Annotated in this window: 57 protein-coding genes and 1 tRNA gene (2 of these 58 cut by a window edge); 42 read left to right on the top strand and 16 right to left on the bottom strand. The window is 68.2% G+C overall.

The window, feature by feature from the left end; translation table 11 throughout:
• The 5 genes from V7D63_RS00890 to V7D63_RS00870 form a co-directional block, all read left to right on the top strand.
• On the top strand, positions 1-792 hold the 3' portion of the coding sequence (locus V7D63_RS00890; RefSeq protein ID WP_333590370.1) for an RluA family pseudouridine synthase. Its footprint begins 240 nt before the window's first position; only the last 792 of its 1032 coding nucleotides appear in the window; the start codon falls outside the window, past its left edge; the stop codon is at positions 790-792.
• On the top strand, positions 789-1463 hold the full coding sequence (locus V7D63_RS00885; RefSeq protein ID WP_333590369.1) for an HAD-IA family hydrolase: 675 nt from the start codon (positions 789-791) through the stop codon (positions 1461-1463). Before V7D63_RS00890 ends, V7D63_RS00885 begins: the two co-directional genes overlap by 4 nt.
• The gene (locus tag V7D63_RS00880) at positions 1463-2230 is read left to right on the top strand and encodes an ATP12 family chaperone protein (protein WP_333590368.1); all 768 of its coding nucleotides are present in this window, start codon (positions 1463-1465) and stop codon (positions 2228-2230) included. The genes V7D63_RS00885 and V7D63_RS00880 overlap by 1 nt, the downstream gene beginning before the upstream one ends.
• Before the next feature lie 182 nt (positions 2231-2412).
• Positions 2413-3945 carry an acyl-CoA carboxylase subunit beta gene (locus V7D63_RS00875; protein ID WP_333590367.1) on the top strand — a complete coding sequence of 511 codons (1533 nt, stop codon included), beginning with the start codon at positions 2413-2415 and terminating at the stop codon, positions 3943-3945.
• A gap of 11 nt (positions 3946-3956) precedes the next feature.
• On the top strand, positions 3957-4862 hold the full coding sequence (locus V7D63_RS00870) for a restriction endonuclease (RefSeq protein ID WP_333590366.1): 906 nt from the start codon (positions 3957-3959) through the stop codon (positions 4860-4862).
• A gap of 160 nt (positions 4863-5022) precedes the next feature.
• On the opposite strand, the gene V7D63_RS00865 is transcribed toward V7D63_RS00870, so the two are convergent.
• The 4 genes from V7D63_RS00865 to V7D63_RS00850 form a co-directional block, all read right to left on the bottom strand.
• The gene (locus V7D63_RS00865; RefSeq protein WP_333590365.1) at positions 5023-6108 is read right to left on the bottom strand and encodes a S41 family peptidase; all 1086 of its coding nucleotides are present in this window, start codon (positions 6106-6108) and stop codon (positions 5023-5025) included.
• A 224-nt stretch (positions 6109-6332) separates the two neighbouring features.
• A complete protein-coding gene (locus V7D63_RS00860) occupies positions 6333-6806 on the bottom strand; it encodes an Hpt domain-containing protein (protein WP_333590364.1) in 474 nt (157 codons plus the stop codon).
• Positions 6807-6870: 64 nt separating this feature from the next.
• A complete protein-coding gene (locus V7D63_RS00855; RefSeq protein WP_333590363.1) occupies positions 6871-7650 on the bottom strand; it encodes an NAD kinase in 780 nt (259 codons plus the stop codon).
• 31 nt (positions 7651-7681) lie between these two features.
• Positions 7682-8809, bottom strand: coding sequence for a DUF2336 domain-containing protein (locus V7D63_RS00850; protein WP_333590362.1), 1128 nt, complete (start codon positions 8807-8809; stop codon positions 7682-7684).
• 149 nt (positions 8810-8958) lie between these two features.
• Between V7D63_RS00850 and V7D63_RS00845 the strand changes: the two genes are divergently transcribed.
• The 4 genes from V7D63_RS00845 (at position 8959) to V7D63_RS00830 (ending at position 14942) form a co-directional block, all read left to right on the top strand.
• The gene (locus V7D63_RS00845; RefSeq protein WP_333590361.1) at positions 8959-9723 is read left to right on the top strand and encodes a class II aldolase/adducin family protein; all 765 of its coding nucleotides are present in this window, start codon (positions 8959-8961) and stop codon (positions 9721-9723) included.
• Complete coding sequence (locus V7D63_RS00840; RefSeq protein WP_333590360.1) at positions 9720-10490, top strand: hypothetical protein; 771 nt, start codon at positions 9720-9722, stop codon at positions 10488-10490. The genes V7D63_RS00845 and V7D63_RS00840 overlap by 4 nt, the downstream gene beginning before the upstream one ends.
• Positions 10491-10614: 124 nt before the next feature.
• Positions 10615-11757 (top strand): efflux RND transporter periplasmic adaptor subunit, encoded by a 1143-nt coding sequence (locus tag V7D63_RS00835; RefSeq protein ID WP_333590359.1) that lies wholly within the window; start codon positions 10615-10617, stop codon positions 11755-11757.
• On the top strand, positions 11757-14942 hold the full coding sequence (locus tag V7D63_RS00830; RefSeq protein ID WP_333590417.1) for an efflux RND transporter permease subunit: 3186 nt from the start codon (positions 11757-11759) through the stop codon (positions 14940-14942). Before V7D63_RS00835 ends, V7D63_RS00830 begins: the two co-directional genes overlap by 1 nt.
• Positions 14943-15101: 159 nt before the next feature.
• Here the strand turns inward: V7D63_RS00830 and V7D63_RS00825 are convergent, their stop codons facing one another.
• Positions 15102-15614, bottom strand: a complete 513-nt coding sequence (locus tag V7D63_RS00825) for a c-type cytochrome (RefSeq protein WP_333590358.1) — start codon at positions 15612-15614, stop codon at positions 15102-15104.
• 161 nt (positions 15615-15775) lie between these two features.
• Here V7D63_RS00825 and V7D63_RS00820 point away from each other — a divergent pair, with 161 nt between their 5' ends.
• The 3 genes from V7D63_RS00820 to V7D63_RS00810 are packed head-to-tail and all read left to right on the top strand — an operon-like array spanning position 15776 to position 18697.
• Positions 15776-16042 (top strand): FeoA family protein, encoded by a 267-nt coding sequence (locus V7D63_RS00820; protein ID WP_333590357.1) that lies wholly within the window; start codon positions 15776-15778, stop codon positions 16040-16042.
• Complete coding sequence (feoB, locus tag V7D63_RS00815; protein ID WP_333590356.1) at positions 16042-17916, top strand: ferrous iron transporter B; 1875 nt, start codon at positions 16042-16044, stop codon at positions 17914-17916. The genes V7D63_RS00820 and feoB overlap by 1 nt, the downstream gene beginning before the upstream one ends.
• A gap of 25 nt (positions 17917-17941) precedes the next feature.
• Positions 17942-18697, top strand: a complete 756-nt coding sequence (locus tag V7D63_RS00810; protein ID WP_333590355.1) for a prepilin peptidase — start codon at positions 17942-17944, stop codon at positions 18695-18697.
• On the opposite strand, the gene V7D63_RS00805 is transcribed toward V7D63_RS00810, so the two are convergent.
• Positions 18684-19313, bottom strand: a complete 630-nt coding sequence (locus V7D63_RS00805; RefSeq protein WP_333590354.1) for a TetR/AcrR family transcriptional regulator — start codon at positions 19311-19313, stop codon at positions 18684-18686. The two genes, V7D63_RS00810 and V7D63_RS00805, sit on opposite strands and share 14 nt — an antisense overlap.
• 19 nt (positions 19314-19332) lie before the next feature.
• Positions 19333-19408 (bottom strand) — tRNA-Thr (locus tag V7D63_RS00800).
• Positions 19409-19466: 58 nt separating this feature from the next.
• Between V7D63_RS00800 and V7D63_RS00795 the strand changes: the two genes are divergently transcribed.
• Positions 19467-19832, top strand: coding sequence for a DMT family protein (locus tag V7D63_RS00795; RefSeq protein WP_333590416.1), 366 nt, complete (start codon positions 19467-19469; stop codon positions 19830-19832).
• Here the strand turns inward: V7D63_RS00795 and V7D63_RS00790 are convergent.
• The 4 genes from V7D63_RS00790 to ligA form a co-directional block, all read right to left on the bottom strand.
• Positions 19829-20236: a DUF1761 domain-containing protein gene (locus V7D63_RS00790; protein WP_333590353.1), complete on the bottom strand. Its 408-nt coding sequence runs from the start codon at positions 20234-20236 to the stop codon at positions 19829-19831. The two genes, V7D63_RS00795 and V7D63_RS00790, sit on opposite strands and share 4 nt — an antisense overlap.
• 69 nt (positions 20237-20305) lie before the next feature.
• On the bottom strand, positions 20306-20743 hold the full coding sequence (locus V7D63_RS00785; protein WP_333590352.1) for an HIT family protein: 438 nt from the start codon (positions 20741-20743) through the stop codon (positions 20306-20308).
• A gap of 501 nt (positions 20744-21244) precedes the next feature.
• Positions 21245-21862, bottom strand: a complete 618-nt coding sequence (locus tag V7D63_RS00780) for a 3'-5' exonuclease (protein ID WP_333590351.1) — start codon at positions 21860-21862, stop codon at positions 21245-21247.
• A gap of 9 nt (positions 21863-21871) precedes the next feature.
• On the bottom strand, positions 21872-24292 hold the full coding sequence (ligA, locus tag V7D63_RS00775; protein WP_333590350.1) for an NAD-dependent DNA ligase LigA: 2421 nt from the start codon (positions 24290-24292) through the stop codon (positions 21872-21874).
• Positions 24293-24408: 116 nt separating this feature from the next.
• Between ligA and V7D63_RS00770 the strand changes: the two genes are divergently transcribed.
• From V7D63_RS00770 to V7D63_RS00760, 3 genes are all read left to right on the top strand, one after another.
• Positions 24409-25377, top strand: coding sequence for a M28 family peptidase (locus V7D63_RS00770; protein WP_333590349.1), 969 nt, complete (start codon positions 24409-24411; stop codon positions 25375-25377).
• A gap of 77 nt (positions 25378-25454) precedes the next feature.
• A complete protein-coding gene (locus V7D63_RS00765; RefSeq protein ID WP_333590348.1) occupies positions 25455-26087 on the top strand; it encodes a methyltransferase family protein in 633 nt (210 codons plus the stop codon).
• Between the two features lie 7 nt (positions 26088-26094).
• A complete protein-coding gene (locus V7D63_RS00760) occupies positions 26095-26655 on the top strand; it encodes a hypothetical protein (RefSeq protein WP_333590347.1) in 561 nt (186 codons plus the stop codon).
• Here V7D63_RS00760 and V7D63_RS00755 read toward each other — a convergent pair whose 3' ends face one another.
• Together V7D63_RS00755 and V7D63_RS00750 are read right to left on the bottom strand one after the other, a co-directional pair.
• Complete coding sequence (locus V7D63_RS00755; RefSeq protein WP_333590346.1) at positions 26656-27231, bottom strand: HD domain-containing protein; 576 nt, start codon at positions 27229-27231, stop codon at positions 26656-26658.
• Positions 27232-27236: 5 nt separating this feature from the next.
• Positions 27237-27695: a peptidylprolyl isomerase gene (locus tag V7D63_RS00750; RefSeq protein WP_333590345.1), complete on the bottom strand. Its 459-nt coding sequence runs from the start codon at positions 27693-27695 to the stop codon at positions 27237-27239.
• Between the two features lie 187 nt (positions 27696-27882).
• Here V7D63_RS00750 and V7D63_RS00745 point away from each other — a divergent pair, with 187 nt between their 5' ends.
• From V7D63_RS00745 to V7D63_RS00710, 8 genes are all read left to right on the top strand, one after another.
• The gene (locus V7D63_RS00745) at positions 27883-28593 is read left to right on the top strand and encodes an RlmE family RNA methyltransferase (protein WP_333590344.1); all 711 of its coding nucleotides are present in this window, start codon (positions 27883-27885) and stop codon (positions 28591-28593) included.
• A complete protein-coding gene (locus V7D63_RS00740) occupies positions 28590-29591 on the top strand; it encodes a hypothetical protein (RefSeq protein WP_333590343.1) in 1002 nt (333 codons plus the stop codon). Before V7D63_RS00745 ends, V7D63_RS00740 begins: the two co-directional genes overlap by 4 nt.
• A gap of 78 nt (positions 29592-29669) precedes the next feature.
• Positions 29670-31127: an IMP dehydrogenase gene (gene guaB / locus V7D63_RS00735; protein WP_333590342.1), complete on the top strand. Its 1458-nt coding sequence runs from the start codon at positions 29670-29672 to the stop codon at positions 31125-31127.
• A gap of 18 nt (positions 31128-31145) precedes the next feature.
• The gene (locus V7D63_RS00730) at positions 31146-31544 is read left to right on the top strand and encodes an MAPEG family protein (protein WP_333590341.1); all 399 of its coding nucleotides are present in this window, start codon (positions 31146-31148) and stop codon (positions 31542-31544) included.
• Between the two features lie 10 nt (positions 31545-31554).
• On the top strand, positions 31555-32817 hold the full coding sequence (locus tag V7D63_RS00725) for an RsmB/NOP family class I SAM-dependent RNA methyltransferase (RefSeq protein ID WP_333590340.1): 1263 nt from the start codon (positions 31555-31557) through the stop codon (positions 32815-32817).
• Positions 32814-33509 carry a 5'-methylthioadenosine/S-adenosylhomocysteine nucleosidase gene (locus V7D63_RS00720; protein ID WP_333590339.1) on the top strand — a complete coding sequence of 232 codons (696 nt, stop codon included), beginning with the start codon at positions 32814-32816 and terminating at the stop codon, positions 33507-33509. Before V7D63_RS00725 ends, V7D63_RS00720 begins: the two co-directional genes overlap by 4 nt.
• On the top strand, positions 33506-35068 hold the full coding sequence (gene guaA, locus V7D63_RS00715; RefSeq protein ID WP_333590338.1) for a glutamine-hydrolyzing GMP synthase: 1563 nt from the start codon (positions 33506-33508) through the stop codon (positions 35066-35068). The genes V7D63_RS00720 and guaA overlap by 4 nt, the downstream gene beginning before the upstream one ends.
• 290 nt (positions 35069-35358) lie before the next feature.
• On the top strand, positions 35359-36612 hold the full coding sequence (locus tag V7D63_RS00710) for a tyrosine-type recombinase/integrase (RefSeq protein WP_333590337.1): 1254 nt from the start codon (positions 35359-35361) through the stop codon (positions 36610-36612).
• On the opposite strand, the gene V7D63_RS00705 is transcribed toward V7D63_RS00710, so the two are convergent.
• Entirely contained in the window at positions 36566-36859 is a 294-nt protein-coding gene (locus V7D63_RS00705) for a helix-turn-helix transcriptional regulator (RefSeq protein WP_333590336.1), read from the bottom strand. The genes V7D63_RS00710 and V7D63_RS00705 overlap by 47 nt on opposite strands.
• Before the next feature lie 138 nt (positions 36860-36997).
• On the opposite strand from V7D63_RS00705, the gene V7D63_RS00700 reads away from it, so the two are divergent.
• From V7D63_RS00700 to arsH, 5 genes are read left to right on the top strand one after another with little or no spacing between them, the layout of a single operon-like run.
• Positions 36998-37333 (top strand): ArsR/SmtB family transcription factor, encoded by a 336-nt coding sequence (locus V7D63_RS00700; RefSeq protein ID WP_333590335.1) that lies wholly within the window; start codon positions 36998-37000, stop codon positions 37331-37333.
• 7 nt (positions 37334-37340) lie between these two features.
• Positions 37341-37766 (top strand): arsenate reductase (glutaredoxin), encoded by a 426-nt coding sequence (arsC, locus tag V7D63_RS00695; RefSeq protein ID WP_333590334.1) that lies wholly within the window; start codon positions 37341-37343, stop codon positions 37764-37766.
• Entirely contained in the window at positions 37763-38842 is a 1080-nt protein-coding gene (arsB, locus tag V7D63_RS00690; RefSeq protein ID WP_333590333.1) for an ACR3 family arsenite efflux transporter, read from the top strand. The genes arsC and arsB overlap by 4 nt, the downstream gene beginning before the upstream one ends.
• Positions 38842-39258: a GNAT family N-acetyltransferase gene (locus V7D63_RS00685; RefSeq protein WP_333590332.1), complete on the top strand. Its 417-nt coding sequence runs from the start codon at positions 38842-38844 to the stop codon at positions 39256-39258. Before arsB ends, V7D63_RS00685 begins: the two co-directional genes overlap by 1 nt.
• Positions 39258-40025: an arsenical resistance protein ArsH gene (gene arsH / locus V7D63_RS00680; protein WP_333590331.1), complete on the top strand. Its 768-nt coding sequence runs from the start codon at positions 39258-39260 to the stop codon at positions 40023-40025. The genes V7D63_RS00685 and arsH overlap by 1 nt, the downstream gene beginning before the upstream one ends.
• Positions 40026-40037: 12 nt before the next feature.
• Here arsH and V7D63_RS00675 read toward each other — a convergent pair whose 3' ends face one another.
• Positions 40038-40463: a MerR family transcriptional regulator gene (locus tag V7D63_RS00675; RefSeq protein ID WP_333590330.1), complete on the bottom strand. Its 426-nt coding sequence runs from the start codon at positions 40461-40463 to the stop codon at positions 40038-40040.
• Between the two features lie 54 nt (positions 40464-40517).
• Here V7D63_RS00675 and V7D63_RS00670 point away from each other — a divergent pair, with 54 nt between their 5' ends.
• The 12 genes from V7D63_RS00670 (at position 40518) to V7D63_RS00615 (ending at position 52969) form a co-directional block, all read left to right on the top strand.
• The gene (locus V7D63_RS00670; RefSeq protein WP_333590329.1) at positions 40518-41195 is read left to right on the top strand and encodes a cation transporter; all 678 of its coding nucleotides are present in this window, start codon (positions 40518-40520) and stop codon (positions 41193-41195) included.
• Positions 41196-41349: 154 nt separating this feature from the next.
• The gene (locus V7D63_RS00665) at positions 41350-41679 is read left to right on the top strand and encodes a hypothetical protein (RefSeq protein WP_333590328.1); all 330 of its coding nucleotides are present in this window, start codon (positions 41350-41352) and stop codon (positions 41677-41679) included.
• Between the two features lie 58 nt (positions 41680-41737).
• Entirely contained in the window at positions 41738-42991 is a 1254-nt protein-coding gene (locus V7D63_RS00660) for a TolC family protein (protein ID WP_333590327.1), read from the top strand.
• On the top strand, positions 42991-44190 hold the full coding sequence (locus V7D63_RS00655) for an efflux RND transporter periplasmic adaptor subunit (protein ID WP_017505582.1): 1200 nt from the start codon (positions 42991-42993) through the stop codon (positions 44188-44190). Before V7D63_RS00660 ends, V7D63_RS00655 begins: the two co-directional genes overlap by 1 nt.
• Before the next feature lie 12 nt (positions 44191-44202).
• Positions 44203-47424, top strand: coding sequence for an efflux RND transporter permease subunit (locus V7D63_RS00650; protein WP_333590326.1), 3222 nt, complete (start codon positions 44203-44205; stop codon positions 47422-47424).
• Positions 47424-48026 carry a cation transporter gene (locus V7D63_RS00645; RefSeq protein ID WP_017505580.1) on the top strand — a complete coding sequence of 201 codons (603 nt, stop codon included), beginning with the start codon at positions 47424-47426 and terminating at the stop codon, positions 48024-48026. Before V7D63_RS00650 ends, V7D63_RS00645 begins: the two co-directional genes overlap by 1 nt.
• Positions 48023-48934: a cation diffusion facilitator family transporter gene (locus V7D63_RS00640; RefSeq protein WP_333590325.1), complete on the top strand. Its 912-nt coding sequence runs from the start codon at positions 48023-48025 to the stop codon at positions 48932-48934. Before V7D63_RS00645 ends, V7D63_RS00640 begins: the two co-directional genes overlap by 4 nt.
• Positions 48935-49016: 82 nt before the next feature.
• On the top strand, positions 49017-49460 hold the full coding sequence (gene copM, locus V7D63_RS00635) for a CopM family metallochaperone (RefSeq protein WP_333590324.1): 444 nt from the start codon (positions 49017-49019) through the stop codon (positions 49458-49460).
• 4 nt (positions 49461-49464) lie between these two features.
• Positions 49465-49875: a hypothetical protein gene (locus tag V7D63_RS00630; RefSeq protein WP_333590323.1), complete on the top strand. Its 411-nt coding sequence runs from the start codon at positions 49465-49467 to the stop codon at positions 49873-49875.
• Positions 49872-51002, top strand: a complete 1131-nt coding sequence (locus V7D63_RS00625) for an acyltransferase family protein (RefSeq protein WP_333590322.1) — start codon at positions 49872-49874, stop codon at positions 51000-51002. The genes V7D63_RS00630 and V7D63_RS00625 overlap by 4 nt, the downstream gene beginning before the upstream one ends.
• A gap of 205 nt (positions 51003-51207) precedes the next feature.
• Complete coding sequence (locus V7D63_RS00620; RefSeq protein WP_333590321.1) at positions 51208-52200, top strand: HNH endonuclease; 993 nt, start codon at positions 51208-51210, stop codon at positions 52198-52200.
• 4 nt (positions 52201-52204) lie between these two features.
• Entirely contained in the window at positions 52205-52969 is a 765-nt protein-coding gene (locus V7D63_RS00615; RefSeq protein ID WP_333590320.1) for a hypothetical protein, read from the top strand.
• A gap of 21 nt (positions 52970-52990) precedes the next feature.
• Here the strand turns inward: V7D63_RS00615 and V7D63_RS00610 are convergent, their stop codons facing one another.
• Positions 52991-54289: a hypothetical protein gene (locus tag V7D63_RS00610; protein WP_333590319.1), complete on the bottom strand. Its 1299-nt coding sequence runs from the start codon at positions 54287-54289 to the stop codon at positions 52991-52993.
• A 252-nt stretch (positions 54290-54541) separates the two neighbouring features.
• Between V7D63_RS00610 and V7D63_RS00605 the strand changes: the two genes are divergently transcribed.
• Positions 54542-55962 carry the 5' portion of a ParB/RepB/Spo0J family partition protein gene (locus V7D63_RS00605; protein ID WP_333590318.1) on the top strand. It continues 589 nt past the right edge of the window, so 1421 of the gene's 2010 nt are visible here — the first part of the coding sequence; the start codon lies at positions 54542-54544; its stop codon lies off the right edge, out of view.

Below are 55962 nucleotides of genomic sequence, written 5' to 3'. Positions count from 1 at the left end.
GACGACACCTCGCGCCAGGCGGGTGACGCGCACACGCTGTCGGAACAGGACATCCGCTTCGCCAAATCGCTGGTCCTCTATGAGGACGACATGGTCATCGCCATCAACAAGCCGCACGGTCTGGCCGTGCAAGGGGGCACGAAGACCAGCCGTCACGTCGACCGCCTGCTGTCGGCCTGGGGCGAGGGGATGGACCGGCCGCGTCTGGTGCACCGGTTGGATCGCGACACCTCGGGCGTCCTTTTGCTGGGTAAGGGACCCGAGGCGGCCAAGCGGCTGGCGGGCGCCTTCGCGCGCCGTCAGGCCAAGAAGACCTATTGGGCCATCGTCATCGGCAATCCCAAGCCGGTCGCCGGTCAGATCGACCTGCCGCTGAAGAAGACCGGCATCGCCGACTTCGAGATGATGCGCCCGGCCGACCGCAAGGACCCGCGCGCCGAACCGGCCGAGACCGCCTACGCCACCATCGGCCGCGCCGCCCATCGCGCGGCGTGGATGGCCCTGCGCCCCTTCACCGGCCGCACGCACCAACTGCGCGCCCATATGTCGGCCATCGGCCATCCGATCCTGGGCGATCCCAAATACGGCGACGACGCCTCACGCGAACTGTCCGGGCCGCTGAAGCTGCAACTGCATGCGCGTCGCATCGAGCTGGATCACCCGGCGGGCGGCAAGCTGATCGTCGAGGCGCCGCTCAGCCCCGAGATGAAGGCCGGCTTCGCCCACTTCGGCTTCGACCCCCGCGACGGCGACGAGAGCGATCCGTTCGAGGGCGTCAAGAGGCAGCGATGAGACCGCTGGCCGTCTTCGACATCGACGGAACTCTGGTCGACAGCCGCGCCTCCATCCATCAGGCGGCGGTCGACGCCGCGCGCGCGCTGGGCCTGCCCGAGCCGTCCTATGACCGCGTGCGCCGGATCGTCGGCCTGTCGCTGCATCAGGCGCTGCACGTGCTGGAGCCGCAACTGACGGACGCGGAGCTGGCCGACTTCGTCGCCGCCTTCCAGGACAGTTTCCGCCGCCGCTATGACGCCGGTCATCAGGAGCCGCTGTATTCGGGCGTCGAGGACAGTCTGCGTCGTCTGAAGCGCGACGGCTGGCGCCTGGCCCTGGCGACGGGCCAGAACCGCCGCGGCGTGGCCCGCAATCTGGCCCGCACGGGCTGGGCCGAGCTGTTCCAGTCCGCCCATTGCGCCGAGGACGGGCCGGGCAAGCCGGACCCGGCCATGCTGCTGGCCGCCATGACCGCTTGCGACGCCTGTCCGGCCACCACCGTCATGATCGGCGACACCAGCCACGACGCCGAAATGGCCGTGGCGGCGGGCGCCGCGCCCCTGGGCGTCGCCTGGGGCTTCCATACGGCGCAGGAGCAGATCGCCGCCGGGGCCTTGCACGTCGCCGCCGACATGCCTGATCTGGACGCCGCCCTCGACCGTTTCGCCGCCGGAGCCAAGGCCGCCTGATGCACATCCCCCCGCTCGATCCCAATGTCGCCGCGCGCAAGGGCTTTCGCGAGTCCGAGGAACGGCTGAAACGTTTCTGGACCGCCGCCGAAGCGCGGGAAGGCGAGGGCGCCCAGAAAGGGAAATGGGCCGTGCTGCTGGACGGCCGTTCGCCCAAGACGCCCGCGGGCGCGCCGGTGGTCCTGCCGACCCAGGCCGCCGCGCAAATGGTCGCCGACGAATGGGCGGCCCAGGGCGAGTTCCTGGACCCCGCGACCATGCCGACCCAGCGCCTGGCCGCCACCGCCATCGACCGTGTGTCTCAGGCGCGCGAGGCCGTGGCCGACGAGATCGCCGCCTACGCCGGGTCCGACGCCCTGTGCTATCCGGCCGAGGCGCCCGGCAGCCTGGTCGAACAGCAGGCGCGCGAATGGACGCCATGGCTGGACTGGGCCGCGCGTGAGCTGGGGGTGCGGCTGGAGCCGTCGTCGGGGATCGTTCATCGCGCCCAGGACCCGGCCGCCGTCGCCCGCGTGCGCGAACTGGCGCTGGAGCTGGACGATTTCGCCCTGACCGGCCTGGCCGCCCTGACGCCCGCCCTGGGTTCGGCGGTGCTGGCCCTGGCGGTGCAGCGCGGCGCCCTGAGCGGAGAGGCGGCCTTCGACCTGTCGCGCCTGGACGAGGCCTTTCAGGAGGGCCAGTGGGGCGTCGACGCCGAAAACGCCGAACGCACCGCCAGCCGAAGAGCCGAGGCGGTGCTGATCGACCGGTGGATGAAGGCGCTTTAATTTCCTTCTCCCCTCGCGGGAGAAGGTGTCATGCGCAGCATGACGGATGAGGGGGTTCTCTTCGTAAACTGACTTTCAGCCCACGAGACCGTTGCCGACAGCCCCCTCATCCGACCCGCTGCGCGGGCCACCTTCTCCCGCAAGGGGAGAAGGGCTAAAGCCGGTTCAAGGAGACCCGCCTCATGCAAGACATCCTGGAACAGCTCGAAGCCCGTCGCGCCGCCGCGAAACTGGGCGGGGGCGAAGCCCGCATCGCCAGCCAGCACGCCAAGGGCAAGCTGACGGCGCGCGAGCGGATCGAGGTGTTGCTGGACGAAGGCTCGTTCGAGGAGACCGACATGTTCGTGGAGCACCGCTCCCACGAATTCGGCATGGAGAAACAGCGCATCCCCGGCGACGGCGTGGTCACCGGCCGGGGCACGATCGGCGGACGGCTGGTCTATGTCTTTTCCAAGGACTTCACGGTCTTCGGTGGCTCTCTTAGCGGTGCGCACGCGGCCAAGATCGTCAAGCTGCAGGGCATGGCCCTGACCAATGGTGCGCCGATCATCGGCCTGTTCGACGCCGGCGGCGCACGGATTCAGGAGGGGGTCGAGAGCCTGGCGGGTTACGCCGACATCTTCCTGCAAAACACCCTGGCCTCGGGCGTCATCCCCCAGATCAGCGTGATCATGGGACCGTGTGCGGGCGGCGACGTCTATTCGCCCGCCATCACCGACTTCATCTTCATGGTGAAGGACACGTCCTACATGTACGTGACCGGCCCGGACGTGGTGAAGACGGTCACCAACGAGGTCGTCAGCCATGAGGATCTGGGCGGCGCCCGGGTTCACGCGGGCAAGTCGGGCGTCGCCGACGGGGCGTTCGAGAACGATCTGGAGGCCCTGGCCGAGGTGCGCCGCCTGATCGGTTTCCTGCCGCTGTCGAACCGTGAAAAGCCGCCGGTGCGCGACAGCTATGACGATCCCGACCGCGACGAGGCCAGCCTGGACACCCTGGTCCCGGCCAATCCGAACCAGCCCTATGACATCAAGGAGCTGATCCTGAAGACGGTCGACGAGGCCGACTTCTTCGAGATCGGCGCCGACTACGCCAAGAACATCGTCTGCGGCTTCGGCCGCCTGGACGGCCAGCCGGTGGGCGTGGTCGCCAACCAGCCCCAGGTTCTGGCCGGGGTGCTGGACATCGATTCCAGCCGCAAGGCCGCCCGCTTCGTGCGCTTCTGCGACGCCTTCCACATCCCCATCGTGACCTTCGTCGACGTGCCCGGTTTCATGCCCGGCACGCGTCAGGAGTACGGCGGCCTGATCAAGCACGGGGCCAAGCTGCTGTTCGCCTACGCCGAGGCGACGGTGCCGAAACTGACCGTCATCACGCGCAAGGCCTATGGCGGCGCCTATGACGTGATGAGTTCCAAACACCTGCGCGGCGACGTCAACTACGCCTGGCCCTCGGCCGAGATCGCCGTCATGGGCGCCAAGGGCGCGGTCGAGATCATCTTCAGGAAAGAGGCGGGCGATCCCGACGCCCTGGCGGCCCGCGAGGCCGAATACAAGGAGCGCTTCGCCAACCCGTTTGTCGCGGCCAAGCTGGGTTATATCGACGACGTGATCATGCCGCACGGCACGCGGCGGAGGCTGATCAAGGCGCTACGGACGCTGAAGGGGAAGACCCAGAGCAATCCGTGGAAGAAGCACGATAATATTCCACTGTAGGATAACAAATATTGGCCATTCCTGACTTCCAGACGCTGATGTTACCCGTCCTGCGGTTTGCGGCCGACGGAGAGGTTACAATTCAGGACGCCGTCGAACTGATGGCCCAGAAATTTGGTCTATCTGATGAAGAGCGGAGCGAGCTGCTGCCGTCTGGTAAGCAGACGACATTTGCCAATAGAACCCACTGGGCGAAATTTTATCTCGGCAAAGCGGGTCTGATTCAGTTGACCCGCCGAAGCCATTTTGTGGCCAGTGAGCGTGGGCGATCAGTGTTGTCTAATCCACCCGAGCGAATAGACATCGCATTCCTTCGCCAGTTTCCAGATTTCGACCTAACCAAATCCCAGGTCGGGGGACAGAAAGCTATAGAAACAAGCGCCACTGCTGATGACCTGACGCCAGATGAAACGATGCGTCAGGCCCGTGATCTTCTGGAGACAGAATTGGGACGTGAACTCCTCTCACGTATCCAAGCTGCACCGCCTGCATTTTTCGAACGCGTTGTCGTGCAACTTCTCATCTCGATGGGTTACGGCGGCTCGCTTGCGCGAGCTGGCCGGGCATTGGGACGTAGCGGAGATGGCGGTGTCGATGGCGTAATTGATGAGGACACGCTCGGCCTCGATCGCATCTACGTTCAAGCGAAGCGCTATGCAGCCGGGAATGCTGTCGGTCCCGGCGAAATTCGTGACTTTTTCGGCGCTCTAGATCAGTTCAAAGCCGGCAAAGGACTGTTTGTTACGACCTCAAGTTTCACACCTTCTGCGATTAAAACGGTCGAAGGATTGAGCAAGCGGATCGTCTTGATTGATGGAACTCTGCTTACCCGGTTAATGATTGACCATGGTGTTGGCTGTAGGGTGGAGGATACCCTGTACGTCAAGAAGCTTGACGACGAATTCTTCGAATTCTGACCAACCTTCTCTTCCTCTGCGCCCGTAACTGTCCGTAGTCGCCGACCGGCCTGGCGTGAAGGCGGCGTCGGCGCCAGGCCCGGAGTGACGGGCGTCGGATGCCGTGGCGGGCCAACTGGGCGCGTCGGGGCGTTCGCCCGCCACGATCCCATGCGCCCGCTCAGTCGGCGGCGGCGGGCGGCGTCAGGGACGCCAGGCCTTCCTCGGCGATGGCGCGGCGGACGCCTTGGGCGTCTTTCAGGATGGCTTCCAGCGCCAGGCGGTGGGCGACGGTCAGGGCCTGATCGGCCGGAACCTCCACATCGGGGCGCACCCCGACGCCTTCCCAATTGGCGCCGGTCACGGTGTTGGTGACGATCTGCATCGGGATGAAGGCGGCGAAGCCCTCGGCCAGGGGACGATAACCGCCGGGCGTGGCGCCGCCCCAGGTGGACTGGCCCACCAGGACGGCGCGCTTCATGGCCTGGAGGTCATAGGCGAATTCCTCCGCGCCCGACCCGGTCTCGCCGTCGGTCAGCACATAGACGGGACGGCCGATGTAGGCGGGCGTGCGGGGCTGGGCGTAGATGGTGCGGCCTTCGGGCGGGCCGGCGGGATCATAGGTGTGGACCGTGGGCGTGGGCTGATCGACCAGATGGCCGATGACATTGGCCACCCCGGCCGGTTCGCCGCCCGGCGCGCCGCGCACGTCGATGATCAGGGCGCCGGTATCGGCCAGAATGCCCATGGCGGCGGCCAGTTTCTCGGTCACGGGCGGGGCGTCCAGGAACATATTGATCCGCAGATATCCGACATTGCCCGCCAGCCAGCGGATATCGGGAATCTCGGACCCGCGCAGGCGGATCTCCTCGTGGAAGGCGGCGATCTCTTCCGGCGGCGGCGGACCTTCGCTGAACCCGGCCAGGATCTCGGGACCCATGTAGCGGACGCGGAAATGGCGGTCGTCGACCAGGGGTGCGACCTGGCTGCGGATCAGGGCCAGCAGCTCGGCGGCGGTGCGGGCGTCGCGGAACGCTCCACGCTGTTCCATGGCTTCGATCTCGCGCGCGGCGGCGGCGCCCCGTTCCCGGAAGGCGAACCGTTCGCGCAGCACCTGGGCCAGCGACAGGACGACGGCGCGGTTCTGGTCGGCGCTAAGGCTGACGGACGCCGGGTCGGGCGCCGGTCCCGGCTGGGCCAGGGCCGCGACCGGGGTGAAGGCCAGGGCGATGACGGCCGCGCAAAGAGCCGGAAGCTGTCGGATCATGGATGCCTTTTCCTCTCTCTTGTTCCGAGACGAGAGGCGGCAAGGCGGGCCAATGGATGCAAGGGCGGGCGTTTTGCGGCGCCGACCTGTTCCGCACGGCGTCAACCCCAGTGTCCGTGATGACGGGACCCGAGTGCTGCGATCCCTCTCCCATTGGAAGAGGGCTTGAGCACCCGAGAGTCGTCAGGCGATCGGCTTCGCGCGAAAGGGTGAGGGCCGGACCCTCAGCCCAGATGTTCGGCGACGCGGGCTTCCAGGGCCTGGGCCAGGACGCGGCCGGTGGGGTGGTCGTCGGTCTGGATGCCGTCGCGCACCACGGCGCGGATGGCGTCGACGTGGGCGTCCAGGATCATCACTGGGGCGGCCATGCGCTTGGCCGGATCGTCCAGCATCTTGCACAGAGAGGCCGCCATGCGCGTGACCAGCGGATATTGATACGTGGCGCCCAGGCCCTTCAGGTCATGGGCGCGGAAATACAGGGCTTCGGCCGTCTCGGCCGAATAGCCGTTGGCGCGGATGTCGGCCTGGGCCTTGTCCAGCTTGTCGATCTCGTCCTGCAACCATTGGCCGAACTGGGTCGACATGGCCTTCAGGGCCTCCTCGGCGCGGGCGATGGCGCTGGCGTCGATGCCGAAGCTGCCGCCGACCTTGGCCTTGAGCGCGTTCGGGGGACGGATGACCTGGGCGGGGTTGCTCACGGGGGGGACTCCACAGTTGCGAAATCCACACTAGGGATCGGCCGTTAAGAAGCCGTCACTGCGATCAGGAGGCGAATTGTTCGGCCAATACACGTTCCTCGAACGAACGTCCGGCGTCGAACAGCATGGTCAGGGCCAGGTCGCGACGTTCAAACACCTCGACGCGGGCGATATGGCGCACCTCATAGCTGTCGGCGGTGGCGCTGACCGGCCGCTTGTCGCCCTCCAGCACGTCGAACCGCACCCGCGCCCTGTGCGACAACAGGGCGCCGCGCCAGCGCCGGGGCCGAAAGGCGCTGATCGGCGTCAGAGCCAGGCTCTGGGAATCCAGCGGGATGATCGGCCCGTGAGCCGACAGATTGTAGGCGGTCGATCCGGCGGGCGTGGCGATCAGGCAGCCGTCGCAGGACAGCTCCTCCATCCGCACCCGCTCGTCGACGGTGATGCGCAGCTTGGCGCTCTGGCGCGTCTGGCGCAGCAGCGAGACCTCGTTGATGGCCAGGGCGGAATGGTGTTCGCCGGCCTGGGTCTGGGCGTCCATCTGCAACGGATGGATGCGGGTGGGATCGGCCGCCGCGATGCGGGCGGGCAGGTCGTCTTCGGCATAGTCGTTCATCAGAAAGCCGACCGAGCCGCGGTTCATGCCGAACACGGGCGCGCCCCGGCCCAGGACGCTGTGCAGGGTCTCCAGCATGAAGCCGTCGCCGCCCAGGGCCACGATGACTTCGGCCTCTTCGGCCGCGACCTCGCCATAACGCCGCGCCAGCCGTTGCCGCGCGGCCTGAGCCTCGGGGCGTTCGCTGGCGACGAAGGCCAGGCGGGAAGGGAGGGGAGCGGCGTTCACACGTCGAAGGGAGCCGAGCGAAGCCTCGGCGTCAACCGGCCAGACGCAGGTCGAGCTGGCGGAACAGGCGTGCGGCCTCGTCCGCCGTCAGGGCCAGCGGCGTCCAGGGACCGTCGACGACCTCGGCCGGCCAGCCGCCGCTGAGCTTGCGCAGATCGTCCAGCAAGGCGACGAAGACGGTGCGGTCGATGCCCACGGCGACGCAGGCCAGATACAGCGGCTGGGGGCTGTCGGCCATGACGGCGGCCCGCACCTTGTCCAACGGAAACTCGCCCAGGGCGGCCAGGGCGTGCTCGAACAGGGTGCGGCGGTTCTCACGCAGGGCGCGGACGGCGAAACCGACGCGCAACTGACCGGCGGACTTCAGCTTGTCGATCAGTCGCCGTTCCATCTCCAGCGCCTCGGGATCGACCGGCTTCTGGGCCGTGCGGATGTTCCAGGCGGCGGTGCTGGACCCCACGGCGACATCGACGGCATGGGCCAGGGCGGCCTCATCGACGCGGAACCGTTCGCCGATCGACTGACGCAGGGCCTGGCCGACCCATTGATAGAGCTGTGACGCCATCTGGTCGTTCAGGCGCGGGTGGCGCGTCAACGGCGCCCGCAGACCGGCGACGCGGCGCGAGCTTTCGACCAGTCGGCGCAGGCCTTCCTCGCTGAGCTGGGCGGTGTGGTTGCCGGCCAGGGCGGTCATGACGGCGGGTTCGGCGTGATCGATCACCGCATCGGCGACGCGGCCGGACAGGTTCGGACGCCGGGCGACCTCGATGTGATGCTCCAGCGTCGCCTCGACCAGGATGCGCAGCAGATCCTCGTCCTTCAACAGGGGGCTGGCGGCGATGACGGGCCGGGCGATCTCGATCTCGTCCAGGGCCAACATGTGGATCAGGGCCGGCGGCGCCCATTCCGCCGTGGCCAGGCGGTCGGCCAGAACGGCGCGGATCTCGCGCTCGGCCTGCTGGGCCAGGGCCAGGAATATCTCGCTGAGGATCGGCGACAGTTCGACGCCCGGCGGATTGGCGTCGCACAGGGCCGCGACCGCCAGGAGCAAGCGCTGACGATCGTCCGCCGAGCGGCTTTTCGCCAGACTGATCAGACGTGCGAATTCGCTCTGGGGCGCGTCGGACGGATCGGCGGCCAAGGCCGCGGCGGCGTTCACCAGGCGATCTCCTTAGGGCGTCGCGCGGGAGGGTCGGTAACCGAGTAGATTACGTTTCTGAAAACGCGGTTAACGATGGCTGAACGCGGCCGCCTTGACGGGACCTCGCGCGCGGCGGACGTTCGGCGCCGATCACACAGGAGGCCGATATGGCGGACGGCGCAGTCGCATCGTTGAAATCCAGGGTGTCCGAGGGCGAATGGCAGGCGCGCGTCGATCTGGCGGCGCTGTACCGGCTGGTCGCCCTGCACGGCTGGGACGACATGATCTTCACCCACATCTCGGCCCGGGTGCCGGGACCGGAGCACCATTTCCTGATCAACCCCTACGGTTGGTATTTCGAGGAGATGACGGCCTCGTGCCTAGTGAAGGTCGATCTGGACGGGAACATCGTTCAAGAGACGACCAGCTTCATCAATCCGGCGGGTTTCACCATCCATTCGGCCGTCCACGCCGCGCGCGAGGACGCGAAATACGTCATCCATCTGCATACGGTGAACGGCGTCGGCGTGGCGGCTCAGAAGCACGGCCTGCTGCCCATCAGCCAGAACGCCTGTCTGTTGCAGCATCAGGTCGCCTATCACGGCTATGAGGGGCTGGCGCTGAACCATGACGAGCGCGCGCGGCTGGTGGCGGACATGGGCGACAAGACGCTGATGCTGTTGCGAAACCACGGGACGCTGGCGGTCGGAGAGACGGCGGCCATGGCCTGGGTCGGGATCTTCTTCCTGGAGCGGGCCTGCGCCCAGCAGGTGGCGGCCCTGTCGGGCGGCCGGGACAATGTGCTGATCGCGCCCGACGCGGCCCAGGCCGAAACCAAGGAGCAGGGACGCGGCATCGGCTTCGTCTCGTCCCTGGCCTGGCCCGGCGCCTTGCGGATGCTGGACCGGAAGAATCCGGGTTACGACGTTTGAGACACGTCGCCGTCGCGCTGTTGCTGGCGGCGGCGCCGTCGGCGGCCTGGGCCAGCGCCTGGACCCAGCCGAAGGGCCAGGGCCAGGTCATCGTCAAATGGGAGGACATGCGAGCCGAACGGGGCTTCGACCCGTCGGGTTCTCTGGCCGATCTGCCGGGCGATCGAATCGACCGGACGCTGGGAGTGTTCGCCGAATACGGCCTGACCGAACGGCTGACGGTTCAGGTCAAGGGCGACTGGCAGGACGGACAGGACTTTTTCGTCGATTATGAGGGGCGCGGGCCGCTGGAGCTGGGGCTGACCTGGCAGGCCTATCGCGACGATAAGACGGCCGTCAGCCTGTATGCGGGATACGCCGACGCGGGCGAGGGGCGAAACGCCGGCTACGCCGCGCCGGGCGAGGGGCGAGGCGACTGGGAGGTGCGGGCCTCGGTCGGGCGCAACCTTCAGGGCGTCGGCGGGCCGTGGGCGCCCGATCGCAGCTTCATCGAGCTTCAGACCGCCCGGCGGATGCGCGCGGGCCTGCCGGATGAGACGCGCCTGGACCTGACCCTGGGCGGCCATTTCGGGCGGGACTGGATGGTGTTGAGCCAGGCCTTCGGCGGCATGACCGACGACGACGGCGCGCGCTGGCTGTCGGTCGAGACCTCGGTGGTGCGGCGGTTCGGCGACTGGAGCGTCCAGGCGGGCTGGCGCGAGGCGGTGGCCGGACGCGAGACGCCGGAAAGCCGGGGATGGGTGCTGGCCGTGTGGCGCCGGTTCTGAAATTCGCTCGCCGCGTCGCGACGGAATCTGAAACGGCGCGCGTTACAGAGACTTTGGTTGCGTCGCGGTCCCCAGACGTTAAGTCGGACGCGTCGTCGTCTGACAAAACCGGAGCCTTTCCCGCGTGATCAAACGTCATTTCTTCATCGTCGGCGCCGCTGTCCTATTGGGCCTGATGGTGTTGGCCGCCGTGCTGCGGATCGCCCTGGCGGACGATGACAAGGGCGGCTCCGGCGGGCCGGGCGGCGGCCGGGGCGGTCCCGGCGGCGGACGCGGGCAACAGGTGGCCGTCGCCACGGTGGCGCCGCGCGAGTTCTCGGACACGATTCAGGTGCTGGGCGTGGCGCGCGGCCTGCGTTCGGTGACCATCACCTCCTCGACCACCGAGCTGATCACGCGCGTGCTGTTCCGCGACGGACAGACGGTCGCCGCCGGCCAGCCTCTGGTCCAGCTTCAGGCGCGCGAGGAAGACGCCGACATCATCGAGGCCCGCGCCCGCGTGGCCCAGGCCGAGCGCGAACACGAACGCTACAAGGAACTGGCCGAACGCGGTGTGGCCCCGCGCGTCACGGCCGAGAACGCCGAGACGGCGCTGGAGACGGCGCGCGCCGCCCTGGCCGCCGCCCAGGCGCGGTTGGGCGACCGGGTCATCCGCGCGCCCTTTGCCGGGACCCTGGGCCTGACCACGGTGACGGCCGGGACCCTGATCAACCCCGGCGCGGCGATCACCACCCTGGACGACACCCGGACGATCCGCGTCGACTTCCCGGTGCCGGAACGTTTCCTGGGGCGGTTGCGGCCCGGCACGCCGATCGTGGCGACGTCCGACGCCTTTCCGGGCCAGAGTTTCTCGGGGCGGATCGCCCTGATCGACAGCCGGGTCAATGAACAGACGCGCGCCGCCACGGCGCGGGCCGAATTCCCCAATCCCGGCGGCGCCATGCGGCCGGGCATGCTGATGCGCGTGGCCGTGCGCCAGGGCGCGCGAACGGCGGCGGCGGCGCCCGAGGCGGCGGTGCAGTACGAGGGCCAGCGCGCCTTCGTCTTCCGCATCGCGCGCGGCGAGCGCGGCTCGACCGCCCAGCGGGCCGAGATCGAACCCGGCGCGGTCGAGAACGGCTTCGTCGAGATCCTGTCCGGCGTCGAGACCGGCGAACGCATCGTCGGCTCGGGCCTGAACCGCATCCAGCCGGGCGCGCCGGTCAGCCCGGCGGGCGAAGGCCGCGCGTCGGCTCAAGGCGGCGCCCAGCGGAAGTCGGCGCAATGATGCTGTCGGACCTTTCCGTCCGGCGTCCCGTCTTCGCGGCGGTGGCGGCCATCGTGCTGTGCGTCATCGGCGCGGCGGCCTTCTTCTTCCTGCCGGTGCGCGAACTGCCGGACGTCGATCCGCCGATCGTCTCGGTCAACACCAGCTACGCCGGGGCGTCGGCCGAGGTGATCGAAAGCCGGATCACCGAACCGATCGAACAACAGATCGCCGGACTGCAAGGCGTCGAGCGGATCAATTCGACCAGCCGCGACGGCCGCTCGAACATCAATATCGAGTTCAGCCTGGACCGGAACATCGACGACGCCGCCAATGACGTGCGCGATCGGATCAGCCGGGTCGCGGGCCGTCTGCCCGACCAGGCCGACCCGCCTCAGGTGGCCAAGGCCGATTCCGACAGCCAGCCGATCATCATCCTGTTCCTGCGCTCCAGCAGCATGAACCGGCTGCAACTGACCGACTACGCCGACCGCTATCTGATCGACCGGCTGTCGACGGTGAACGGCGTGGCCCAGGTGCAGATCTACGGCGAGCAGCGCTACGCCATGCGCATCTGGCTGGACCCGACGGCCATGGCGGCGCGGGGCCTGACGGTGCAGGACGTGGAGAGCGCCCTGACCAGCCAGAACGTCGAACTGCCCGCCGGGGCGCTGGAATCGACGGACAAGGACTACACCGTCCGCGTGGCCCGCAACTACGCCACGCCCGCCCAGTTCGCGGCCCTGCCGATCGGCACGCGCGGCTCGGCGGCGGCGACGACCGGCACGGGGGCCGCCGCCCTGATCGCCGGAGCGCCGACCTATGTGACGCGGCTGGGCGACATCGCTCGCGTCGAGGAGGCGCCGGCCGAGGCGCGGCGCCTGTTCCGCGGCAACGGCCTGGATCAGATCGGCCTGGCCGTCACGCGTCAGGCCCAGTCGAACGACCTGGCCATCTCCAAGGGCGTCACCGACCTGCTGGAAGAGATTCGCCCGACCCTGCCCGAGGGCGTCGAACTGGTCGTCGGCTCGGACAATTCGGTCTTCACCAAACACGCCATCGAAGAGGTGTGGATCACCATCGGCATCTCCATGCTGCTGGTGGCCCTGGTCAATTTCATCTTCCTGGGCAGTTTCCGGGCGGCGTTGATCCCGTCGATCGTGGCGCCGATCTGTCTGTTGGCGACCTTCATGGTTCTGGCGCCGCTGGGCTTTTCGCTGAACCTGCTGACCCTGCTGGCCCTGGTTCTGGCCATCGGCCTGGTGGTCGACGACGCCATCGTGGTGACCGAGAACATTCAGCGGCGGCTGGATCACGGCGAGCCGCCGCTGGTCGCGGCCGAGCGCGGCGCGCGTCAGGTGTTCTTCGCCGTGGTGGCGACGACCGTGGTGCTGCTGGCGGTGTTCGCGCCCCTGCTGTTCCTGCCCGGATACGTCGGGCGGCTGTTCGTGGAGCTGGCGGCGGCCATCGCGGCGGCCGTGGCCTTTTCGGCCTTCCTGGCGCTCAGCCTGTCGCCGATGCTGGCGTCCAAGATCCTGAAGCCGGCCGAGGGTTCGGGCTGGCTGGCGCGGCGGGTCGACCGGGCCATGGACGGGCTGAAGAACTCGTACCGCAGCTCGCTGGAAGCCCTGATGGGGCGCAAGGCGGCCGTGGTCGGCGTGGTCGGTCTGGTGCTGCTGGTCGGCGCGGGCGCGGCGGGCATCTTCCTGACCCTGCCCGACGAACTGGTGCCGCCCGAGGATCGCGGCCGGGTCACGGTGCGGGTCCAGGGTCCCGAGGGCGCCGGTTTTGAATACACCAAGAAGATCATGCTGGGGCTGGAGCCGATCCTGGCCGAATACCGCCAGGGCGGCGAAGTCGATTCCTATCTGGTCTCGGCGCCGGGCTTCGGCGGCGGCAGCTTCAACTCGGGCAACGCCGTCCTGACCCTGAAGGATTGGTCCGAACGCACCCGCTCGGCCGACGAGATTTCGCAGGAGCTGAACGGCAAGCTGCGCGGCCAGACCGACGCCCAGGTCAACGCCAGCGTGCCCGGCGCCTTCCAACGCGGCGGCGGCAATTCCAACTCGGTCGAGATGATCGCCACCGGCTCGGATTATGAGCAGTTGTTCCAGTGGCTTCAGCCCGTGCTGGCGGCGGCCAAGGAATACCCCGGCTTCTCGCGGCCGCGTCTGAACTATGAACCGAACGCGCCGCGCCTGTTGGTCGATGTCGACCCGCAGAAGGCAGCGGGCCTGGGCGTGTCGTCGCAGCAGGTGGGCCGTACGCTGGAGACCATGTTCGGTTCGCGCCGGGCCACCACCTATATTCGCGGCGGCCAGGAATACGACGTCATCTTGCAGACCGACCGCGACGAGCGGCGCAACGTCAGTGATCTGGAGGCCCTGTACGTCGCCACGGGCGGCGGACAGTTGGTGCCGCTGTCGGCCGTGGTGACGACCCAGACCACGGGCGACACGCCCGACCGGCGCCGTCTGGACCGCCAGCGCGCGATCACCCTGAGCGCCGACCTGAATCCCGGCACGACCCTGGCCGACGCGGTCGCCTTCCTGAACGCGGAGGTGGCCAAACAGCCAGGCGGCGTCGGGGCCATCCGCTGGGGCGGCGCGGCGCGTGACCAGCAAGAGGCGGGCGGCGCGGTGACGGCGGCCTTCGGCCTGGCGCTGCTGCTGGTCTTCCTGGTTCTGGCGGCCCAGTTCGAGAGCTGGATCACGCCCGCGGTCATCATGCTGACCGTGCCCCTGGCGGCGGCGGGGGGCTTGTTCGGCCTGCTGATGGCCGGGTCCAGCCTGAACATCTATTCGCAGATCGGCCTGATCATCCTGATCGGGGTGGCGGCCAAGAACGGCATCCTGATCGTCGAGTTCGCCAACCAGTTGCGCGACCAGGGGCGCTCGATCCGCGAGGCGATCATCGAATCCTCTTCGCTGCGTCTGCGGCCGATCATCATGACCTCGATCGCCACCGCCTTCGGCGCCCTGCCGCTGGTGCTGTGGCATGGCGCGGGGGCGGGCAGCCGCCAGACCATCGGCGTGGTCATCTTCGCCGGGGCGATCTTCGCCACCATGCTGACGCTGTTCGTGGTGCCGGTGATCTATGGCGTGCTGGCGCGCTTCACCCGCTCGCCGGAATACACCGCCCGCAAGATCGAGGAGTGGGAGGCCCAGGAGGCCACGGCCAACGACGCCAGGGCGGCGGCGGAGTGAGCCGATGCCCTTCTCCCCTCGCGGGAGAAGGTGGGCGCCGGAGGCGCTCGGATGAGGGGGCTGTGCCCGCGAGCTGACTGTCTGATGATGAGGGTGTTTCAAACAGCCCCCTCATCCGTCTCGCTGTGCGAGCCACCTTCTCCCGCAAGGGGAGAAGGATCAGGAAGGCGCCGTCGTGTTCAGTTGCAGCCAGGCGATCAGGTCGCGGCGGTCGTCGGCGTCGGGCAGGCCGGCGAAGCTCATCTTGTTGCCGGGCAGGAAGGTGCGCGGATTCTCCAGCCAGTGGTCGATGCGCTCGCCGTCCCAGGTGATGTCCGCCTCTTGCACGGCCTTGGAGTAGTTGAAGCCCGGATGGGTCCCGGCCTTGCGGCCGAACACGCCCCACAGGTTCGGTCCCGTCATGTTCGGGCCGCCGGGCGTGATGGTGTGGCACGACCGACAGCGGGCGAAGGCGCGGCGGCCGTTCTCCAGATCGGCGGCGTTATAGGGCGCGGGCAGGGCGGCCAGCGCCGCCTGCATCTGGGCCTCGCTGGGGGCGGGTGCGGCAGGTGCGGCAGGTGCGGTAGGCGCGGCGGGCACGGGCGTCGCGGGCGCGTCGGAGGCGGAGGACGAACCCTGGCCGCACGCGGCGAGGGCCAGGAACGAGGCGGTCAGGACCAGGCGGCGGATCATGTTTCCCTCTGAAAGCGCGCCTTCTGATAGCGCAATCCGTCGGCGCGGCAATGCGTCCTTAGCGCGCGCTGGACGCGGGTGATCCGCTCCTGATAATCACTGTCAACTTAGCGGTGCGGACGCGCGCCGAGATTCAGACAGTTTGGCGTTCTGAGAGTTCCATGTCCGACGAAATTCCCCTCAGCCAGGCCCGGCGCGGCGATCGCGGCGTCATCGTCCAGGTCGGCGGCCGTTGTCACCATCAGGAGCATGAGACCGAGCTGGAGCGGCGCCTGCTGGAGTTGGGCTTCGTCGAGGGGGCCTCGGTCGAGCTGCTGCATGAGGGCCTGTTCGGCCGCGACCCGATCGCCATGAAGGTCGACGACATGCGGGTGGCCCTGCGTCGGCATGAGGCGGCCAATCTGACCATCCGGCGCGAGGCGCGCTGATGGACGTCGCCGTGAAGCCCGCCCGCATCGCCCTGGTCGGCAATCCCAACAGCGGCAAGACCGCCCTGTTCAACGCCCTGACCGGCGCCCACCAGAAGGTCGCCAACTACGCCGGGGTCACCGTCGAGCGGAAGGAGGGGGTGATCCGTTCGCCCTCGGGCCGCACCCTGTCGGTGCTGGACCTGCCGGGCACCTATTCGCTGCGGGCGCGCAGCCCCGATGAAGAGGTGACCCGCGACGCCGTCCTGGGCCGCCTGGCGGGCGAGACCGCGCCGGACGCGGTGATCCTGGTGGCCGATGCGACCAATCTGCGTCTTGTGCTGCGGCTGGCGCTGGAGATGAAGGCCGTGGGGCGGCCGATGGTTCTGGCCCTGAACATGTACGACATCGCCCAGCGCCAGGGCCTGCGCATCGATCTGGAGCGGCTGTCGGCCGAACTGGGCGTGCGCATCGTGCCGACCGTCGCCACCCGCAAGCGCGGCGTCGAGGAGTTGATCGCCGCCGCCGAGGACCTGATCGTATCCGGCGCCCCGGCGGGCGAGGGGACCTGGCACGCGCCCGACGCGGCCGAAATCCGCGCCGCCCACCACCAGGCCGAGCGGATCATGAAGGCCTGCGTCAAGCCGCCGGAACGGCCCGACACCCTGACCGGCCGGATCGATTCCGTCCTGCTGCACCCGGTCGGCGGGCTGGTGATCCTGCTGGCCCTGCTGTTCGTCATGTTCCAGGCGGTTTTCACCTGGGCCACGCCCCTGATGGACGGCATCGAGGCGGCCCTGGGCGCCCTAGGCGTCTGGGTGGCCGCGGCCCTGCCCGACGGGTTGTTGCAGAGTCTGATCGTCGACGGCCTGATCGCGGGGGTCGGCAGCGTGCTGGTCTTCCTGCCGCAGATCCTGATCCTGTTCGCCTTCATCATCCTGCTGGAGGATTTCGGCTACATGGCCCGGGCCGCCTTCCTGATGGACCGGATCATGGGCGGTGCGGGCCTGCATGGGCGGGCCTTCATCCCGCTTCTGTCCAGTTTCGCCTGCGCCATTCCTGGCGTGATGGCGGCGCGGGTGATCGATTCCAAGCGCGACCGGCTGACCACCATCATGGTGGCGCCGCTGATGACCTGTTCGGCGCGCATCCCGGTCTACACCCTGATCATCGCCGCCTTCATTCCGAACCAGACGGTCTGGGGCTTCGCCAGTCTGCAAGGGCTGGTGATGTTCGGCCTGTATGCGGCGGGCATCGTCAGCGCCCTGGCCGTGTCCTTCGTCATCCGGCGCATCTTTTGGCGCGGCGCGGTCGAGCCGTTCATGATGGAGCTGCCGGCCTATAAGGCGCCGCATCTGAAGAGCGTGCTGTTCAACCTGTGGCTGCGGGCGCGGATCTTCCTGGAGCGGGCGGGGCGGATCATCCTGCCCTTGATGGTCATCGTCTGGGCGATGTCGACCTTCCCCTATCCGCCCGAGGGCGCGACGGGACCGGCCATCGACTATTCCTTCGCCGGCATGCTGGGCCAGGCGCTGGAGCCGATCTTCGCCCCCATCGGCTTCAACTGGCAGATGGTCATCGCCCTGATCCCCGGCATGGCCGCGCGCGAGGTGGCCGTGGCGGCCCTGGGTTCGGTCTATGCCATCGCCGACGCCGAAGGCTCGGGCGTGGGCGCCCTGGCCACGACGCTGGCGGGACAGTGGTCGCTGGCCACGGCCCTGGCCTTCCTGGCCTGGTACGTCTTCGCGCCCCAGTGCGTGGCGACCCTGGGCGTGGTGCGGCGCGAGACCAATTCGCTGAAGTGGACGTGGATCATGATCGTCTACATGTTCGGCTTGGCCTATCTGGCGGCCTTCATCACCTATCGGGTGGCGGTGGCCCTGGGCGGGGGCTAAGCAAGGGCGTCCCGCCGGAGCCTGCATGATCCTGAACGCCGTCATCCTCGGACTGCTGGGCCTGATCGTCGGCAGTTTCCTGGCCGCGGTCAGCGTGCGCCTGCCGGCCGAGGAGGACGTGGTCTTCAAGCGGTCGCATTGCCGAAGCTGCGGCGCGACCCTGAAGCCTTGGCATCTGGTCCCGGTGATCAGTTGGCTGGCGCTGCGCGGACGATGCGGCCTGTGCCGGGCGGCGATCTCGCCGCGCTATCCGCTGATCGAGCTGGCGGCCGGGCTGATCGGCGTCTGGGCGGCGCTGCATGGCGGCGGCTGGATCATGATGAGCGCGACGGCCCTGCTGGGGTGGCAGCTCCTGCTGATCGCCCTGATCGACGCCGAGCATTTCTGGCTGCCGGACGAACTGACCTTTCCGCTGATCGTCACCGGGATCGGGGCGGCGGCCCTGATCCAGCGGGGCTGGCCCATCGACGCCGGGATCGGCGCCGTCGCCGGTTTCGCCATCCTGTGGGGGATCGCCTGGGTCTATCGGGCGTGGAGGAAACGCGACGGCCTGGGCGGGGGCGATCCCTTCCTGTTCGCGGGGGCGGGCGCCTGGGTCGGTTGGGCGGGCCTGCCCAGCGTGCTGCTGTGGGCCTGTGTCGTGGGGTTCAGTCTGGTGGCGGCGCGGTTGATCATGCGGCGTCGGGTCAGGGGCGACGACCGGCTGCCGTTCGGGAGCCTGCTGGCGGTGGGCGTTTGGCTGGTCTGGCTGTTCGGGCCGTTGGGCGTCAGCGCCCTGTAGTCAGGCGGACCACCATATGGGCCGTGGTGTCCAGGATCGCCTCGGCCGTATCGGCGCGCAGCAGCAGGTCGAAGCCGTCGGCCATCGATTCCACCATGTTCGCCACCTGATAGGAGGCCAGGCGCGGGTCCAGGCCCTCGGGCTGGCGGCCGCCGGCTCGGGCCTCGGCGATGCGGCGCTCCAGCGCCAGGTGCAGGCGGCGCAGGCGGCGGATGCGGCTGTCGGCGAAGGCGGCGTGGCCCTGGTCCGCCAGCATGTGCTCGATGCGCAGAGCGTGGCCGTGCGTGCGCCACATGGCCAGGGCGTCATCGACATAGGCGCGGGCGGCGGCGACGGCGCGCTCGCCCGCCAGGTCGCCCTGGAAATGGCGGGCCAGGGCGTTGCAATCCTCGGTCGCCGCTTCGCACAGCGCTAGAACGACATCCTCCACGGCACTGAAATAGGTATAGAAACTGGCCGGAGACACACCCGCCGCCAGCGCCACGTCGGCGGTGCGGACGGCGCCGAAATGGCGTTCCCTCAACAGGGTCGAACCGGCGTTCATCAGGGCCTGGCGGGTGCGCCCGCCGCGCGCGCCCATCCGATGGCCCAGTTTGTTGATCGTGGTCGTCGGCATGGAACCCGCCGAAGAAAGATGGTGCCGGTTGCAGGAATCGAACCCGCGACATCCAGTTTACAAAACTGGCGCTCTACCAACTGAGCTAAACCGGCCCGGTTCGGGCCGCTCTTATGCTGGCGGAATCCGCATGGCGCAAGCATGGTGCGGCCCATGCCGCCCATGCCCTATCTGACGCCGATCGCCCTGTTGGTCCTGTCGAACGTCTTCATGACCTTCGCCTGGTACGGTCATCTGAAGTTCGGATCGAAGCCCTTGTGGATCGTGGTCCTGGTCAGTTGGGGGATCGCCTTTTTTGAATACTGCCTGGCGGTTCCGGCCAATCGGATCGGGCATCAGGTCTATTCGGCGGCCGAGCTGAAGACGATGCAGGAGGTCATCACCCTGTTGGTCTTCGCGGTGTTTTCGGTGACGATCCTGGGTGAGCGGCTGACGATGAACCACGCCGTGGGCTTCGCCCTGATCGCGGGCGGGGCGTGGTTCATCTTCAGGGGGCCGCTGACGGCGCCGCTGTTCTAGGCCTTGGGCTTCAGCTTCAAACCGCCGATGACGGCCCCGCCGACGATATAGACGGCCAGCAGGTGCGAGGCGTCGATCCACAACAGCCCCATCGGCTCGGTCTGGTAGATATAGCCGTAGGCCATGGTCATCAGGGCGAAGAAGACGCAGGCCATCAGGCCGATGCGCGCGCCGTTCAGCCAGCCCTCGCCTAGCTTTCCGATCAACCAGCCCAGGCCGACCATGACGACGAAGGTTTGGACCAGGCCCAGGACCATGGCCGCGGTCGATCCCCCGGCCTCTGGAGAGACGCCGGACAGTTCGATCCATTGCGCCTCGAAGATGACGCCGTACCAGAGGAAGCCGATGAAATAGGCGATCACGGTCGCCACGATGATGCCGAGCCAGTTCAGTTTCATGGTCATGAGACGCCCCCTCCTGCTGGGCGGACTCGCCAGGCTAGGCCGCTGGGCGACGCCGTCAATGAACGGCGTTCACTGCAATTGTGCGGCTATTTTCCCAGCCAGGGCCTGAAGCGCCGCCGTCTCGGCCATGGGGGCGTGGCCGTGGCCCTTCATCGGCCGGTCGGTCCAGCGCGGCACGATGTGGAAATGCAGGTGGAAGACGGTCTGGCCCCCGGCCTCGCCGTTGAACTGCATCAGGCTGATGCCGTCGGGTTTGAGGGCCTTATCGACGGCGTGGGCGGTGCGCCGGACGGCGGCGGTCAGGCGGGCCAGGTCCTGATCCTCGATCTCCAGGATGTTGCGCGCGGTCGAGGTCTTGGAGATGACCAGCACATGGCCTTCCGACTGCGGAAACACGTCCATGAAGGCCAGGACGTGGTCATCCTCCCACACCGTCACGCTGGGGATCTCGCCGCGCAGGATCTTGGCGAAGACATTGTCGGGATCATAGGCGCCGTGCAGGCTCATGTGAGGCTCCGAGGGGTTGGGCGCGGCAGGGTGCGGCCAATAATTTTTCGATTCTGTACCAGTACAGATCGACGCTCAAGCGGCCTGACCTGTCAGGGATCGAACCCATGTTTGGGGGCGGCGATCCGTTTGGCGTGCGAACCATCCGATTGATTTCAAAGGGCGATGCGTGGGGTGGGGTGCGTGCATGGTCCAATTCTAGACCCGGCGCGAACCCAGGCGCGTCGATCATGGCAGGGGTGGCGGGGGTAGCGTGCGATAGCGTCCTAGGGTGCGGCTTCCTGAAACTCGTCACCCTCGGGCTTGTCCCGAGGGGCCATGGGGGCCGCAGGCCGAGCCATGGGCCGTTGTGACCGCTGGTCAGACCATCCGCGTTCGAGGAGGCCTCCGAGATAGGCCCTCGGGACAGGCCCGAGGGTGACGGAGCCTTGAAGGTCTAGGCCCGATTTGGGTTCACGCCCTGACCGACCAGAGCCAGCCATTCGTCCTCGGCCAGCCCCTTCACGCCATGCGTCTGGGCTTGAACGCCTTGGGCGCGGCCGCCGAGCAGGGCCGGTAGCTGTCGGCGTTCAGGCGGCCCATGGATACGTCTGTCAGAGCGCACAGGCTGTCGAAACCCTCTGCGCCGTGAACCTTCATGGCCGCAAGGGCCAGGGCCGCGCAGGCATAGGCGTCTTCAGCGGCGTCATGGTGTTTGAACGTGACGCCCAGATGGCCGCAGACCGCGTTCAGCTTGTGCGAGGTCAGTTCCGGCCAACTGCGGCGCGCCACATTCACCGTGCACAGGTAGTCGAACTCGGGATAGGGCAGGCGATAGTGGTCGCAGGTGTTGCGGATCACGCTGACATCGAACGCGGCGTTGTGCGCCAGAACCGTCCGCCCACGTAGCCGGGGCGCGAGCCGAGCCAGCACGGCGGGGAATTCGTCGGCGTCGCGCACCTGGTCCGGGCCGATGCCGTGAAAGGCGATGTTGAACGGGGCGAACCGCATGCCGGGCGGGCGGATGTAGTGATGCTCGACCGCCTCGATCACGCCGTCGGTGATCCAGGCCAGGCCGATCGAACACGGGCTGGCCCGTTGTTCGTTCGCCGTCTCGAAGTCGATCGCGACCGCCCGCATCCGCACCCTCTAAGGTTGCGCTATCAGCGCCAGCCACTGATCCTCGGTCAACACCTCCACGCCGTGTTTCTGGGCGTCGGCCAGTTTCGACCCGGCGCCGGGACCGGCGACCAGATAGTCGGTCTTTTTCGACACCGAACCGGAGACCTTGGCCCCCAGGCTTTCGGCGCGGGCCTTGGCCTCGTCACGGGTGAACCGCTCCAGGGCGCCGGTGAAGACCACGGTCTTGCCGGCCACGGCGCCTTCGGTGCGGGGACGTTCGACCTCCAGGATCTCAAGCTCGGACGCCAGGTCGGAGACGGTGGCCCGGTTGCGCGGCTCATGGAAGAAGTCGATCAGGGCCAGGGCCGCGACCTCGCCCACGCCCTTGACGCCGGACAGCTCCAGAAAGGCCTCGCCGGGCGCTTGAACCGCCGCCGACGCGGCGGTTTCGGCGAAGGCGGACCATGAGCCGAAATGGTCCGCCAGGACCGTTCTGACCTTGGTCGGCAACTTGGCGGCCGCGCGGCCGATCTTTTCGGACAGGGGGGCCTCGGGCCAGGGGTCTTGCGATTGTCCGGCGCCGCCGAAGGCGACGATCAGGGCCTGGTTCACCGGGCCGACGCCCTCGATCCGCGCCAGGGCGTCCCAGTCGGCGCCGGGGCGGTGCGCGCCCGCCGCGTCCACCGCCGCCTCCAGCTCGGTCCAGGTGCGATAGGCGCGGGCCAGGACGATGGAGGTCTGTTCGCCGATGTCGCGCACGCCCAGGCCGAACAGGAACCGGTCCAGGGTGATCCGGCGCCGGGCTTCGATGCTGGCCAGCAGCGTGTCCACCTCCTTGAAGGTGCGTTTGTCGTCGGCGATGGATTTGGCGACCTTGGTCCCGGTCGTCAGCTCGCGCTGGCGCGCCTGCTCCTTGCGCTGCTCCAGCACCACCGCCCGCAGGGCCGCTTCGTCGCGATGCAGACGGAAGATGTCGCCGGGCCGTGCGACCAGGCTGCCGTCCAGCAGCATTTCGATCAGCCGTTCGCCCAGGCCCTCGATGTCGAACGCCCGACGCGACACGAAATGCTTGAGCCGCTCCAATCTCTGGGCGCCGCAGATCAGGCCGCCGGTGCAGCGACGCCGCACCTCGCCGCCCTCGCGCACGGCTTCGGAGCCGCAGACCGGACAGTGGGTCGGGAAGGCATAGGGTCGGGCGTCGACGGGACGTTTGTCCATCACCACGCCCAGGATCTGAGGGATCACGTCGCCCGCGCGTTGCAGGATGACGGTGTCGCCGATGCGCACGTCCTTGCGGGCGATCTCGTCTTCGTTGTGCAGGGTGGCGTTGCGCACCACCACGCCGCCGACCGTGACGGGGTGCAGGCGGGCGACGGGCGTCAGGGAGCCGGTGCGGCCGACCTGGATGTCGATGTCCTCCAGCAGGGTCTGGGCTTGCTGGGCCGGGAATTTGTGGGCGATGGCCCAGCGGGGGCTACGGGCGATGAAGCCCAGGCGGTCCTGCCAATCCTGGCGGTCGACCTTATAGACCACGCCGTCGATGTCGTAGTTCAGCGTCGCGCGCTGGGCCTGAAGGGCCTGATAGATCTGGATCAGCCGTTCGGCGGGGTCCTGATCCTGGTCTTGATCCCGGCCTGGCGCGCGCCAGACGTCGGGGGTCTGGAACCCCCAGTCGCGCAGTCTCTCCAGGCCCTCCCACTCACTGTCGGCGAAGGGCGCCGACACCTGGCCCCAGGCATAGGCGAAGAAGCATAACGGCCGAGCCGCCGTGACGGTCGGATCTTTCTGACGCAGCGAACCGGCGGCGAAATTGCGGGGGTTGGCGTAGGTGCGGCGGCCCTCGGTCTCGGCCGCGGCGTTGAAGGCGTCGAAGGCGTCATTGGGGGCATAGACCTCGCCGCGCACCTCGATTACCTCGGGCCAGCCCGCGCCGGACAGGCGCTGGGGGATGTCGGCGATGGTCTTCAGATTGGCGGTCACATCCTCGCCGGTCTTGCCGTCGCCGCGCGTGGCGCCGCGCACCAGGACCCCGTTCTCATAGCGCAGGCTGGCGGACAGGCCGTCGATCTTCGGCTCAGCGACGAAGGCCAGCGGCGCCTTGTCGTCCAGGCGCAGGAAGCGGCGGATGCGGGCCACGAAGTCGGCGATGTCCTGATCGTCGAAGGCGTTGTCCAGGCTGAGCATCGGCACGCCGTGGCGGACGGGCGCGAACTGGCTGGAGGCCTCGGCGCCGACCTTCAGACTGGGGCTGTCGGGCCGGACCAGGTCGGGAAAACGGGTCTCGATGGCCGCATTGCGCGCCTTCAGGGCGTCGTAGTCGGCGTCCGAGACCTCGGGCGCGTCGTTCTGGTGATACAGCAGGTCGTGCCGGGCCAGGTCGGCGGCCAGACGCGCCAGTTCCTCGCGGGCCTGGTCTTCGGTCAGTTGATCGACGGACGTCTGGGGCATGGAATCGCAACGGCGGACGAGGAGTTCAGCTTCTAGCGCCGCCATGACAGGACGTTAAGCTGACGGCGGGCGTCGGGACCGATAAGGTCCGCCCCGCACCTTATTCTGGAGCCTCCATGCGCCCGACCGCCGCCCGTTTCGCCCTGGTCTCGATGACCGCCCTGGCCCTGGCCGCCTGCATGAGCACGGCGCCGGTCGAGACCCCGGCCGCGCCCGAGGCGCCCAAGCCGGATCGTTACGCCCAGTTGATCGACGATCTGCGCATCCTGTCGGCCGACGACATGGCCGGGCGCGGCGTCGGCACGCCGGGCGGCGAGATGGCGCGCGACTATCTGGTCGGCCGGATGGAGGCCCTGGGGATCGTCGCCCCGGCCATGGGGCGGCTGCAGCCGTTCGAATCGACCCTGACCCGGCGCGACGGGACCAGCGTCACCTATAACGGCGTCAACGTTCTGGGCCTGATCCCCGGCACGCGGGCGACCGACCGCTACATCGTCATCACCGCCCACTATGACCATGAGGGGATCAAGAACGGCGAGATCTACAACGGCGCCGACGACAACGCCTCGGGCGTGGCCACCATGCTGGAGATCGCCGCCCGGCTGAAGGCCGCGCCGCCCGAGCACAGCGTGCTGATCGTGGCCCTGGACGGCGAGGAGAGGGGGCTGCTGGGCGCCCGCCACTTCGTCGAGGCGCCGCCGTTCCCGCTGAGCGCCATCGCCCTGAACATCAACTACGACATGACCGCGCGCGCCGAGACGGACGGCAAGTTGTGGGTCACCGGCACCTATCAGCACCCGAACCTGCGCCCGATCCTGGAGCCGATCCCGGCCAACGGCGCGGTCGCCCTGGCCTTCGGCAAGGACACGCCGGAAGACAAGGGCGAGGACAATTGGGTCATGGCGTCCGACCACGGCGCCTTCCACCGCGCGGGCGTGCCCTTCCTGTATTTCGGCGTGAACTATCACCCCGACTATCACCGCCCGACCGACGATTTCGACAAGGTCACCCCGTCGGTCTTCATCAGCGCGACCGAGCTGGCCTGGGCCGGTTTCCAGGCGCTGGACCGGTCTTTGGACCGCTGACGCGACACGCTCGCAAAGATAGAACTTGAAAGCGCGGCCGTTACGCCGTTTCGTTCAGCGAAACGGAGCGTTGGGTCATGTCTGTCATTTCGCCGTCCGCCTTCGACCTGCAAGCGGTGCAGAAGTTGCGAAAGATCGCGGTGTTGGCGATCGGCATGATGCTGATCGGGGCGACGTTCTTCACGCAGTCGCCGGACGGCGTCGATGGAAATTGGCATGAAGCCCTGGAATGGGCGGGGCTGGCGGCCATCGCCGTGGCGATCGTCGGACGGGCCTGGTGCTCGCTGTATATCGGCGGCCGAAAGAAGGTCGAGATCGTCGATCGCGGTCCCTATTCGCTGAGCCGCAACCCGCTCTATATCTTCAGCTTCTTCGGCGCATTCGGCATCGGCGCTCAGACCGGGCAACTGACCATCGCCGTGTTGTTCGTGGTCGTCGCCTGGCTGATCTTCCGCGCCACCGTACGCAAGGAGGAGGCGTGGCTGATGGGTCGATTCGGCGACGTCTACGCCGCCTACACCGCGCGGACGCCGCGGTTCTGGCCGCGATTCAAGGCCTGGCGCGATGAGGACGAACTGACCATCCGCCCCGCCTTCTTCCTGTTGACCCTGCGTGACGGCCTGGCCTTCCTGATCGCCATCCCGCTGTTCGAGGCGGTCGATTTCGCACAGGCCGAAGGCTGGCTGCATGTGCTCGCCCGCCTGCCGTGAGCCGTTGATGCGCCGCCTTGTTGTTCTGACGGCCGCCGCCCTGGTTCTGACCGCCTGTCAGCCGCCCGCCCCACGCGAAGGCGGCGGCGATGCGGGACCGTCGCGCGACATCGCCGCCGATTTCCACCACGACATCGACGCGGAACAGTCGGGCTATTACCTGCCGACGGACGAGGTCAGCGTGGACGGTTGGGTCTTCCACCACCTGTTCATGGGGCAGAAGGCCGATTTCCAGGCCTGGGAGCAGGGGCGGCGCGACGGCGTCTTCGCGCCCCTGATGATCGAGTTCGAGGACCGCGACAGCCCCATGGTCCAGACCGAGCTGGGCGAAAGCCGCAGCGGCCGCGACCGCATCCTGCCGACCCGCTATCGGGTGACGAACGCAAGGGTGGTGTTCGAGGGACGGTCGGAACGGTTGGGACCGGTGCGTCTCCAGGGCGATCTGGACGCCGGAAGGCTGGCGGAATCGAAACGCAACCTCGGCGACGAGGCTCCGGTGCTGACCGGAACCCTGACGGTTGGCGGACGCGGCTATCCGGTGCGCATGCGCTGGTGGGCGGGGGACTGATCAGGCCGTCAGAAGGGCGATCTCGCGCTTCAGATTGGCGCGAGCCTGACGATCCAGCCTTTCCGCCCAGACCGGGTCCGGGAAGAGGAGGTTCGCTTCCAGGAACCGGCTCATGACCGCCGCTCGGCCGGGACGATACAGGGCGTCCGGCACATGACCGTACTCGAACCTTATGGCGTCGGCGTAGGCGTCGTACCGGGCTGGCTCAGCGCCAAGGATCGACAGGTCGATGGACACCAGCCGGGCGCCGAGGATGTCGTCCGACCCGACCGTGTGGCCGGCGGTCAGCAGGATCAGGCGCTCGACCTCGGCGATGTCAGCCGGGGAGCATCCTTCGGCCATCAGGGCCTGGACGGCGAGCCGGGCGCTCTCGGCCTCATTATCTTTCCGTGTCGGGTCGTAGATCGCGTCGTGAAACCAGGCCGTGAGAGTCAGAAGGTTTCGCTGGCTCTGAGACAGGTCGGTCGAGGCTTCGACCTGGGCCAGGCAGTCTTCGATGTGGGCGAACGTATGATAGGCGCGGTGCGGCTCGTTGTAGCGGGCCAACAGGTCCTGACGAACCGCACCGGAGATCATGGCGATTAGTCGACCGTCGCCGTGACGATCTTGCCGGGGCTGCGGGGCGGCTCGCCCTTGGGCAGGGCGTCGATGTGCTCCATGCCGGACTCGACCTGACCCCAGACGGTGTACTGGCGGTCCAGGAAGGTGGCGTCGTCGAAGCAGATGAAGAACTGCGAATTGGCGCTGTTGGGGTCCGAGGTGCGGGCCATGGAGCAGACGCCGCGCACGTGCGGTTCGGCCGAGAACTCCTGCTTCAGGTTCGGCTTCTTGGAGCCGCCCGAACCGGTGCCGGTCGGGTCGCCGCCCTGGGCCATGAAGCCGGGGATGACGCGGTGGAAGACCACGCCGTCGTAGAAGCCTTCCTGGGCCAGTTCGGTGATGCGGGCGACGTGGCCGGGAGCCAGGTCGGGACGCAGCTTGATGACCACGTCGCCGGTTCCGGCGCCGGTATCGACGGTGAAGGTGAGGGTGTCGGCCATCGGGCGCTCCTGATTGAAGTTGGGTGCTCTTACCTCTCCGCTCATCCCGGCGAAAGCCGGGACCCAGTCCTTTCGAGGAAACACTGATGGTCGGGATGGACGATGGAGGGCGACCTTTCGACGGCCATCGCCCAAATCACTGGGTCCCGGCTTTCGCCGGGATGAGCGGAATGAGATAGGGTGCCTCATGAGCCAAGACGAAAAGCCGCCGGAACGCCGCCGCATGGTGCGCCCGCCCACGGGCGGAACCGCCGCCGGGCGCGGCATGGGCCAGAAGATCAAGACCGCCGACAAGAAGTCGATGTCCAGCCAGCAATGGATCAAGCGCCAGTTGGCCGACACCTGGTCCGAGCGCGCGCGCGCCGAGGGCTGGCGCAGCCGCGCGGCCTTCAAGCTGATGGAGATCGACGACAAATATCGCCTGATCCGGCCCGGCTCGCGGGTCATCGACCTGGGTGCGGCGCCCGGCGGCTGGGTGCAGGTGGCGCTGAAACGCGGGGCGGCGGCCGTGGCGGGGGTCGATCTTCTGCCCATCGAACACATCGCGGGGGCCGAGCTGATCCAGGCCGACTTCACCGAGCCGGGGGTGGATCGGCGGCTGATCGACCTGGTCGGCGGGGCGCCGGATTTGGTGCTGTCGGACATGGCGCACAACACCATCGGCCACCGCCAGACCGACCATTTGAAGATCATCGCCCTGATCGAGATCGCCGCCGACTTCGCGATTCGCACCCTGCGGCCGGGCGGCGCCTTCGTGACCAAGAGCTTCCAGGGCGGCGACGCCGACGGCGTGCTGGCCGACCTGCGCGAGCATTTCGAGACCGTGAAGACGGTCAAGCCGCAGTCGAGCCGCAAGGGCAGTTCGGAAGTCTATTGGGTAGCGCTGAACAAGCGATGATCCCGCTGGCGGCCATGCTTCTGCTTCAGGGCGCCGCGCCGCAGGACACGCCGGTCGCATCCTTGATGGGGCGGTCTCCGACCGAAGTGGCCCGCGCCCTGGGTTCATCTGGACCAACGGGGATCGAGCCGGTGGTCATCGTCGAGAACGGTCGGCGCGTGGAGGTCTATCCCGGCGACGCCTTTCGGCCGCCGGCGCCGGAGGGGATGCGATGCGCGACCCAGGTCGGCGTTGCGCCGACGTTCGACGGGGGCATCGGTTTGCAGAGCCTGCGCACGCGTGCGCGCTTCGTGTTCCGTGACGGCGGGCTGGTCGCGGTGCGCGAGCCGCCGATGCGCCGCACCGCGCCCGCGCCGCCGCGCGAGTCGCATCGTCAGATGGTCGAGCGTTTTCGACAGGGCGGGGCGGTGACCGACTGGTCCGTGGCGACGGGGCGTCTGCCCCTGTCGGACGGGGCCGCCTTTGCGGATCGAACCACAGGCCTGGCGCCGATCGGCTCGGTCGTCTTCACCCGCTGCGAACCCAGGCCGATCCCGCCCGCGACGACACGGCCGCGGCCGTTCGATTCGGCGGGTTTTGTACAGGGACTGGCCCTGCTGCCTTTCGGGGTCCTGTTGCCCGCGCTGAATGCGGAGCGAGAGCGAGACGCGGTCGCGGGTCCGGCGCTGTTGGCGTCCGTCCAGCCTGGGGACGTGATGGCGGGCGGGGCGGAGGCCTTCGTGAGGGGGCGGCCGCGAGTGCGCCTGTACCGGGACGACGACGATCCCGACTACGGCGTCATCGTGGTCAGCGTGGGCAATCCGAGCCGCAACAATCTGGGCCGGTTCAACGACGTGGGCATGATCGGCGTGCGCGGCGACCGGGTGATATGGAAGGCCTCGCCCGCGGCCGTCGAAGCCATGGGTCTGAAAACACCCATGTGCATCGGCCGGGATGGGCGGTTGGATCGGGTGAGACCGGGCTGTTCCAACACCGGATATTTCGTCTTCGGCGACTGAAGACGCGACATGCGCAGTTGGCCCTTGCCGTTGCGCGGTGCGACACGTTATACGCGGCCCGCAAAACGGAGGCTCCTGATGGAGATACGCGAAGGGCTGACCTTCGACGATGTTTTGCTTGAACCCGGTCCTTCCGAGGTCATGCCCGCCGACGCGGACACCTCGACCCGGCTGACGCGCGACATCAAGTTGAACATCCCGCTGGCCTCGTCGGCCATGGATACGGTGACCGAGGCGCGCCTGGCGATCGCCATGGCGCAGACGGGCGGATTGGGCGTGCTGCACCGCAATCTGACGGTCGAGCAGCAGGCCGATCAGGTCCGCCAGGTGAAACGCTATGAAAGCGGCATGGTGGTGAACCCCGTCACCGTGACGCCGGACACCACCCTGGGCCAGGTGCGCGAGATCACGGCGGGCAAGAAGATCACCGGCTTCCCGGTGGTCGATCCCAAGTCCGGCAAACTGGTTGGGATGCTGACCAACCGCGACATGCGGTTCGAGAGCGACCTGAACCGCAAGGCCGCCGAACTGATGACCACCGGGCCGCTGTTCACCGTGCGCGAAGGCGCGGGGCGGCAAGAGGCGGTCGCCATTCTGCGCGACCGCAAGATCGAACGCGTCGTGGTGGTCGATGAGCAAGACCGCGCCGTCGGCCTGATCACCATGAAGGACATCCAGAAGGCCCAGGCCTTCCCCCACGCCGCCAAGGACGAGCAGGGCCGTTTGCTGGTCGGCGCCGCCTCCACCGTCGGCGACAGCGGCTATGAACGGTCGATGGCCCTGGCCGAGGCCGGCGTGGACGTGGTGGTGATCGACACCGCCCACGGCCACTCCATCCAGGTCGCCCGCGCGGTCGAGCGGGTGAAGCGCGAGTCCAACCGTCTTCAGGTCGTGGCCGGCAACGTCGCCACCTATGACGCCGCGCGCGCCCTGATCGACGCGGGCGCCGACGCGGTGAAGGTGGGCATCGGTCCCGGCAGCATCTGCACCACCCGCATCGTCGCGGGCGTGGGCGTGCCGCAACTGACGGCCATCATGGAGGCGGTTCGCGCGGCCAGGGGCACGGGCGTGCCGATCATCGCCGACGGCGGGATCAAATATTCGGGCGACCTGGCCAAGGCCATCGCGGCGGGCGCCTCGTGCGCCATGATGGGTTCGATGTTCGCTGGAACCGACGAAAGCCCCGGCGAGGTCTTCCTGTACCAGGGCCGGTCCTACAAGTCGTACCGCGGCATGGGTTCGGTGGGGGCGATGGGCCAAGGCTCGGCCGACCGCTATTTCCAGAAAGAGGTCGAGACCCAGAAGCTGGTGCCCGAGGGCATCGAGGGTCAGACCCCCTACAAGGGACCGATCGCGCCGGTGATCCACCAACTGGTCGGAGGCCTGCGCGCCGCCATGGGCTATGTCGGCGCCGCGACCATCGCCGACTTCCAAGACCGGGCGCGCTTCGTGCGCATCACCGGCGCGGGCCTGCGCGAAAGCCATGTCCACGACGTGATGATCACGCGTGAGGCGCCCAACTATCGTCAGGGCTGACCGGGGAGGGTCGAGACCATGGATATGACGCCTGAGTTCATCATGCTGGCCTTCACCCTGGTGTTGGCCCTGGTCCAGATTCTGTGGGCCGCGTCGGCGCGCACTCGCGAGCTGGGCATGAAGTGGAACGCCGGCGCCCGCGACGGCGAAACCCCGCCGCCGGGACCTCTGGCGGGCCGGTTGATGCGGGCGCAGGCCAATCTGTTCGAGACCCTGCCGATCTTCGCCGCCGCCGTGATCATGGCGCGGATCGAGGGCGTGGACAGCCAACTGACCTTCGTCGGGACGCACCTCTATTTCTTCGGGCGGCTGGTCTATCTGCCGCTCTACGCCTTCGGCGTCGCCTATGTGCGGTCGCTGGCCTGGGTGGTGAGCCTGGCCGGACTGATCATGGTCATCGCCGCCCTGTTCGTCTGATCGAGGTTCCGTGACCCCAGCCGCCCGTCTCGCCGCCGCCGCCTCGGTTCTGGACTCCATCGCCCAGGGCCGCCAACCGGCCGAGGCGGTGCTGAAGGCCTGGGGCCAGGCCAATCGCTATGCCGGGTCCAAGGACCGCAAGGCCATCGCCGACCGGGTCTATAAGGTGCTGCGCGCCCGCGCCCGGCTGAGCTGGGCCATGGGCGGGCGCGAGGACGGGCGGGCGCTGGTGATCGGCTCCTTGAGCCTGATCGACGGCCTGGCGCTGGATGAGATCGAGACCCTGCATTCAGGCGAGGGCTATGGTCCCCGGCCGTTGTCGAAACAGGAGCGGTCGCGGCTGACGGCGGCGGGCGAGGGCGAGCTGCCGGGCTGGGTTGCGGCCGGCCTGCCGGCCTTCGTGGTCGAGGATTTCAAGGCGACCTTCGGCGACCGCTGGACCGAGGAGGCCGAGGGGCTGATGGCGCCGCGCGCGCCCATCGACCTGAGGGTCAATACGCTGAAGACGGATGTCGAGACCGTGCGCGCCGAACTGGCCGAGGCTGGGCTGGAGGCGACGTTGACGCCGTGGTCGCCTGTGGGTCTGCGCCTGGTCTCTGAGCCGCCGCCGAACATCCAGGCGACCGAAGCCTTCAAGGACGGCCGCATCGAAATCCAGGACGAGGGCAGCCAGATCGTCTGCGCCCTGGCCGGGGCCGCGCCGGGCATGACGGTGGTCGACTATTGCGCCGGGGGCGGGGGCAAGACCCTGGGCCTGGCGCAGGCGATGGCCGGGCAGGGGACGCTGATCGCCGGCGACGTCGTGCAGAAACGGCTGGACAACATCCGACCCCGGCTGGCGCGCGCGGGCGTCGAGGCCGAGCTGCGTCTGCTGGGCCAGAACGGCGGCGGCATGGAGGATCTGAACGGTCAGGCCGATCTGGTCTTCGTCGATGCGCCGTGCAGCGGCTCGGGCACCTGGCGGCGACGGCCCGAAGAGGCCTGGCGGCTGACGGCCGACGAGGTCGAGCGGCTGCACGCCCTGCAGGTGCGCATCCTGGGCCAGGCGGCCAAGCTGGTGCGGCCGGGCGGGCGGCTGCTGTACGTCACCTGTTCGATGCTGAGCCGCGAGAACGAGGCCAGCGCCGACGCCTTTGAAGCCGCGCATCCGCAGTTCCGGCCGGTGGCGCTGTTCGCTTCCCCTCCCTTGGGGGAGGGGAATCGCCTGCGCCTGTCGCCCGCCAGTACGAACACCGACGGCTTCTTCGCGGCCCTGTACGAGCGTACGGCATGAGGCTGGAGCGATACGGCGATGTCGTCGTTCTGCCGGTGATGGCGGCGCCGGCCGAATACGGCGCGCATCTGCGGGCGCGGATCGACCCCTTGATGACCGGCATCGGCCCGGTCGAGGCGGCCGTGGCCCTGACCGCCGCCCTGGCCAGGCTGGAGGCCCAAGGCCAGACGCCGGACCTGATCGTGTCCCTGGGATCGTGCGGATCGCCGACACTGGACCATGCGGCGGTCTATCAGGCGTCGTCGGTCGGCTATCGCGACATGGACGCCAGCGCGCTAGGGTTTGAAAAGGGCGTGACGCCCCTGTTGGATCTGCCCGCGGTCCTGCCCCTGCCGTGTCCCATTCCCGGCGTGCCGCGTGCGCGGTTGTCGACCGGGGCCGATGTGGTGTCGGGCGCCGCCTATGACGACATCGACGCCGACATGGTGGACATGGAGACCTGGGCGCTGTTGCGGGCGGCCCAGACGTTCGGCGTTCCGCTGGCGGCCCTGCGCGGCGTGTCCGACGGCCGGGCCGAGCTGAAGGCGCTCAGCGACTGGACCGGCACGCTGCATCAGGTGGACGAGAACCTGGCGGCGGCGCTGGACCGCCTGGGCGACGGCCTGCGGTCGTGCGGCCTGGCCCTGCTTGAAATCCCGGCCGACGACGGCCAAGACCTCGCCCATTCGCGTCCATCGGAATCGATCCCATGACCCAGCCGTCCGCCCACCAGAAGGTCCTGATCGTCGATTTCGGCAGCCAGGTGACCCAGTTGATCGCCCGGCGCCTGCGCGAGGCGGGGGTCTATTGCGAGATCCATCCGTTCGACAAGGCGGGCGCGGCCTTGGCGGCGATGTCGCCCCAGGCGATCATCCTGTCGGGCGGCCCGGCCTCGACCACCGAGGCGGAAAGCCCGCGCGCCGATCCGGCCCTGTTCGAGGCGGGCGTGCCGGTGCTGGGCATCTGCTACGGCGAACAGGCGATCTGCGCCCAGTTGGGCGGCAAGGTCGAGAGCGGCCACCATCGCGAGTTCGGCCGCGCCGAGATCACCATCCAGAAGGCCAACCCGCTGTTCGCGGGCCTGGCCGAAGTGGGTCAGGGCGAGCCGGTGTGGATGAGCCACGGCGACCGCGTCACCGCCATCCCGCCGGGGTTCGAGGTCATCGCCGTCAGCGAGGGCGCGCCCTTCGCCGCCATCGCCGACGAGGGCCGCAAGATCTATGGCGTGCAGTTCCACCCCGAGGTGATGCACACGCCGCGCGGGGCGACGATCCTGAAGAATTTCACCCATCGGATCGCGGGCCTGACCGGCGACTGGACCATGGCCGCCTATCGCGACGAACAGATCGAAAAGATCCGCGCCCAGGTCGGCCAGGGCAAGGTCATCTGCGGCCTGTCGGGCGGGGTCGACAGTTCGGTGGCGGCGGTGCTGATCCACGAGGCCATCGGCGACCAGTTGACCTGCGTCTTCGTGGACACCGGCCTGCTGCGCAAGGACGAGGCGAAACAGGTCACGACCCTGTTCAGAGAACACTATAACATTCCGCTGATCCACGTTGACGCATCCGCGGAATTCCTGGGCGCCCTGGCCGGGGTTTCGGACCCTGAGACCAAGCGCAAGACCATCGGCAAGATCTTCATCGACGTTTTCGACCGTGAGGCGAACAAGATCGAGGGGGCCGAATTTCTGGCCCAGGGGACGCTGTATCCCGACGTGATCGAGAGCGTTTCGGCCTCGGGCGGCCCTTCGGCGGTGATCAAGAGCCACCACAACGTCGGCGGCCTGCCCGACTATATGAAGCTGAAACTGGTCGAGCCGTTGCGCGAACTGTTCAAGGACGAGGTGCGCGCCCTGGGCCGCGAACTGGGCCTGACCGACGCCTTCGTGGGCCGCCATCCGTTCCCCGGACCCGGCCTGGCCATCCGCATTCCGGGCGAGATCACGCCGGACGCCGTCGAGACCCTGCAACAGGCCGACGCCATCTATCTGGACGAGATCCGCAAGGCGGGCCTGTACGATCAGATCTGGCAGGCCTTCGCCGTGCTGCTGCCGGTCAAGACGGTCGGTGTCATGGGCGACGCGCGGACCTATGAGAAGGTGCTGGCCCTGCGCGCCGTCACCTCGACCGACGGCATGACGGCGGACTTCTATCAATTCCCTTGGGACGTTCTGGCGCGCACGGCGACGCGGATCATCAACGAGGTGCGGGGCGTCAACCGGGTGGTCTATGACGTCACGTCCAAACCGCCAGGAACCATCGAGTGGGAATAATTCGGGCCTTTCGGGAGCTTTCGAGAACGCTTCCGATACGCGCCGTAAGGTACTGACGCAAAAGTGAATTCTGTCGAGACCCTTCGAAGCCTTTCGGAGGGTCTTTTTTTCGTGATGCCGACCTGTCTGACGGTATCGCGCTCCGTTGCTCCCATGGATTCCGGCTCATACCGTCTGGGCCACGGCGAGCCGATGACGGTATTCCTTTCAAGCAAGACGCTGAAAAGGCGAGAAAATATCGACCTCGAACCGCCGATTTCCGGGCCTGTCCGGTGCGAGGAGATTTTACCGTGCTTACCGATGCCGCTCTGAAGAATTTGAAGCCAAAATCAAAGCCTTACAAGAGTACCGACAGGGACGGCTTATACGCCTACATCTCGCCTGGGGGAGCGATCTCGTTCCGCTACGACTACCGCTTCAACGGTCGGCGAGAGACGCTCACCCTGGGGCGCTACGGGCGGGGAGGTTTGAGCCTGTCGCAGGCGCGGGAACGTCTGTTCGAGATCAAGCGGACCATCGCGGACGGCGTGTCGCCTGCCTTGGAGAAGCAGCGCGCCAAGCGCCGGTTGAAGGAAGCGCGCAGCTTCGAGCATGTCGCCCAGCGCTGGATGGACACCGCGCCCATGGCGGACAGCACCCGGAACATGCGCCGATCGATCTTCAATCGCGAGGTTCTGCCGCAGTGGCGAAACCGCCTGCTCAGCGAGATCACTCCCGACGACATCCGGGCGCACTGCAAGACCATCGTGGACCGCGGCGCGCCGGCGACGGCGATCCATGTGCGCGACATCGTCAAACAGATCTACGCTTGGGCCATCCTGCACGGGGAGAAGATCGACAATCCGGCGGACGGCGTCGGGCCGGCGTCGATCGCGACCTTCCGGCCGCGAGACCGCAGCCTGTCGCCGAGCGAGATCCGCATCATGCTGGGGCTTCTCGGAGAGGTGGCGACCCTGCCGACCATCCGGCTCGGGTTGAAGTTCATCCTGCTCAGCATGGTGCGAAAGAGCGAACTGCAGGACGGCGTCTGGCCGGAGGTAGATTTCGAGAACGCGGTCTGGTCCATCCCGGCCGCGCGGATGAAGCGCTCCCGGCCCCACAACGTCTATCTGTCGACGCAGATGCTCGACATCCTGATCGCCCTGAAGACCTGCGCCGGGAACTCCAAATACATCCTGCCCTCCCGCTACGACGCGGACGCGCCGATGTCGCGGGCGACCTTCAATCGTGTGACCTCCGCCATCGCCGAACTGGCGAAGAAGCGGGGATTGCCGTTGGAGCCGTTCACGGTGCACGACCTGCGGCGGACAGCCTCCACCCTGCTGCACGAGATGGGCTTCAACTCGGACTGGATCGAAAAGGGCTTGGCTCACGAGGAGCGGTCGTCGCGCGGCGTCTACAACAAGGCGGAGTTCGAGATGCAGCGACGGCACATGGCGCAGCAGTGGTCAGACGCGGTCGAGGCCTGGGAGGCCGGGCGGACGTTCACGCCGGTGCTCAGTGTGCCGGAGGGAGAGGGGCCTCGCTTCGATCCGAAGTTCTGACGGGTCGGGTGATGCGTCGGCGGACGTCGGGCGGCGCCGCGCGGTGGATCGGCTGGTTGCGGCGGCGCTCGAGCCAGGCCTCGACCTCGGCCAGGTCCCAGACCACGCAGCGGGGCGTCAGGAGGAACCGCTTCGGAAACTCGCCCCGGCGCTCCATCTCCCAGATGGTGCTGTCGGCGAGCGGCACCATCTGGTGCAGTTCAGGCTTCTTGATCGTGCGCCGCAGGGGCGGGGTGGTCTGGCCCATCGATATCTCCGCTTTTGCTGCGGGGAATCGAACTCGAAAGGTTGCTACAGGCCTAGCCGTACCCTCTCCACCGTAGATTTGCGGCCCGTGTGAGGATGAGCAGCTTGAATATTTCCATATTTCTACTAATTCAGAAATATGGAAACCGAAACCTCGATTCTCGCTCTTGCGGCCTTGGCGCAATCAACGCGACTGGAGGCGTTTCGCCTTTTGGTCCGCCACGAGCCCGACGGTCTGGCGGCCGGTGACATCTCCAACCATCTGGCCATCCCGGCCAACACGCTGTCGTCCCATCTCGGCGTCCTGACCCGGGCGGGGTTGATCAAGTCGGAGCGTCGCAGCCGGTCGATCATCTACCGCGCCGATCTGGACCGCCTTCGCGATTTGGTCCTGTTCCTGCTCAAGGACTGCTGCGGGGGCAGGGCGGACCTGTGCGAGCCGCTTCTGGCAGAACTCGCGCCTTGCTGTCCCTGAGGACGCCATGGACGTCGTCATCTATCACAACCCCGCCTGCGGGACGTCTCGCAACGCCTTAGAGCTGATCCGCCACGTCGGGATCGAGCCTCATGTGGTCGAGTATCTCAAGACCCCGCCGTCGCGCGCCATGGTCGCCTGGCTGGCGGAGCGGACCGGTGCCCCGCTGCGCGACCTGCTGCGGGAGAAGGGCACGCCCTTCGCCGAACTGGGTCTCGAGAATCCCGCCCTGACGGATGACCAGTTGCTCGATGCGATCGAGGCCCATCCGATCCTGCTCAACCGTCCGATCGTGGTCAGCCCCCTTGCGGTCCGCCTGTGCCGCCCGTCGGAGGCCGTGCTGGACCTGCTGCCGGCCGAGAACCTGAAGCCCTTCACCAAGGAAGACGGGGAGGTCGTAATCGACGCGGACGGCCAGCGGGTGGCGAGATGACCGACGCGCCCGCCGCTCCGCCGCGCCGCCTGTCGTTCCTCGACCGCTGGCTGACGGTATGGATCTTCGCCGCCATGGCGCTGGGCGTCCTGCTCGGAACCGTGGTGCCGGGCCTGCCCGCCTGGGTCGACAGCCTGTCGGTCGGGACCACCAACATCCCGATCGCCATCGGCCTGATCCTGATGATGTACCCGCCGCTGGCCAAGGTCCGCTACGAGGCCCTGCCGCGCGTGTTCGCCGACAAGCGGGTGCTGGCTCTGTCCCTGATCCAGAACTGGGTTCTCGGTCCGGTGCTGATGTTCGCCCTGGCGGTGATCTTCCTGCGCGATCAGCCGGAGTACATGACCGGCGTGATCCTGATCGGCCTGGCGCGCTGCATCGCCATGGTGCTGGTCTGGAACCAGCTGGCGCGCGGCGACAACCAGTATGTGGCCGGTCTCGTGGCCTTCAACTCGATCTTCCAGATCCTGTTCTTCAGCCTCTACGCCTGGGTCTTCCTCACCGTCCTGCCGCCGTTGTTCGGCCTGCAGGGCAGCGTGGTGGACGTCAGCGTCTGGACCATCGCCGGAGCCGTGCTGGTCTATCTCGGCGTGCCGTTCCTGGCGGGGTTCCTGACCCGCCGCAGTTTGATCGCCCGCAAGGGCGCCGACTGGTACGAGCGCCGCTTCCTGCCGCGAATCGGGCCGATCACCCTGATCGCGCTGCTCTTCACCATCGTGGCCATGTTCAGCCTCAAGGGCGGAGAGGTCGTGGCCCTGCCGCTCGACGCCCTGCGCATCGCCATTCCCCTGACGATCTACTTCCTCGTCATGTTCGTCGTCAGCTTCCTGATGGGCAAGCTGATCGAGGCCGACTACCCGCGCACCACGGCCTTGGCCTTCACCGCGGCCTCGAACAATTTCGAGCTGGCCATCGCGGTCGCCATCGCGGCCTTCGGCCTGGCGTCGCCGGTCGCCTTCGCCGCCGTCATCGGCCCGCTGGTGGAGGTGCCGGTGCTGATCCTGCTGGTGTCGGTCGCCCTCTGGATGGGCCGGCGCTGGTTCCCGGACACGGTCCCGTCGGCGGACGCCGGGTGATGGTGGTCCTCTATCTGATCGAGCCGACCGACGCCGGCCTGATCGCCGCGCTGCGGGGCGAAGGCCTGCCCGCGCCCGACGCCGGCCGCTACTTCAGCGCCGATCACTACGGCGCCGTCGTCGGCTACGTCGGACTGGAAGGGGAGGGGCGCGACCTGTTGCTGCGTTCCCTGGTCGTCCTCGCCGACCGGAAGGCGCGCGGCCTGGGAGCCCGGGTGCTCGCCGCCGCCGAGATCGTCGCCGGCCACATGGGCGGCGCCCGCCTGCATCTGCTCACCACGACGGCCGAGCCCTTCTTCACCCGGCACGGCTACCGGGTGGCGGACCGCCAGACGGCGCCGGAGGCGATCCGGCGGACCCGCGAGTTCGCGGGGCTCTGCCCGGCGTCGGCGGCCTATCTGACCAAGGATCTCTGATGACCTTCGACCGCCTGCGAGCGCTACCCGATCCGGATCATCTGCCGGCCCTGGACAAGGCCTATCTGTCGACCGATCCGGCTCGCGGTCTGGGGCCGCACGACCATCCGCCCCGGATCCTGCTCCTGTACGGATCGCTGCGCGAACGGTCCTATTCGCGCTTCTGCGTCGAGGAGGCGGCCCGCCTGCTGCAGTGGATGGGATGCGAAACCCGCATCTTCGATCCGTCGGACCTGCCCCTTCCGGGGTCGCCCGGCGACGATGACCACCCGGCGGTGCGCGAACTGCGCCAGCACGCCCTGTGGTCCGAGGGCATGGTCTGGTGCAGTCCGGAGCGGCACGGCCAGGTCTCGGGCCTGATGAAGCTGCAGATCGACCATCTGCCCCTGAGCATGGGCGGCGTGCGCCCGACCCAGGGCCGGACCCTGGCCGTCATGCAGGTCTCCGGCGGGTCGCAGAGCTTCAACGCCGTCAACACCCTGCGGCTGCTCGGTCGCTGGATGCGGATGATCACCATCCCCAACCAATCGAGCGTGGCCAAGGCCTTCCAGGAGTTCGACGACGCCGGGCGGATGAAGCCGTCCGCCTACTACGAGCGCATCGTCGACGTGATGGAGGAGCTGGTCCGCTTCACGATCCTGACCCGGCCTCACGCCGCCCGGCTGGTCGACCGCTATTCCGAGCGCAAGGCGGCCGGGGTTCCGATCGACGCCGCGGACGATCTCTCGTCTATCGCGATTGCGCCCCAATCCCGACCAAACGCCTGACTGTCGGTCTGCCTAGTGTCGGCAGTCGCGGTCCTGAAGGACTTCGATGACCTTGCAGGCCGAGACTCGCCCGCCGGCACAGTCGGTGGTCATCCGTGAAAGTTCAGTCTGAAGCGCCTGTAACTGCCGAATCTTCTCCGTGACATCGGCCAGGTGCCGTTCCGCGATGGCGTTTGCGTCACTGCAGGTGCGGTCGGGGTGATCGGCAAGGTCGAGGAGCGAGCGGATAGCGTCCAGGTCGAAGCCCAACTGGCGGGCGTGCCGGATAAAGCCGAGCCGGCGCAGTGCGGGTTCGTCGTAGAGCCGACGATCGCTGGCGGTACGCGGCGGCTCGGGCAGGAGCCCGGCCTGCTCGTAGAAGCGGATGGTCGGCACCTTCACGCCGGTCGCGGCGGAGAGCTTGCCGATGGTCAGATGCGGAGCGGAAGGGAGCGTCATCGGCTGAAAATAGGCGCTTGATCCTCTAGTGACTAGAGGATGTAGACCGAGGTCATGGACCAGACCGAAACCTCCTGCCGCCCGACCTCCGGCTGCTGTGGTCATGACGTAAAGTTCGACGGCGCCACGCCGGCCTATCGCCGCGTGCTGGTGGCCGTGATCGCCATCAACCTCGTCGGCTTCGTTGCGGTGTTGGCCGGCAGCCTCGCGCAGGGATCGGCCGCGCTCGCCGCCAATGCGCTCGATTTCCTCGCCGACAGCGTCACCTACGCCGTCAGCCTCTGGGTCATCGGGCGATCGATGCGCCTGCGCGCGGGAGCGGCGCTCGCCAAGAGCGCCAGCCTGGTCGTGCTGGGGCTGTCTGTCCTCGGCTTCGCGGTCTGGCGGGCCATGACCGGGGCAGCCCCGGAGGGCTTCGTGATCACGGGCCTGGGTCTATTCGGCTTCGCCGCCAACCTGGTCGCCGCCGCCTTGCTGCTGCGCTTCAGGGACGGAGACGCCAATGTTCGATCGGTCTGGCTCTGTACGCGCAACGACCTGGCCCACAGCCTCGGCGTCGCCGCGGCGGGCGGTCTGGTCTGGCTGACGGGATCGCGCTGGCCCGATCTCGCCGCCGGCGCCCTGCTGGCCTTCATCTTCCTGCAATCCGCCTGGTCGATCACCCGTCAGGCGCTGGTCGAGACCCGCGAGGCCGCTCGCTCGTCCGCCGCCCTGCCTGGAGCGGGCGCTTGATCCGCCGGGCCCGATCCGGCGTGACCGGTCGTCGCAGCAGGGCGGGTCGGAGCGCCTGCCCGTCGCGCAAGGCCGGGGCCGCCGGAGCAGCGTACTGTGTAACAGATTGCCGATACGGGCGAACGAAAGTATGCAGCCGCCGATGACCTGGTCGATGGTGACATGGGCGAAGTTGATTCTGGCGGTGACCTTCGTCGCCGCCGCCTTCTTCGTGGCGCCCATCGCTGACGCAGCGACCTGCCAGCCCGAACCGCCCGCCGCCCACGCCCTGGTCGATCACGATCCGGCCGAAGGCGACCACACCGGCGGCAAGGACCACGGCATCTGCTCTCACGGCCATTGCCATCATACCGCCGCCGCTCGCACGACGGTCGGCGAGGACCTGCCTCTGCAGGCGTTCGACCGGCCGCTCCACGCCTTGCCCCTGAGCGATCTCTTCGGCTCCATCGCGCCCGACGGACTGAAACGCCCTCCCAGAGCCTGACACGACGACCGCGCTTCGGCGCGGGCTCTCTCGTGTCACTCCCTCTGGAAGATGAATCATGCCTGCCTCATATCGCCGGCCGCCGCGTTTCGCGGTCGGCTGCGCGCTCACCGCTATCGCGGCTGTGCTGGCCAGCCCCGCGTGGGCTGACCCTGCGCCTTCGTTCGCCGAGCTCCTCGCCCGGCTAGACCAGACCCCGGCCACCCTGGAAGCCGGCGCGCTTCTGGACGCCGCCGAAGCCCGGGCGCGCCAGGCGCGTGTCCGCCCCAACCCGACCCTCGCGCTCGATGCCGAGAACGCGTTCGGGAGCGGGCCCTTCTCTGGCTACGGCAATGCCGAGACCACGCTCTCGATCACTCAGGATCTTGAGCTCTGGGGTCGACGCACGGCTCGCATCAACGCGGCCCGCGCCGATGCCGGGACCGCCTCGCTCCGACGAGACCTGGCCGTGGTCGACGCCGCCGGACGGTTGGCGCTGGTCTACGCCGACGCCGAGGCGGCCGAGCGGCGCGCGACCTTGGCCGAGGAGAACCTGAGCCTCACCCTCGCCGACGCCCGCGCGGCCCTGGTGCTGGTGGAGGAGGGGCGCGAGCCGCTTCTGCGCGGCATCCAGGGCGAGAGCGAAGCCGCCGCCGCGCGCGCCGGTCTCGACGAAGCCATCGCCGAACGGGACGCGGCCTTCGCCCGGCTCACGGCGGTGGCCATGCTCGCCGAGCCGGTGACGACCATCGACGTCAGCTTGCTGGACCTCGCGCCGGCGACCGCCCTTTCGCCGACGGACCAGACGCCGACCGTGCGCGTGGCCGAGGCTGAGCGCTCGGCCGCCGAAAGCCGCATCGCGGTCGAACGCACCCGGTCGCGACCGGACGTCAGCGCCAGCGTCGGTCTTCGCCGCTACGAGGCGGAAGACGCGACGGCGCTGACGTTCGGCCTCAGCCTGCCCCTGCCGCTGTTCGATCGGAACCGCGGCAACATCGAAGCCGCCCAGGCGGACTTCAGGGCGGCCGACGCCCGGCTGATGACCGCCCGCCAGGAAGCCCAGGCGGACCGGGCCGCAGCACAGGCGCGCCTTCGCGCCTCGGTGAGCCGTGTCAACGCCGCCGACGCCGGGGTGACCTCCGCCGAAGAAGCCTACCGCCTCTCGCGGATTGGCTTCGAGGCGGGCCGGATCTCGCAGCTCGAGCTTCGCGCGACCCGCACCGCCCTGGTCAACGCCAGAACCGCCGCCGTGGACGCCCGCCTCGCCCGGGTCCGCGCGGAAATCGATCTCGCGCGCCAGGACGGCCGCGCCCCCTTCCAAGGAGCCCAATGATGCGCAAGCGCACTTCCAACAAGACCTTGCTGATCGGCGGGGTCGCCGCCCTCGTCATCCTCGGGGCCGGGGGTCTTTACCTCGCCATGGGACGGTCGGATCCGCCCGCCGCCGAAGGCGCGGCGGCTGAAGGCGAAGCCAGTCACGCCGAAGAGGAGGGCGGTCACGCCGAAGGCGAGGCCGAAGCGCCCGAGGGCTTCGTCGCTCTCAGCGCCGCCCAGGCCCAGGCCGCCAATCTGGTCGTCGTCGGCGTCGGTCGGGGCGGGGGCGCCGAGACCCGGCTCTCCGGTCGCGTCGAACCCATGATCGACGCCCGCGCCGCCGTCGCCGCGTCTGTCGGCGGACGGGTGGAACGGGTGCTGGTGGCGCCCGGCCAGTCCGTTCGGATCGGCCAGCCCCTGGCCAGCCTCGTGAGCGGCGACGCGGCCACCTTCCGCGCCGACGCGGACGCGGCCGCGGCCCAGTCCGAAGTCGCGCGCCAGGCCTATCAGCGCAACAGCAACCTCGCCGACCAGGGCGTCGTCGCCCGGCAAGAGGTCGAGGCGTCCCGGGCGCAGCTGCTCAGCGCCGAGGCGGCGGCCCGAGCGGCCCGCGCGCGGTCGAGCGCGGCCGGATCGCCCAACGCCGCCGGACGGCTGAGCGTGAACAGCCCGATCGCCGGCGTGGTCACCAGCGTTCAGGTCGGCCCGGGCGGCTTCGTCCCGCAGGGCGGCGTGATCGCCGAGGTGACCAACCCCGCCCGCGTCGAACTCGTGTTCAATGCGCCGCCGCACCTTGCGGCGCTCGTCCGCGCGGGATCGACCTTGCGGGTCTCCAGCCCCGCGGGCGATTTCGACGCCGTCGTCACCGGCGTCGCCGCCGGGGCGGGCGCGGAAAGCGGCGCCACCGTGATCCGGGCGCGCCCGACGGGAGCGACCCTGCCGCCGGCCGGCTCCGCCGTCACCGGCGCGATCGTGACGGGTGAAGCCGCCGGCGGCCTGACCGTGCCGACGGAAGCCATCCAGACCGTCGACGGCGCCAGCGTCGTCTTCATACAGGTCCCGAACGGCTTCCAGCTCCGTCCCGTGCTCGTCGGTCGCCAGGCCGGGGGACGCACGGAGATCCTGCGCGGCCTCGACGGGTCAGAGCGGGTCGCCGGAACCAACGCCTTCCTCCTCAAAGCCGAACTCGCCAAGGGCGAGGCCGAGCACGGCCACTAAGGGGGCGCGCGAATGTTCAAATTCATCATCGAGCTGTCGGTCAAATTCCGATGGTTCATCGTCCTGGCCACGGCGCTCGTCGCGGCCTACGGCCTCCTCGAACTGACACGGTTGCCGATCGACGCCGTGCCGGACATCACCAACCGCCAGGTGCAGGTGACCACCGTCGCCCCGGCCCTGGCCCCCGAACAGATCGAACGTCAGGTCACCTATCCGATCGAGACCGCCATGGCCGGCATCCCCGGCCTGACCTCGACCCGGTCGCTGAGCCGCAACGGCTTCAGCCAGGTGACCGTCATCTTCACCGACCAGACGGACATCTATTTCGCCCGTCAGCAGGTTGCCGAACGATTGGCGCAGGCGCGCGAGACGATGCCCGAAGGTGTCGAACCGGCGCTGGCGCCCATCACCACCGGCCTGGGCGAGGTGCTGATGTGGACGGTGGACTACAAGCCGTTCAACAGCGCCAACCTGGCCAAGCCAGGCCAGACCGGCTGGCAGGCCGGCGGCGCCTATCTGACGCCTGAAGGCGATCTCCTCACCACCCCGCAACAGCGCGCCACCTATCTGCGCACCGTGCAGGACTGGATCATCGCTCCGCAGATGCGGACGGCGCCCGGCCTGGCCGGCGTCGATACGGTCGGCGGTTATGTGAAGGAATACGCGGTTCGTCCGGATACGGCGCGTCTGTCGGCCTACGGGCTCGGCATGGGCGACCTCATCCAGGCGCTCGACCGGGCCAACACCCAGGCCGGGGCCGGCTATGTGCAGCGTGCGGGCGAGGCCCTGACCGTTCGCACGGACGCGCTGGCCTCGACCGTCGAGGACCTCGCCCAGGCGCCTGTCGTCAATCGAAGCGGCCTTGTGGTCCGCGTCGCCGACGTCGCCACCGTCGAGGTCGGCCAGGCCCCGCGTCTGGGCGGCGCCAGCCGCGACGGACACGAAGCAGTCCTCGGCACCGCCCTGATGATCGCGGGTGGCAACAGCCGCACCGTGGCCCAGGCCGCCGGCGACCGGCTCGAGGAGGTGCAGAAGACCCTGCCGCCCGGCATCGAGGCCGTGACGGTGCTGGACCGAAGCGCCCTGGTGAACTCCACCATCGCCACGGTGGCGCGCAATCTGACCGAAGGCGCGCTCCTGGTCATCGTCGTGCTCTTCCTGCTGCTCGGCAACATCCGGGCGGCGAGCATCACGGCGTTGATGATCCCGATCAGCTTCCTGTTCGCCGTCATCGGCATGAACCGGTTCGGCATCAGCGGCAATCTGATGAGCCTCGGCGCGCTGGATTTCGGCCTACTTGTCGACGGCGCCGTCGTCGTCGTGGAGAACACCCTGCTGATGCTCAGTCAGAAGCGCGCGGAGGCCGGGCGCATGCTGACGCGGCACGAGCGTCTCGGCGTCGCCGCCGCGGCGGCACGCCAGATGGTCAAGCCGGCCGCCTTCGGTCAGCTGATCATCCTGCTCGTCTTCACCCCCCTGCTGATGCTGGAAGGGGTCGAAGGCAAGACCTTCATCCCGATGGGCGCGACGGTCATGCTGGCCCTGGTCGGCGCCTTCATCTTCTCCTTCACCTTCGTGCCGGCGATGACGGCGCTCCTGGTGCGGGATCCCAAGAAGGTCGAGGTCGACGAACACGGCCACGCCCACGAGCACGAGACCTTCCTGCTGCGCCACGCGCGCCGCTGGATCGCTCCGGCCATTCGCACGGCCGTCGATCGCCCGAAGATCGTCCTGCTCTCCGCGCTCGGCGCCCTGGTCATCGGCGGCGTCACCTTCACCACCCTCGGCCGGGAGTTCATCCCGACCCTGGACGAAGGCGACATCGCCATGCAGGCGCTGCGGGTTCCGTCGGCCTCGCTCGAGCAGTCGCTCGCCATGCAGATGGCGATCGAGCGGGCGATCAAGGCCCAGCCGGAAGTGGAGACCATGTTCTCGCGGACCGGCACCGCCGAAGCGGCGGTGGACCCCATGCCGCCCAACATCTCCGACAGCGTCATCGTTCTGAAGGACCGCAAGGACTGGCCCAACCCGGGTCTGGAGAAGGAAGAGCTGATCGCCCGCTTCGAGGAAGTCGCGTCGCGGCAGATCGGCAACAACTTCGAATTCAGCCAGCCGATCGAGCTCCGCTTCAACGAGCTGATCTCGGGGGTGCGGACTGACCTGGCGGTCATGGTCTATGGCGACGATTTCGCCACCATGCAGCGTGTCGCCGACCAGGTGGCCAACGCTCTGCGCCAGACGAACGGGGCGGCCGACGTGAGGGTGGAACAGGCGTCCGGCCTGCCGACCCTGACGATCAGCGTGGACCGGTTCGCCGCGGCCAACTACGGCCTGTCGGCGGCGGACGTCTCCGAAGCGGTTTCGGCCGCGATCGGCGGCGCCGAGGCCGGCCGCATCTTCGAGGGCGACCGGCGTTTCGACGTCGTGGTCCGTCTCCCCGACGCCGCGCGCAACGATCCGGCGGCGCTGGCGGCCTTGCCGATCGTGTCATCGACCGGCGTGACCGTGCCCCTGTCCTCGGTCGCGCGCATCCAGAGCGCCGAGGGACCGAACCAGATCAGCCGCAACGACGGCAGCCGCCGCATGGTCGTCCAGGCCAATGTGCGCGGTCGCGATCTGGGCGGTTTCGTCACCGACGCCCAGAAGTCGGTGGATCAGGTTCAGCTCCCCCCGGGTGTCCGCCTGGACTGGGGCGGCCAGTTCGAGAACCTCAAGCGCGCCGAACAGCGGCTGGGCCTGGTCATTCCGATCGTCTTCGTCCTGATCGGCGTGTTGCTGTTCATGGCTCTGGGCTCCTTCGCCGAGGCGGGTCTGGTGTTCGCCTGCGTGCCGCTCGCCCTGGTGGGCGGGGCGCTGGCGCTGCTCCTGCGCGGCATGCCGTTCTCCGTCTCGGCGGCCGTCGGTTTCATCGCCGTCTCCGGCGTGGCGACGCTCAACGGCCTGGTGCTTATGCAGGCGATCCGCGAGCGGCTTCAGGCGGGATTGCCGCCCCGTGACGCGGCCATCGAGGGTGCGTCCAGCCGCCTGCGGGCGGTGCTCACCACCGCCATGGTGGCGATCGTCGGCTTCATTCCGATGGCCATCGCTCACGGCGCGGGGGCCGAGGTTCAGAAGCCGCTGGCGACCGTCGTCATCGGCGGCCTGATCACCGCCACCGCCCTGACTCTGCTGGTCCTCCCGACCTTCGCGGCCAAGGCGGTGCGTCATCGCAAGGACGAGGGGATCGAAGACTGATGGCCCGGCCCCAGGATGACCGTCAGCAGCGCCGGACGCTGCTGACGGTTCTCGGCCTCAACGCCGGCCTGGCGGCGGCGCTCGGGATCGGCGGCGTGTCCGCCGATTCCAGCGCCTTGCTGGCCAATGCGCTGGATAACGCCTCGGACGCGGCGGTCTATCTGATCAGCTTTTTGGCCATCGGTCGGGCAGGGACCTGGAAACGGGGCGCCGCAAGGGCGTCGGGGATCATGTTGCTGGTCTTCGCCGTCGGCGTCCTCGTCGACGCCGTGCGCCGGGTGATCACCGGAACCGAGCCGATCGGTCCGACCATGATGGCGCTCGCCCTGGTCGCCGCCGTCGTCAACCTGATCTGCCTGCAGCTCATCCGCCGCCAGCACAGCGGCGACGTCAACATGAAGGCGGCCGAGACCTTCAGCTTCAACGACTTCGCGTCCAACGGCGGCATCCTCGTCGCCGGCGGTCTGGTCCTCTGGCTCGACCAGGCCTGGCCCGACCTCGTCGTCGGCGTTCTCGTCGCGGCGATCGCGATCAAGGGCGGCGTCGAGATTCTCCGCGACGCCAACGCCGCCTCCGACCACCCACAGGAACGCGCTTCATGACCAACCACGACCATTCCAACGGGCACGCTCACGACCACACCGCCGGGGCCAACGCCCGGCAGCTCACCATCGCCCTGGCGCTGACCGGGACCTTCCTGATCGTTGAGGTCATCGGCGGCCTGGTGTTCAACAGCCTCGCCCTGCTGTCGGACGCCGCGCATATGTTCACCGACGCGGCGGCCCTCGCCATCGCGCTGTTGGCGATCAAGATCGGCCAGCGGCCGGCGGATGAGAAACGCACCTTCGGCTACAGGCGGTTCGAGATCCTGGCGGCGGCGTTCAACGCCGTGCTGCTCTTCGTCGTCGCCGGTTACGTCCTCTACGAGGGGATCAAGCGCATTCTGGATCCCGAGCCCGTCGGCTCGATCGGCATGCTGATCGTCGCCGCCGCCGGCCTGGTGATCAATCTGATCTCCATGCGCATCCTGTCGAGCGGCAAGGATCGCAGCCTCAACGTCAAGGGCGCCTATCTCGAGGTCTGGGCGGACATGCTCGGCTCGCTCGGCGTCCTCGTCGCCGCCGTCGTCATCACCGTGACGGACTGGCGCTGGGTCGATCCGATCGTCGCGATCGCCATCGGCCTGTGGGTCCTGCCCCGCACCTGGATCCTGCTGCGCGACACCACCCACATTCTGCTGGAGGGCGCCCCGCGCGGCGTGGCCCTGTCGGACGTGCGGGCCGCCATCCTCGCCACCCCCGGGGTCGCCAGCCTTCACGACCTCCACGTCTGGGTTTCGGGCGCGGATCAGGCGAGCTGCACGGTTCACGTCGTGCTGTCGGAGGGCGCCGACGCCGATGCTGTCCGACAGGCCGTCGGCGACATGCTCGAAGAGCGCTTCGACCTGCATCACACGACCGTCCAGACCGAGCTCGAGCCCTGCGGTGACGCCGGAGGTCTGCACGTATGACCCGAAGCGACGACCCAGCCCGGTCCGCCGCCATGAGGGGCGACGAGATCCAAACCCTTTTTCAAACTCAAAGGAAAACGCCATGAAGCGCACCGGTTGGATCTCGGTGATCGCGGTCTTCCTCGCCGTCGCCGCCTTCGCCTTCGGCATTCTGTCCCGTCGAGGCGCCCCCGACGCCTCCGCCCCGCCGCCGGTCGAGGCGCGAGCGATTGATGGGCACGCCGGCCACGAGGGCGCGCCCTCGGATACGCCGTCGACCCGCGCCTATCGGGAGGCCGCCGACCGCATGCACCAGGCAATGAACGTCGACTACTCCGACGACGCCGACATCGACTTCCTGCGCGGCATGATCGCCCACCACGAAGGCGCGATCGCCATGGCCAGGATCGCCGTGGAGGAGGGCGAGGCGGATGACGTGCGCGGCCTGGCGCAGGAGATCATCCGCGCCCAGGAAGCCGAAATTTTGCGGATGCGGATCATGCTGGCGCGGCACGAGGACGCGCCCGCCGATCCTGCACGGCCCTGACCTCATGGCCGGCAAGCGCTTCACGGTCCGCAGCCGCAGCATCCGCTGGCGCGAAGGGCGCTACAAGGGCCGCCGCGGCTCGAGCCCGCGCCCGCCGCCGAAACCCCGGCCGGTGCTCGATATCGTGATCGCCGTCGGCGCCAGCCTGATCGCGGCCTTCTTCGTCCTGTGCATGGCCTTCTCCCTGCTCGGCGCATACGGAACGCCGCTCTACATCGGCTATGGCGTGATGATGAGCCTGGTGACGGGCGGCTGTCTGGTGTTCGGTCCCCGCGACCGGGCCGGATTGATGATCGCCGGCGGGCTCGGCGTGCTTTGCGTCGCCGGAACCCTCATCCTGTACGGGGTGCGGGCGGACGTGCACTACCATCCTCACGCCAACGAACGCCCCGCCGCCACAGGGAAGCGCGAATGACGATCAGCTCCGGTGTGGAAGGTCAGGCCCGCCGCCCCGCGCGCATCGCACGCGGCGGCTGGCTGGACGTGCTGCGGTTCGCCGCCGGATCGCTGATCATCCTCTACCACTTCCGGGAAGCGGCCCCGCTGCCGCTCGGACAGATCCATCCGGTGTTCGACCGGGGGTTCCTGCTCACCGACTTCTTCATCATCGACTCCGGCTATGTGCTGGCCCGGATCTACGGCGAGCGCCTGGCCTCGGGCGGGATGGACGTCAGGACCTACGCCCGGCAGCGGCTGCTGCGCGTGTTCCCGGCCCATCTGGCCGTGATCGCCGGTCTCGCGGCCCTCGTCGCGGCCGCCGCGTTGGCCGGGTTCCGACCGAGCAATCCCCAATGGTTCGACTGGAGCCAGCTGCCCGCCCAGGCCTTGCTCGTGCAGGCCTATGGCGTGCCGGGCGGTGTCGGCTGGAACGCGCCGACCTGGACGCTGTCGGCTCTGATCGGCTGCTATCTGCTCCTGCCATGGGTCTGCCGAGCGCTCTGGGGCCGGCCCTGGGCCACGGCCGCGGTCGCGATCGCCCTGCTTTTCGCCGCCGACGTCGCCAGCCGCGTCTGGCTGGGTGACCCGGTCTATCGCCTTCCGCTGCGGTTCGGGTTCCTCCGCGCCTTTCCGCTCTTCCTGCTGGGCGTGGCCGCCGCCGTGGTCGGTGCGCGCGTCTACGTGCGCCCGGCGGTGGCGGGCGCCCTGGGACTGGGCGCCGTCGGCGCGCTGGCGCTCGTTCAGGCCGTGGGCCCGTTCGGCCTAGCCTCCCTGCTGCTGATGACCCTCATCATCTGGGCGGCCGGCGCCCTGCCTGTGGTGCGCCCGTCGCGCCTGATCGAGCATCTCGGCCTGATGTCGTTCGCGATGTTCCTCACCAATGAGGTGACCCGCATCGTCTGGTTCGGTGCTTTCGACGCCGTCGGTCAGTCGGACTGGTCCGTCGGGATGCGCTGGGGCGTCTGGGCCGCCGGTCTGGCGGCGGCGTTCATGGGGGCGGCGGCGTTCCGGTATGGGTTCGACCGGCCGGTTCAGGCCTTGTTGAACCCGCCGAGGCCTGCGACGCCTGCGCCCGGGGTCAGCGCGGATCGGCCGGTGGCCTGACCGGCGAAGGAATCTGCCGGGGAGGCACTCTACAGACTGCACTGTATTGCTGAATCTCCTTGATCGTTCGAGGGACGACCGGTCAGCTTGGGGCATCGGGTTCTTCGCGCTAGGAGAGAACCTTAGGCGGAAGCCTGCCAGCAGTGGCTGTGAGGCCCGCGTCGATATAGACCTGCGGACAGTTAGTTGCGAACCGGGAGTTGGGATGGAGGCGCGTTTTTCCCGCGCTGTGGTCACCGTAGTCGCTCAAAGGGCGGCCAACACCTGCGCGAATCCGGATTGCGGCGCGGTTACGAGTGGTCCGGCCGAGGATGAGACGCGTGCGGTCAATGTGGGCGAGGCGGCGCATATTTTCGGCGCGCAGCCCGGTTCGGCCCGCTTTGACCCGGCGATGGAAGATGTCGGTCGGGCCGACGTCACCAACGCAATCTGGCTCTGCCGCAACTGCCATAAGCGGATCGACGCTGACCCCCAGCAGTTTCCGTCCGGCCTGTTGTTCGAATGGAAGCGCGATCACGAAACGCGAATGGCGAGCGTCCTCGGCAAGGCCGGGGCGCTGGCTCGCGAGCGGTTCCGGGTCCGCGAACTGGAGCCTTTCGCCAAGGCCAGTTACCTCGCCCAACAGATCGTTCTCGATCGGCCCGAATACTGGGAATACAAGCTCACGGCTGAGCTTCTGAGAACCATGGCGGAGCCCGTCCTGACGCGTTGGCGTCATCTCGAGCGCGGCCTCTACACCCGACCGTCGCGCATCATCGATCGCGACGAGTTCATCCAGTGGCATTCGGCCCATTTCGCCGAGATGAGCCGCTTTTCGACCGCGTTCGGAGGCCTGATCAACGAGGTGTTTGCGGAGGCGTGGGGCGAGCCCGGCGTGGCCGGATCCGAAATCGACATCTTGCGGGCATGCCACCTCTTCGTTGACCTCTGCGAGCAACTGATCCTCTGGGAGGAGAAGGTTCGTTTCGCTGTCGTTCCTGATGAGTTCGAGGAGGTGCGGGCCTTGATGGTCGGGATCGGAGGCCGCTTCCTCGTTCAACTGGCCCTGGTCCCACCGATGCTCACCGGACTCTTCTCCGGCGAGGCCAAGACCGGCGTGCATCGGTTGAGCCTGGAACTGGACCTTCCGCCGGGGTGGGTCGAGCGTCATGCGGCGGCGCTTAAACGCGCGCAACGCGCTCTGAGCAGACGGTGGTGACGCCATGCAGATGACGGATGAGGAGATCCGGGTCGCTTCGGCCGAGAAGCTGCTCGAGGAGCGAAACCATGGGGCGGCGGTCACGGAGACGACGCCGAAGGAGATTGGACCGGCCGTACTCGAATTCTCCGGCACGCTCGGCGGCGATCCGCCGGTGATCGTTCCGGTGACCGAGGATCCGCTCGGCCGCTATGGCTGGTGCAACGACGGTGTCCGGCTGAAGGTCGCCGCCGAGGGCGGTGAGCCCGTTCACGGCTGGACTATCTGGGAATGGGCGCCCGCGCTCCTGACGGCGGAGTTTCACTGCGTCTGGCGGAGTCCGGCGGGCGAACTCCTCGACATTACGCCGAAGCCCCGGCGCGAGCAGACCATCGTGTTCGTCAAGGACGACGCCTACCCGGCCGACTTCGACTTCGACCAGCGCCCCCTCAGCCGACGGATGAACATCTACGGACCGGCGATCCGGGCGGCGCGGCTCAATGCGCTGACGGCGCGGATGACGCCGACCCAACGGGAGTATGAGACGGGGCGTGCGACGAAGGCGGGACTGTCATTGGAGGCTTGGCTGGAGCGGAAGACCTCGGCTGACCCGGTGTCAGACGCGATCGATGCGCTCATCGCCGCCTGCGACGCGTTTGAAGCCTATTTCGATACCTTGGGGGCGAGCGGCTTCGTCGCCGTCGACCGCACCTTGGCGACTTTGCATCAGAAACGGATCACTGCTCAGACCCGGTGTAAGGCGCTGCTCAAAGGGGTAGCCGCACCCTGATGTCGGGGCCGTTGCTGTACATCATTCGGGCCGGATCGCGCGGAGCGCTTGAGACAGGCTGGGGCGCCCCGCTTCACGAGCGCCGACCACGATCGAATCGAGCAGATTGGTCTTGGTCATGATGTGGCTGACGCCTTCCCAACGCGATTGCGCCAAGGCGTGCTTGCGAACGGTCCGAGCGAGGTTGTCGTCGTAGTGCTCCCCCGGTTCACGGTTGCGGCCGAGGTAGTACAGCGTTTCCAGATCAGCGAACTCGTTGCGATCCAGCAGATCGGAGGCGGCCGTGACCAAGTCTTGGGTCTTTCTCGCGTGCGCTTCGATCGCCTCGAATCCACGATCAAAATAGGACGTGCCGATGTCGGCTGGGTCGATTTCCCTCTCGGGATAGGCGTCGGCCCAGAGTTGGGCGACCCTGAGCGCCTTCTCGTCGGAGAGATGGGTGAGCGGCGTCTCAAGCCCGACCAAGGTGGCGAGGGCGCGCGATTTGCGAATGGCGGTGAGCGCGTGGCTGAACTTGCGGCTGCCCAGGTCGAACTTGGCCATGGCCAAGGCCTTACGCTCCTGGAACTCGGGCTCCCCCCATTCCGAGTGAGGACCGACCATTCCGGCGATGACCTTCAGATCCTCGCGGGAGCATTCTCCCGTGTGGGCGCCGGTAAGTCGATCCTGCTCCAGCTCCCACACCCGCTGCTTTAATCGTTCCAGTATCGCGCCCAGCGCATCGATGCTGCGCTGGATGTGGGGCAGGTTGACCACGGCGAAGCCGCCCAGACTCTTGTCGCCGGCGCGGTTGCGCGAATAGCGAAGCTCCTGGCCGTCGTCGTCGATCGCGGCCAAGCTGCTGACGAACGGTTCGAGCTGTCCGACGAGATCGACGATCCGGGCATCGCCGACCTTGGCGTCACGCAGGTGCGTCCAATGAGACTTGATGTCGTGATCGGCTTTGTGCCGGTGTGGGATCATTCCGATCTCGTGCAGGTGATCGATCGCGAATTTCAGCGAGAGTTCGATCGCATGGCGGCAGTTGTACAGAATGGGCATGGCCAGCGAGTCCCGGCTTCCGAACATCCGCTTGTCGATGACCGCTGCGACCAGTTCCCGGGCCGCTTCAAGATAACCATCGACATAGGCTTCCTCGCTGCCTTGGACGCCGATGCACGCGTTCCACAGGCCGTCGGGAATGACCTCGAAGAATGGATCTTGAGGTGGAACAGGCGCTGGGCGCGGGGTCGTATCAGCTGTCGTCATCGGCGCCAGATGTGACGACGACCCGGCGGGTTCAAGTCCCGGTGATCGCTCAATTTCGTCGACGGCGGTCACGCGCAGGCGGCTAAGGGCTCCGCCCTCGCGCGGGCCAGGGTGAAGCGGCTTCACCGCCGGACCGGCCGGTCTCCCCGACCTTCCGCGCTGGCGACGGGCGTCATGACAATCATCAGGGTCAGGCTTGTGCAGGTCGGGCGATCCCCCTCCGGCCGGTCCGCCCTGGCCCTTGCTACCCCGGTCTCGCCGACGGGCAGGGTTTCAGGCGCGCAGTTCGCGTGCCTGCAACCCTTGCCCAAAGGAGGCAGAGACATGACTGCTCAATCCACCCAAACCGCCCCCATCGAAGCGACTGCGCCGCATCACGGCGCGGAGGTGATCGTGCCGCTGAACCGGCTCAAGGCCTCGCCGAAGAACGCCCGGAAGACCCCGCACAGCCCGGCGACCATCGAGGCCTTCGCGGCTTCCATCAAGGCCAAGGGGGTGTTGCAGCCTCCCGTGGTCGAGATCGAGCGGGACGGGGAGGGCGTTCCGACCGGGAACTACCTCGTCACCATCGGCGAGGGCCGCCGTCAGGGGCTGCGGCTTCTGGCCAAGCGCAAGGCGATCAAGCGCACCCACCCGGTGCGCTGCATCGTGGACGCCGAGAACGACGCCCACGAGATCAGCCTCGACGAGAACGTGACCCGCGAGGCCATGCATCCCGCCGACCAGTTCGAAGCCTTCCAGCGGTTGGCGGCCGAAAAGGGGTATGGCCCCGAAGAGATCGGCGCCCGGTTCGGCGTGTCGGCCCATGTGGTGCGCCAGCGGTTGCGGTTGGGAGCGGCGGCCCCGGAGTTGATGGCGGCCTATCGGGCCGGGACGCTGGCGCTCGACCAGCTTATGGCCTTCTGCGTGAGCGCGGATCAGGACCGGCAGCGGCAGGTGTTCGAGCAGTTGGGCGAGTATCGTCCCGTCCACGCCATCCGCCGCGCCATGACCGAGTCCAAGGTGGCGGTGGGCGACCGGCGCGTCCGCTTCGTCGGCGTCGAGGCTTACGTCGAAGCGGGTGGCGGAATCCTCCGGGATTTGTTCACCGAGGACGGCGGGGGCTGGCTGGAGGACGTGATGCTGCTCGACCGGCTGGTCGGCGAAAAGCTGACCGGCTTGGCCGACGAGGCGCGCGAGCGGGAAGGCTGGAAGTGGGCCGAGGCGGGTCTGGAGTATCCCGACCTGTCCGCGTTCGGTCGGGTCTATCCGGTCGCCGTCGAGCGCTCGGAGGCGGACGCCGCAGAGATCGCGGCCCTGTCCGAGGAGTACGACGGCATCGTCTCCGAAGCCGGTGACGACGGCCTGTCGCCCGAGGCGGATGCGCGGCTGGAGGAGATCGACAAGGCCTTGCAGGCCTTCGGCCCGGGCTTCGCCTACGCCCCCGAGGCCAGGGCGCGCGCCGGGGTTATTGTGATGCTCGGTCACGACGGCCTCGCCCGGTTCGAGCGCGGTCTGGTCCGCGCCGAGGACGTACCCGCCGATCCGCCGTCGCCGTGGCCGGAGGACGAGGCGGTGGACGACGGTGCGAACAGCGGGACGCAGTCGGGTGTGGACGCGCCCGAGGGCGAGACGCCTTCGGCGTTGTCGGATCGTCTGCTGATCGACCTGACGGCGCACAAGACCATGGGGCTGCGCGACGCGGTGCAGCGCGATGTGAACGCGGCGTTGGCGACCGTGGTCCACGCCCTCGTCCTGCAGGTCTT

It is taken from the genome of Brevundimonas sp. (assembly GCF_036732845.1).
In the GTDB taxonomy this organism is placed as follows: Bacteria; Pseudomonadota; Alphaproteobacteria; order Caulobacterales; family Caulobacteraceae; genus Brevundimonas.
Note: the sequence above shows the minus strand (reverse complement) of the source record. Positions and strands in the feature narration are given on the sequence as shown.

Coding starts and splice junctions, on each gene's coding strand:
- V7D63_RS00885 (WP_333590369.1), top strand. CDS start 789: ATGAGACCGCTGGCCGTCTTCGACATCGACGGAACTCTGGTCGACAGC.
- V7D63_RS00880 (WP_333590368.1), top strand. CDS start 1,463: ATGCACATCCCCCCGCTCGATCCCAATGTCGCCGCGCGCAAGGGCTTT.
- V7D63_RS00875 (WP_333590367.1), top strand. CDS start 2,413: ATGCAAGACATCCTGGAACAGCTCGAAGCCCGTCGCGCCGCCGCGAAA.
- V7D63_RS00865 (WP_333590365.1), bottom strand. CDS start 6,108: ATGATCCGACAGCTTCCGGCTCTTTGCGCGGCCGTCATCGCCCTGGCC.
- V7D63_RS00845 (WP_333590361.1), top strand. CDS start 8,959: ATGGCGGACGGCGCAGTCGCATCGTTGAAATCCAGGGTGTCCGAGGGC.
- V7D63_RS00830 (WP_333590417.1), top strand. CDS start 11,757: ATGCTGTCGGACCTTTCCGTCCGGCGTCCCGTCTTCGCGGCGGTGGCG.
- V7D63_RS00825 (WP_333590358.1), bottom strand. CDS start 15,614: ATGATCCGCCGCCTGGTCCTGACCGCCTCGTTCCTGGCCCTCGCCGCG.
- V7D63_RS00820 (WP_333590357.1), top strand. CDS start 15,776: ATGTCCGACGAAATTCCCCTCAGCCAGGCCCGGCGCGGCGATCGCGGC.
- feoB (WP_333590356.1), top strand. CDS start 16,042: ATGGACGTCGCCGTGAAGCCCGCCCGCATCGCCCTGGTCGGCAATCCC.
- V7D63_RS00810 (WP_333590355.1), top strand. CDS start 17,942: ATGATCCTGAACGCCGTCATCCTCGGACTGCTGGGCCTGATCGTCGGC.
- V7D63_RS00805 (WP_333590354.1), bottom strand. CDS start 19,313: ATGCCGACGACCACGATCAACAAACTGGGCCATCGGATGGGCGCGCGC.
- V7D63_RS00795 (WP_333590416.1), top strand. CDS start 19,467: ATGCCGCCCATGCCCTATCTGACGCCGATCGCCCTGTTGGTCCTGTCG.
- V7D63_RS00790 (WP_333590353.1), bottom strand. CDS start 20,236: ATGACCATGAAACTGAACTGGCTCGGCATCATCGTGGCGACCGTGATC.
- V7D63_RS00785 (WP_333590352.1), bottom strand. CDS start 20,743: ATGAGCCTGCACGGCGCCTATGATCCCGACAATGTCTTCGCCAAGATC.
- V7D63_RS00780 (WP_333590351.1), bottom strand. CDS start 21,862: ATGCGGGCGGTCGCGATCGACTTCGAGACGGCGAACGAACAACGGGCC.
- ligA (WP_333590350.1), bottom strand. CDS start 24,292: ATGCCCCAGACGTCCGTCGATCAACTGACCGAAGACCAGGCCCGCGAG.
- V7D63_RS00770 (WP_333590349.1), top strand. CDS start 24,409: ATGCGCCCGACCGCCGCCCGTTTCGCCCTGGTCTCGATGACCGCCCTG.
- V7D63_RS00765 (WP_333590348.1), top strand. CDS start 25,455: ATGTCTGTCATTTCGCCGTCCGCCTTCGACCTGCAAGCGGTGCAGAAG.
- V7D63_RS00760 (WP_333590347.1), top strand. CDS start 26,095: ATGCGCCGCCTTGTTGTTCTGACGGCCGCCGCCCTGGTTCTGACCGCC.
- V7D63_RS00755 (WP_333590346.1), bottom strand. CDS start 27,231: ATGATCTCCGGTGCGGTTCGTCAGGACCTGTTGGCCCGCTACAACGAG.
- V7D63_RS00750 (WP_333590345.1), bottom strand. CDS start 27,695: ATGGCCGACACCCTCACCTTCACCGTCGATACCGGCGCCGGAACCGGC.
- V7D63_RS00745 (WP_333590344.1), top strand. CDS start 27,883: ATGAGCCAAGACGAAAAGCCGCCGGAACGCCGCCGCATGGTGCGCCCG.
- V7D63_RS00740 (WP_333590343.1), top strand. CDS start 28,590: ATGATCCCGCTGGCGGCCATGCTTCTGCTTCAGGGCGCCGCGCCGCAG.
- guaB (WP_333590342.1), top strand. CDS start 29,670: ATGGAGATACGCGAAGGGCTGACCTTCGACGATGTTTTGCTTGAACCC.
- V7D63_RS00730 (WP_333590341.1), top strand. CDS start 31,146: ATGGATATGACGCCTGAGTTCATCATGCTGGCCTTCACCCTGGTGTTG.
- V7D63_RS00720 (WP_333590339.1), top strand. CDS start 32,814: ATGAGGCTGGAGCGATACGGCGATGTCGTCGTTCTGCCGGTGATGGCG.
- guaA (WP_333590338.1), top strand. CDS start 33,506: ATGACCCAGCCGTCCGCCCACCAGAAGGTCCTGATCGTCGATTTCGGC.
- V7D63_RS00705 (WP_333590336.1), bottom strand. CDS start 36,859: ATGGGCCAGACCACCCCGCCCCTGCGGCGCACGATCAAGAAGCCTGAA.
- V7D63_RS00700 (WP_333590335.1), top strand. CDS start 36,998: ATGGAAACCGAAACCTCGATTCTCGCTCTTGCGGCCTTGGCGCAATCA.
- arsC (WP_333590334.1), top strand. CDS start 37,341: ATGGACGTCGTCATCTATCACAACCCCGCCTGCGGGACGTCTCGCAAC.
- arsB (WP_333590333.1), top strand. CDS start 37,763: ATGACCGACGCGCCCGCCGCTCCGCCGCGCCGCCTGTCGTTCCTCGAC.
- V7D63_RS00685 (WP_333590332.1), top strand. CDS start 38,842: ATGGTGGTCCTCTATCTGATCGAGCCGACCGACGCCGGCCTGATCGCC.
- arsH (WP_333590331.1), top strand. CDS start 39,258: ATGACCTTCGACCGCCTGCGAGCGCTACCCGATCCGGATCATCTGCCG.
- V7D63_RS00675 (WP_333590330.1), bottom strand. CDS start 40,463: ATGACGCTCCCTTCCGCTCCGCATCTGACCATCGGCAAGCTCTCCGCC.
- V7D63_RS00670 (WP_333590329.1), top strand. CDS start 40,518: ATGGACCAGACCGAAACCTCCTGCCGCCCGACCTCCGGCTGCTGTGGT.
- V7D63_RS00665 (WP_333590328.1), top strand. CDS start 41,350: ATGGTGACATGGGCGAAGTTGATTCTGGCGGTGACCTTCGTCGCCGCC.
- V7D63_RS00660 (WP_333590327.1), top strand. CDS start 41,738: ATGCCTGCCTCATATCGCCGGCCGCCGCGTTTCGCGGTCGGCTGCGCG.
- V7D63_RS00655 (WP_017505582.1), top strand. CDS start 42,991: ATGCGCAAGCGCACTTCCAACAAGACCTTGCTGATCGGCGGGGTCGCC.
- V7D63_RS00650 (WP_333590326.1), top strand. CDS start 44,203: ATGTTCAAATTCATCATCGAGCTGTCGGTCAAATTCCGATGGTTCATC.
- V7D63_RS00645 (WP_017505580.1), top strand. CDS start 47,424: ATGGCCCGGCCCCAGGATGACCGTCAGCAGCGCCGGACGCTGCTGACG.
- V7D63_RS00640 (WP_333590325.1), top strand. CDS start 48,023: ATGACCAACCACGACCATTCCAACGGGCACGCTCACGACCACACCGCC.
- copM (WP_333590324.1), top strand. CDS start 49,017: ATGAAGCGCACCGGTTGGATCTCGGTGATCGCGGTCTTCCTCGCCGTC.
- V7D63_RS00630 (WP_333590323.1), top strand. CDS start 49,465: ATGGCCGGCAAGCGCTTCACGGTCCGCAGCCGCAGCATCCGCTGGCGC.
- V7D63_RS00625 (WP_333590322.1), top strand. CDS start 49,872: ATGACGATCAGCTCCGGTGTGGAAGGTCAGGCCCGCCGCCCCGCGCGC.
- V7D63_RS00620 (WP_333590321.1), top strand. CDS start 51,208: ATGGAGGCGCGTTTTTCCCGCGCTGTGGTCACCGTAGTCGCTCAAAGG.
- V7D63_RS00615 (WP_333590320.1), top strand. CDS start 52,205: ATGCAGATGACGGATGAGGAGATCCGGGTCGCTTCGGCCGAGAAGCTG.